Origin of the sequence: Flagellimonas oceanensis, assembly GCF_003992595.1 — a bacterium.
Classification (GTDB): domain Bacteria; phylum Bacteroidota; class Bacteroidia; order Flavobacteriales; family Flavobacteriaceae; genus Flagellimonas; species Flagellimonas oceanensis.
On record NZ_RZNA01000004.1, the window covers coordinates 115,343 to 173,013 of the forward strand.

Here is a 57,671-nt window from a genome sequence, read left to right on the forward strand (position 1 = left end):
AGGGCAGTTCCTTTCTGTTTTTGATCCAGAAACCCACAAAGAACGCATCAATGAACTATTGGAATTAATTGAAATGAAATCCTACGCCAAGACCAAAGTGAAATACCTCAGTGGTGGACAGCAGCAAAGAGTGGCATTGGCCAGAGTACTGGCGCAGGAACCCGAAATTCTTCTTTTGGACGAACCCTTTGGCCATATTGACAATTTTAAGCGTAATTCCCTTCGTAGAAACCTCTTTCTGTATCTCAAAAAACAGGGTATTACGGTGCTTACCGCAAGCCACGACCCCAGTGATGTACTCCCTTTTGCAGAACGTACCCTGATCTTGGAACAAGGACAGATCATTGCCAACGAGAACACTCAAGGCCTCTATAAAAACCCTCCGAATCACTATACAGCTTCGTTGTTTGGCCAAGTGAACAAGGTCCCCATGAAACTCTTGAAATCCTATTCCGAGATTGATAGGTCCGTTTTAGTATATCCGCATGAATTCAAATTTTCTGATGCTTCAGGGCTAAAAGTCGAGATAACCCGATCGCTCTTTAATGGAAGTCATCATCTAAACGAAGGAATGGCAGAAGACGGCACAACCATTTTTTTCAATTCAGACAAAAAACAGGAAAAAGGAACAACCATTTTTCTTAATGTATCTTTGGAAACCATCAACAGAAGGCTTCAAGTTGGACAAAAAACAAATACATAGGGAATTACAGTTTAAGGCCATGCGTAGTAGCGGTGCTGGGGGACAACACGTGAACAAGGTTTCCTCCAAGGTGGAGCTCACTTTTAATGTACCCGCTTCAGAAGGTTTATCAGACAGGGAAAAACAACGTGTCCTATTAAAATTACAGTCCCGATTGACCAATGATGGTGCCTTGATTCTTCAATGTGATGAGGCCCGAAGCCAACACCGAAACAAAGATTTAGTAGTGAAGCGCTTTTTCGAAACCCTGAAAAATGCTCTCATCTTACCTAAAAAGCGAAAACCGACCAAACCCACCAAACCTTCCAAAGAAAAACGGTTAAAATCCAAAAGAATCACGGCAGAGAAAAAAGCGTCTCGCAAAAAACCGTACTGAGAAAAGTTATTGTTCTATTCTCAAAACATTGTACAAGCACAATTGTGAGGCACTCGCAAAGAAGCGTCTAACAACCATTTCCCATTTTACTAAAATGGGATAATTATAATATCCTCATCATCTTGCAAACAACCTGACGGCATATCTGAATCAATCGACACAAGTGTAGGTGTACAATCTTCATCAAGCACTACCTTTCCATTGTAGGTAATACTCCCATTCGATGCACTGATATAGGTTATACTACTTACTATGGAATAACTCCCATCGTTATTCTCTACCACTTTTTTTAAGTGTTGCTCAACAGTATCCTCTCCGAGGTAAATTTTAGTTATATGGAATCCTGTTCTTGACCCTCCCCAAGAAGTAACTCCTTCACTGTAATATAAAGTTCCGTTGGGAGGAGCAATCATTTGCCACACACTACGTGTTCCATTTTGGATTGCTTGAGGCGACGCCCCACGAAACCAAACCGTTGTACCTCCAAAATTTCCAAACCATTCTTCATTACCATTATATTGAAGGGAGGTACCATCATAATAGGTTGCTTTTGTAGCTACTGGCTCTGCCTCTGTATTTAAAGGTAATGATTCATCTTTTTGACAGTTAAAAAATGTCATTGCAAGCAGAACAAAGAAAAATGTATTGATTTTCATAATTAATATATATTTGTAGTCTTTTTCTTTTTTAAATATAGATATAATTAAATTTTTTATTAGTCTTTTTCTTATAATTTACAATATCTTAACTATTTCTCTGGAATTACTTTGCTCTTACATGACACTTCCAACAACTCCATAGTTATTCGAAAACGGTTTTCTCTCAATCTCCAAAACAATATGGCTTTTCTAATGAAGTAGAAATACAGAAAGCCTATCTGACAGGGAAAAACAACGTGTCCTATTAAAATTACGGTCCCGATTGACCAATGATGGTTCCTTGATTCTTCAAAGTGATGAGGCCCAAAGGCAACACCGAAACAAAGATTTAGTAGTGAAGCGCTTTTTCGAAACCCTGAAAAATGCTCTCATCATACCTAAAAAGCGAAAACCGACCAAACCCACCAAACCTTCCAAATAAAAACGGTTGAAATCCAAAAAAATCACGGCAGAGAAAAAGGCGTCGCGCAAAAAACCAAATCTGGGCCAATGAGAATTCATTGGATTTCCATCTGTCAGATTACAAAACAGTCAAAAAAGCCTCTGTCGCTATAATTCCCAATAGCCAGATTTAATTACTTCACCACAAATGCTTAATTTTCAATCAAATTATAACTAACTCAAATAATGACTTCTAAAAAAGTAACTTTAAAAGCATTACTGCTCTCCGTAGTGATGTCTTTTTCTTGCATTACATTTTCCACAGCACAAACAGTTCCCTCGCCAGAGGATGTATATGGGTTCAAAGTGGGAGCCGATTACAAATTGGCCGATTACTCTCAGATTGAAGACTATTTGTCCAAATTGGACACTGCATCCGATAGAGTTAAAAAAATTGAAATTGGAGAAACCGTATTAGGTCGCAAAATGTACCTCATGTTCATCTCCACAGCTGAAAATTTGGCACAGCTCGATAAATGGAAAGACATCAGCACCAAACTTGCTCGCGTTCAAGTAGGGAATGAAGAAGCCGTAAAACTTTCCGAAGAAGGAAAAGCCATTGTATGGATCGATGGTGGTATGCATTCCACAGAGTTGGCCCATGGTCAAATGACTTCCGAGCTGGCATATACCCTTGCTACCTCCGAAACGGCGGAAATGAAAAAAATCAGGGAAAACGTGATTACCCTTCTCATGCCGGTAATGAACCCGGACGGACTGGACATTGTCGTGGACTGGTATCGTAAAAACCTCGGCACTCCTTATGAAACTTCGCGGCCTCCGATTCTCTATCACTATTACATGGGGCACGATAACAACAGGGATTGGTTTATGAACAATATGCCGGAAACCTACAACGTAACCAAAATGCTTTACAACGAATGGTATCCGCAAATTGTATACAATCATCACCAATCCTCGCCTTCCTGGACCAAGATTTCGCTCCCTCCTTATGCCGATCCAGTAAACCCAAAAATTCACCCCGCCATTACAGCGGCTGTAAGTGAGGTTGGTTCTGCCATGACCAAGCGTTTTTCCCTTGAAAACATGCCCGGGGCCATTGCAGACAACTATTATACCATGTTCTGGAACGGAGGTGGTCGTACCGTACCCTATTACCACAACATGATTGGTATATTGACCGAAACCGGACACACAACCCCTACACCAAGGTTCTACGACCCTGAAAAATTACCTAAAACCGTTGCCGGTGGCACCCCTACCGATGGCACGGACATTATGTACCCAGATCCATGGAAAGGTGGAGAGTCCCATTTTAGGGATGCCGTGGATTATATGTTGACCGCCACTTGGGCCACTTTGGACCTTGCAGCTGACCGTAAGAGCAATTACCTGCTCAATATTTACAAAATGGGTAAATCCGCCGTTGAAAAAGGTAAGACCGAAGGTTTGTTCGCCTACATCATCGACAAAGAGCAATGGGATTCTTTTGAGGCCGTTAATTTGGTAAATGTGTTGCTTCAAGGTGGTATCGAAGTTGAAAAAGCAACCAGAGACTTTACCGTCAATGGTAAGGAATATGAAAAAGGTTCCTATGTCATCTACACAGCACAAGCTTTTAGGCCCTACTTGATGGACCTCATGGAAAAACAGGATTACCCCACACGTTTCCAATATCCAGGCGGACCTCCGGACACCCCATACGATTTGGCGGGATGGACTTTGCCAATGCAAATGGGCATTGATGTGGATAAAATTACTGAGTCGTTCAAGGCCCCAACCGAAAAAGTTACCGGTCTTGTAAAATACTACCAAGGCGATGTAAACAGGAACGGTTCCTTTGGATATGCATTAAATGTAAATACCAACGCTTCCGTGATTGCCACAAACAAGGTTTTGAAAGCTGGAGGAACCGCATACAAGAGCATGACGGAATTCAAGGCCGGAAAAGAAACCTTCCCAGCAGGGTCTTACATTGTATCAGGCGACAAGGAAATGATGGAGTCCTTGGCAGATGAATACGGACTGGTATTCACAGGATTGGCTGCCAAGCCCGAAGTTCAATTAAAGAAAATCCATTTGCCCAAAGTTGGTTTGTATAAATCTTGGGTGGCCAATATGGATGAAGGATGGACCCGTTTTGTAATGGATGAGTACGAATTTGACTTGGACACCTTGCACGATGCCGACATTAAAACCAAGGATCTCTCCCAGTATGATGCCATCATCATTCCATCCCAAAGACCAAGTTCCATTTTACACGGACACAGCAATTTGAGCATGCCCGAAAAATTCACAGGTGGAATTGGCCTAAAAGGTTCTGTGGCCCTTAGTGATTATGTGGACGAAGGAGGAACATTGATTGCCTTTGACGAAGCCAGTGATTTTGTCATTGAACAATTTGGGTTGCCCATGAGCGATGCCGTTGCAGGAGTGAGCAGCAATCGCTTTTTCATTCCAGGTTCCTTGATCAAAACGGGAATAGACACAAGCCATCCTTTGGCCTTCGGAATGAAGGATACCGTTGCCGTTTCGTTTAACAAGAGTAGAGCTTTCAGGATAGACAAACAGAGAAAATCAGGCGAAGGGGGCAAGGAAGAAATCGAAGATGCACCTGAACCCCAAGTTGAAGTGATTGCCACCTATGCTGCCAATGACTTGTTGATGAGCGGTTGGGCCATGGGAGAAAACCGATACATTGCCAAAAAACCAGCGATGGTCAAAGCGAAATACGGAAAAGGGTCAGCCATCTTGTTTGCGTTCCGTCCACAATTTAGGGCGCAACCCCGTGGCACTTACAAATTGATTTTTAATGCGATTTACGAAGGAGCTTCGGAATAATATTTAAAATATTTGTGTAAAAAAGCCCCGCTAATTATGGCGGGGCTTTTTTTATTGAATCGTATGTGGTTCTATCTGAACAAAATCGCCACCGCACCAATCGCGGTTACAATCAAAATAAAACGCTTGTAATTTTTTTCGTTGATTTTCTTAACTAAGAAAACACCCAAAAACAATCCCACAAATATGGCAGGGAGCAATCGCAAATTGATCAACAGACTTTCCACGGTAATCGTTTTCCAAACAAACACATGGAACGGCATTTTGAACATATTGGTAATGAAAAACAACCAAGCTGCCGTTCCCACAAATTCATTTTTGGGCAAACGCATCGCCAAAAAGAAAATGTTGGTAAACGCCCCCGCCAAATTCCCGATCATGGTACAAATCCCTGAGAAGATACCCATGGAACCCGAAAACAGCCAATGGGTAGGCACTTTTTTGGATTTACGTCGGTCCCAAGAAACCAACATGCCCAAACTAATGAATATCACCACCACCATGGCCCACTTGAATTCTCGTTCGGGCAGGTCCTTTCCAATCAATACACCGATGAGGATTCCAAGAATCATCCAAGGAAGAAACCTAATGATATATTTCCATTGCGTATGCCGGTTATAATAGATCACGGCAAAAGTGTCGCCAACAATCAAAAGGGGAATAAAAAGTCCTGTTGATGCCTTGGAACCAAAAGCCAAAGCCATTAACGTTACATTAAAGATGGACATCCCCTTAAGTCCTGCTTTGGAGACCCCCATCAAGAAAACGGCAGTGGCAGCCATGGTCCATGCGGCAACGGAAATATCTGAGTACGTGGAAAGAAACATGAAGAATTTTTACTGGTTCACAAAAGTAACCCAAAAAAGCTATCTTTAACCCCAAGCCAAACTTAACAAATGAAACTAGAACTTTTAGATTACATCATCATTTTTGGATTCTTTGCCATAGTCCTTTTCATTGGGATTTATGTTTCCAAGAAATCGGGTAAAAACACGGCAGAATATTTTTTGTCCGGCCGTAGCATGCCATGGTGGCTTTTGGGCTTTTCCATGGTTGCCACTACCTTCTCCACGGATACGCCCAATTTGGTTACGGACTTTGTCCGTACCGATGGTGTCTCGGGAAACTGGGGTTGGTGGGCCTTTTTGCTCACAGGTTTGCTTACCGTTTTTGTCTATGCCAAGCTTTGGAGAAAATCCAACGTGGCCACGGATATGGAATTTTACGATTTAAGGTACGGCGGAAAACCTGCACATTTTCTCCGTGGATTTAGATCGTTGTATTTAGGTGTGGTCTTTAATGTAATGGCTATGTCGGCCGTGACTCTAGCTGCCATAAAAATCGGGCAGGTAATGCTCGGACTGGAACCCGTTGAAACCGTGCTGCTGGGAGGAACCATAACAGTGATTTTTAGTGCCGTAGGTGGGTTTAGAGGAGTGGTCTATACTGATTTTCTATTGTTTTTTGTTGCCATGGGTGGAGCCATTGGAGCTGCAATCTACTTGGTAAATATGCCTGAAGTTGGTGGTTTGGACAATATTTTGGCGAATGCGCAGGTACAGGAAAAAATGTCCATCCTTCCCGATTTTTCGGATACCGATGCTTTGATAGGGCTTCTTATCATACCCTTGGCAGTACAATGGTGGAGTGCTTGGTACCCAGGCGGTGAACCCGGGGGTGGTGGCTATATCGCACAGCGTATGTTGGCCGCCAAAAATGAAAACCACGCCATCGGGGCAACATTTTTCTTCAACATATTGCATTATGCGCTAAGACCATGGCCATGGATTTTGGTCGCCTTGGCCTCTATTGTGGTGTTCCCGGATTTGGAAAGCATTCAACAGGCGTTTCCCAATGTACCGGAGAACATCCTTAAAAACGATTTGGCCTACTCCGCCATGCTTACCATGTTGCCCACAGGCTTGTTGGGTCTGGTTATGGCTTCTTTGGGAGCAGCCTATATGTCAACCATTTCAACACACCTTAACTGGGGGTCCTCTTATATCGTAAATGATTTCTACAAGCAGCAAATCAATAAAAATGCATCAGAAAAGGAATTAGTGAACGTGGGTAGGATTTCCACAGTTGTTCTGATGGTTTTGAGTAGTTTATTCGCTTTGGAACTTAACAATGCCACTCAGCTCTTCGATATTATCATCATGTTCGGAGCAGGAACAGGACTCATCTTTTTGTTACGATGGTTCTGGTGGCGAATCAATGCATGGAGCGAAATCGTTGCCATGTTCTCATCGGGTATTATCTCGATTGTTTTCTGGCAGCTGGAAGAACCGTTGTTTTTGGCCGATGGTGCACCTTTTCCAACATGGAGCAAATTTCCGTTGGTGGTGTTGATCACTACCATACTTTGGTTGGCCACCACCTTTTTAACCAAGCCGGAAGACAACAAGGTGCTCTATCGTTTTTATAAAATCACAAAACCAGGAGGGCCTGGATGGAAAAAGATTCATGAAGAAGCCAAGGCCGAAGGCGTTTCCCTTGAAGATGAAAATGCCAAATGGAGCGTTCCATCAGGAGTTTTGGCCATGATCGTGGGCTGTATTCTGGTCTACGGATGTCTTTTTGCCACAGGAAATTGGATTTATGGCAATTATCCCTTGGCGATTGGGCTTACCGTATTGGTATTGATAGCCACAGTTGTTCTTTTAAGAATTTGGCGCGGGATGCGGAATGTATTTTGATGGGTTTTAACCCCTCAGTTCCAATAATCTGGAAACATATTTGCCGACCACATCAAACTCCAAGTTCACTGTAGCTCCCACTTTGTAGGTGTGAAAACGGGTATGCTCGTGGGTATAGGGAATTATGGCCACACTGAAGCTGTTCTTTTCGGAGTCAACAACAGTTAGACTGACACCGTCCACGGTAATGGAACCCTTCTCAATGGTTACATTATTGAGTTTTGGGTCGTATTCAAACGTATATATCCAGCTACCATCTTTTACGATAATGGATTTACAGCCTGCGGTTTGGTCCACATGTCCTTGAACAATGTGCCCATCTAAACGTGCACCCAACAACATAGCGCGCTCCAGATTGACCACATCACCTACTTTCAGGTCGCCTAAATTGGTCTTGTTCAAGGTCTCTTCTATTGCCGTTACGGTATAGCTGCTTCCATCAATGGCAATTACGGTAAGGCAAACCCCATTGTGTGAAACACTCTGGTCTATCTTCAATTCCGAAGTAATATCCGAAGCAACGGTAATGTGAAGATTTCCACCGTCCTTTTCCAGCTTTTCAACCTTCCCCAAAGTCTCTATAATCCCTGTGAACATGTCTCTTATTAATTGACTAGATTTGTAATGCAAAAGTAGCCATAACGGCATTCATTTTATGAAGGAAAATCAAAAAATAAGGTTGGGCATTTCCATTGGGGATATTAACGGCATTGGGTGCGAGGTGGCACTCAAAACATTTGAAGACCCAAGAATGCTGGAGTTTTGCACCCCAGTGATATTCGCATCCAACAAAACCATTTCCCAACAAATCAAAGATTTGGGAATCGATCTCAAATTCAATGGTGTTCGGGATGCCGGTCAGGCCTTGGAAGGCAAAGTCAATATTGTCAATGTTTGGAAAGAAGTTCCTAAGATTGAATACGGACAAGCTACTAAAGAAGGCGGTGAGTTTGCCATTCGGTCATTGCGAGCGGCCGTTTCTGCGCTAAAAGAGGATAAAATCGATGTGTTGGTCACGGCACCCATCAACAAAAACAATATCCAATCCGAGGATTTTAATTTTCCTGGCCATACGGACTTTCTGGCTCAAGAGCTCGAGGGAGAGAGCCTAATGTTCATGGTCACAAATTCCCTACGTGTTGGTCTACTTACCGATCATATTGCGGTAAAGGATGTGGCCGAAGCTATTACCCCAAAGCTCATCCGAAACAAAGTGGCCACCATGGAAAAATCCTTGAAAATGGACTTTGGTATCCGTCGTCCCAAAATAGCCATGTTGGGCATCAATCCCCACAGTGGCGACAACGGAACCATTGGCCAAGAGGACGATAAAATTCTAAAGCCCACCATAAAGGAATTGTTCGATAAGGGCACTTTGGTCTACGGTCCTTATTCGGCAGACAGTTTTTTTGGCTCTGACAACCACAGTAATTTTGATGCCATACTAGCGGCCTACCATGATCAGGGGCTAATTCCGTTCAAGACCCTTTCCTTTGGAAAAGGAGTCAACTATACGGCCGGACTGGATAAAGTACGAACATCTCCAGACCATGGAACCGCCTATGAAATCGCTGGAAAAGGCAAGGCTGATGAAAGTTCTTTTAAAGAAGCCGTATTCACTGCCATTCAAGTATTTAAAAACAGAACAGAGTATCTGGAACTTACCGAAAACCCTCTTAAAAAGCAGAAAATCAAGCGAGGAGGGTAAAAAGTTAATCTCATTTTGGATATTTGTTGTAGCAAGAATTGCAGTTTTGTAAATTAGTAGTATCTTTGCACCCGCCTTTAAAGGCTGGTACACAAACCTTAAGTGTAGAAATGATGAAGCTGAAAGAGTTTAATATCCCTTTTTCAGGTCTGAAGTTGGGAAAACATAACTTTGTGTACGAGATTGATGATGCGTTCTTTGAATCTTTTGACTACCAAGAATTTAACGGAGCTTCCGTTCATGTAAATGCCGTTTTGGAAAAAATGAGCACCATGATGGAACTTCAGATTGAAGCGGAGGGAACCATAAATGTGGATTGTGATCTAACGGGCGAACCTTATGACCAGCCTGTTGACTCCCATTTAAAACTAGTCGTCAAGTTTGGCGAAGAGTACAATGATGAAGATGATGAAATCTTGATCATCCCACACGGAGAACACCAATTCAATATTGCACAGTACGTATACGAAATGTTGGTGCTGGCCGTTCCACAAAAAAGGGTTCATCCCGGTGTGGAAGACGGAACATTGCAATCGGAAATCTTGGATAAGCTCGAAGAGCTTCAGCCAAAAGAGAATACAAAACCATCAGAAGATACGGACCCCAGGTGGGACGATTTAAAAAAGTTACTAACGGATAAATAGGTTTATAATGGCACATCCTAAAAGAAAAATATCAAAAACCAGAAGGGACAAAAGAAGAACCCACTACAAAGCAGTTGCGCCAACAATTGCCAAAGACTCAACAACAGGTGAAATGCACTTGTTCCACAGAGCTCACTGGCACGAAGGCAAATTGTACTACAGAGGTCAGGTTTTGATTGACAAAACAGAAGAGGAAACTGCGGCCTAACCGCAAACCCCCTATAATACAGCAACTCCCGTTCAATATATCAACGGGAGTTTTTTTATGGGCCCACGTTAACACCCAAAATCGGCTCGATTATCTCGATAAAGTCATATAAAATGACTAATTTTCACACCTTTTGGGTCAAATTTGAATCTTTTTGACAATAAAGAGAGGCTAAAAATGAAGAAAACAACAGCAGCAATAACAGCTGTAGGAGGATACGTTCCTGAGTTTGTTCTTTCCAATAAAGTGTTGGAAACCATGGTGGACACCAACGATGAATGGATTACCACCCGAACAGGAATCAAGGAGCGAAGAATCTTAAAAGAAGAGAACGCGGGAACATCTTACATGGCCATCAAAGCTGCGGAAGATTTGCTTCAAAAAAGAGGCATTGAAGCTTCCGAAATAGACTTTGTGCTCGTGGCTACTGCCACCCCCGACATGCCCGTCGCTTCCACTGCGGCTTATGTGGCTTCGGAAATTGGTGCAGTGAATGCTTTCGCCTATGATTTACAAGCAGCGTGTTCCAGCTTTTTGTATGGGATGTCCACTGCGGCCAGCTATATAGAATCAGGCAGATACAAAAAAGTATTGGTCATTGGAGCCGATAAAATGTCGTCCATCATAGACTATACCGATAGGACCACATGTATTATTTTTGGAGATGGTGCAGGAGCCGTTCTTTTTGAACCCAATGAAGAAGGTTTGGGTTTACAGGATGAATATCTGCGTTCCGACGGAATCGGTCGTCAATTTTTGAAGATTGATGCAGGTGGGTCTATTTTGCCGGCATCTGAAGAAACGGTAAAGAACAAGCAGCATTTTGTTTATCAAGATGGCAAATCCGTCTTTAAATTTGCTGTATCCAATATGGCCGATGTATCCGCATTGATCATGGAGCGAAACAACTTGACCAAAGATGATGTACAATGGTTGGCACCACACCAGGCCAACAAACGCATCATTGATGCCACCGCCAATAGGATGGGCCTCGAAGCTGAAAAAGTTTTGATGAACATTCATCGATACGGTAATACAACATCCGCCACATTACCTTTGTTGCTTTACGATTACGAAAAGCAGTTGAAAAAAGGAGATAACATAATTTTTGCCGCCTTTGGAGGAGGTTTTACTTGGGGTTCCATTTATTTGAAATGGGCCTATAATTCTTAATCAACAACTAACAAAATTATATTCCATGGACGTTAAGGAAATTCAAAGTTTAATCAAGTTTGTAGCCAAATCCGGTGCCAGCGAGGTAAAGCTGGAAATGGAGGATATTAAAATCACCATTCGAACGGGAAGCACAGGTTCAAGCACACCGGAAACCACAATTGTTCAACAAATCCCAGTGGCTCAACCATCTGCCGCAACCCCTACTGCTCCAGCGCCAGCTCCCACACAGGAAACTTCAGCACCAGCACCCGCTGATGCGAAAAAAGCAGAGGATGATTCAAAATATATCACTGTAAAATCCCCTATCATAGGTACATTCTATAGAAAGCCATCCCCGGACAAACCGCCTTTTGTGGAAGTGGGTAGCACTATCAATAAAGGAGATGTTCTTTGTGTGATTGAGGCCATGAAACTTTTCAACGACATTGAATCCGAGGTTTCCGGTAAAATTGTCAAGATATTGGTTGATGATTCATCTCCAGTGGAGTTTGACCAACCCTTGTTCTTGGTAGACCCATCGTAGTGAATTTTAAATGATAGATTTTGGATGACATTTTGTTGCCCAAAAGCATTTAAAATTTAGAATTCCTAACTTAAGATTGTGTTCTATGTTTAAAAAAGTATTGATTGCAAATAGGGGTGAAATCGCCTTGCGGATCATAAGGACCTGCAAGGAAATGGGCATTAAAACCGTTGCCGTGTACTCCAAGGCCGATGAGGAAAGCCTTCATGTCCGCTTTGCGGATGAAGCTGTTTGTATCGGCCCTGCACCCAGTAGTGAATCGTATTTGAAGATTCCAAATATTATAGCCGCAGCGGAAATTACCAACGCCGATGCCATTCACCCAGGATATGGGTTCCTTTCCGAAAACTCTAAGTTCTCTAAAATCTGTGCCGAGCACGATATCAAGTTCATTGGAGCTTCTGGCGAACAGATTGACAAAATGGGAGATAAGGCAACCGCCAAGGAGACCATGAGAAAAGCCGGTGTTCCTACCGTTCCAGGTTCCGAAGGTTTGCTCAAGGATGTTGACCATGCACGAAAGGAAGCCAAAAAAATGGGCTATCCCGTAATGATTAAAGCTACCGCCGGTGGTGGTGGTAAAGGGATGCGCGCCATTTGGTCGGAAGATCAAATGGAGAAAAACTTCAACAGTGCCGTAACGGAAGCGACTGCAGCTTTCGGCAATGGAGGAATGTACATGGAAAAACTGATTGAAGAGCCTCGCCATATCGAAATCCAAATTGTGGGCGACCAATATGGGAAAGCCTGTCACCTATCTGAAAGAGATTGTTCCGTTCAGCGTAGGCACCAGAAGCTTACTGAAGAAACACCTTCCCCATTTATGACGGACAAACTCCGTGAAGACATGGGGAAAGCTGCTGTAAAAGCTGCCGAATATATTAAATATGAAGGCGCGGGAACCATTGAGTTTTTGGTGGACAAACACCGGAATTTCTACTTTATGGAAATGAACACCCGTATTCAGGTAGAGCATCCGATTACGGAACAGGTTGTGGATTACGATTTGATTCGTGAGCAAATTTTGGTTGCGGGCGGTGTTCCAATTTCTGGAAAAAACTACTTCCCAAAATTACACTCTATCGAATGCCGTATCAATGCGGAAGACCCTTACAACGACTTTAGACCTTCCCCAGGAAAAATAACCACCCTGCACACGCCGGGCGGACATGGGGTTCGTTTGGACACCCATGTGTACAGTGGTTACATGATTCCACCGAATTATGATTCCATGATCGCTAAGTTGATCACAACCGCACAAACAAGGGAAGAGGCCATTAATAAGATGAGAAGGGCCTTGGACGAGTTCGTTATCGAGGGAATCAAGACCACCATTCCGTTTCACCGTCAGTTGATGGACCACCCAGATTATTTGGCCGGTAATTACACCACCAAATTCATGGAGGATTTTGAAATGGATCCAAAATATAAAGAAGAACATTAAACAAAGCCCCGATACATTCGGGGTTTTTCTTTTATGGAGTTAAGTTATTGGGAACATAAAAGTTGGTTTTCCCATGTCGATTTTACGATTATCGGCAGTGGCATTGTTGGTTTGAATTGTGCCATCAGTCTAAAGGAAAAGTATTCCAAATGTAATATCCTGATTCTTGAAAAAGGTAGTTTGCCGCAAGGCGCCAGCACCAAAAATGCAGGTTTTGCCTGTTTTGGCAGCGCATCTGAGATTTTAGCGGACTTAGAGCACCACAGTGAGGAACAGGTGGTGCAGCTTGTTCAAAAGCGTTGGAAGGGTATTCAACGATTAAGAAATCTACTGGGAGATAACGCCCTTGGTTTTGAATTGCATGGCAGCCATGAACTTTTCCCGTTAGAAAAGCCTGACTTCTATGACAAGTGCCTGGAATCTGTTCCATACCTCAACGATTTGATGGAGTCTGTTTTTGGGCAAAAGCCCTTTGTTACCAACTCCAACATATTCGAATTCTCCAATATTCAGGAAAAATACATCACGCATCGACTGGAAGGGCAGTTGGATACTGGCAAAATGATGCGTTCCTTGATTCAAAAATGCTTGGGCATGGAAATACCCATTTTGAATGGTGTTCTAGTCGAAGAAGTAATTGAATCCAATGAAGGGGCAACCATTAAAACCAAAGACTTTGAATTTGCATCCAGAAAAGTATTCGTGGCCACCAACGGTTTTGCATCAAAATTGATACAGTCAGAAACGGTAAAACCGGCTAGGGCACAGGTTTTAGTAACAGAACCCATCAAAAACATTCGTATTAAAGGCACTTTTCATTTTGATGAAGGCTATTATTATTTTCGGAACATTGATGACAGAATCTTATTTGGCGGTGGAAGAAACCTTGATTTTGATACCGAAGAGACCACCAAATTCGGGGAAACGAAGATTATCCAAAATCAATTGGAAGACCTGATCCGAAATATGATTCTACCCAATCGACCCGTGAAAATTGAGCGCAGGTGGAGCGGAATTATGGGTGTTGGCAGCCAAAAAACTCCTATTGTTAAACAAATTTCCAATTCCATTTACTGCGGGGTCCGTTTGGGCGGAATGGGTGTGGCTCTCGGCAGTCTTGTCGGGAAAGAACTGGCTGACATGGCTGATTAACTTCAAGTGCAAAAGCCCGAAAATCAAGACCTATTACCACTAGCACCTATAGCATACCGCAAGCTGAGTCAAGTCTAATTTCTAAATTCTAAAAGCGAAGCGGTATTGGTTTAATGGTTATAGATACAAAGTGTAAGGGGAAACTTAACGGTCAAACCATTCTCCCATCCAATAAATTGATGATTCTAGAACCGTATTCCGCATTTTTCTCGGAATGGGTCACTTGAATGATAGTCACCCCTTCATCATTCAATTGTTTGAAGAGTTCCATAATCTCTTCTCCCTGTGTAGAGTTTAGGTTGCCCGTGGGCTCATCTGCCAAAATCAATTTTGGATTGGCAATCAATGCCCTAGCTACACCTACTAGCTGTTGCTGTCCACCGCTGAGTTGAGCTGGAAAAAGGTCTTTCTTGCCCACAATATTGAAACGATCCAGCATATCGGCCACCATGGCCTTACGCTCCGAGCCTTTGATTTTTTTATAGATCAAGGGCATTTCCAAATTCTCTTTTACCGTAAGCTCGTCCAATAAATGGTAAGATTGAAACACAAATCCGATGTATTGTTTATATAGGTTGGACCGATGCTTTTCCTTTAAGGAATGTACGGATTCATCCAAAAAATTATATTCCCCTTCATCAAAAGTATCCAACATTCCGATTACGTTGAGCAAGGTTGATTTCCCTGAGCCCGAAGGTCCCATAACTGAGATAAATTCCCCTTCTTCCACCTCCAGATTAATATCCTTCAATAAAAAAATACGTTGGCCTCCCGAGTTGACCCATTTGAATATATCGTTGAGTTGTAGTAGCATATTGTTTAATTTATGGTGTTCTTTATTCTGATTCCTTTAGACTTTCCAATCGTTTTGAGGCGTTTTCGCACCAATAACAATTGGTTCCAGGCTTTAATTCAAGGGCTATTTCAAAACTTTTTATCGCATTGCCCCTGTCATTTATTAAATAGTACCCTTCTCCAAGGGAGTCCCACAAGTTTCCATCATCTGTGAACATCTCCGTGTTCAACTTTAGGAGCGCTATGCCCCATTCGATATTCTTGTTTTCCGACACTTGTTTAAAACCAATCCTGTTCAACAGTGCCTTATCGGTCAAAGGGCTTCCTTTTGCGTCTTCTAGAAATTGAGGCAACTCATTTACCTTCTCCGGGTTATTGGACCTGATAAAGTCAAAAACCAGTTCATACTTGTTTTTTGGAATAGCCTCGGGTCGGTATGATGGGTCCATAGACATCTTGGCAAGCTCCCAAGCTACACTTTCCGATTGTTGGTTTAAAATAATATTTGATAATGCAATTACTACCATATCATCTTGTACAAACCTCAGAAAGTCTGCAAAGAATATCCCGTTACTTCCATTATGCCCCACAATTTTTTTATTACTTTTTGAATTGAATATGGCCCAACCATAACCATAGAAAGATGTTTCATCTTCATTTTCTGGGGTAAATGCAGTTTCCATCAACTGTTTTGATTCGGGGAGCAATACTGAATTTTCCTCTAGGGCAATGTGCCATTTGTACAAATCTTCCACTGTGGAATAGACATCTCCCTTCCCGATACTGTACCAGTGATTTTTATTGTACGGGAGATGTTCCTGTGTTGTTCCCCAATCCCTCCATTCACCTGAGGTATAATGGAAGTAGTATCCGTGGGCAAACTGCTCACTATTAACGTTGATGCCTTTATAACCCGTATGCTCCATTTGTAAAGGCTCCCAAAAGTTCTCTTTTAAAAAGGACTCATAATCTTTTTCAGAAACCATTTCTATGATGGCGGTCAATAAAATATAGTTTGCATTCGCATAGGTGTGTTTTGTGCCGGGTCCATACATCAATTCAGACTGGAAAAAATCATTCAAAAAAGTTTTCCTACTGGCCTCGTCGTATCTAAAGCCTCCCGTTTGCGGTGATATTCCGGATGTATGTGTGAGCAGTTGATGTATGGTAATTTCACTTTTATCGGATGGGACTTCAGGAAAATATTTTGAAATCTTATCCTGTACTTGGAGCTTTCCCTCTTCCTGAAGTTTTAAAATCGCTATTGCAGTGAATTGTTTGGTGACCGAACCAATATTGAATATTGTTGATGGTCCGTTGGGAATCTTTTTGGCCCTATCCGCCCAACCATAGCCTTTAGATAAAATGACATCTCCTTGCTTGGCAACAAGTATGCTCCCAGAATATCCATTGTCCACACTTTGACCTATAAAGTCATCTATCCTGATTTTGAGATTTTCTTCCGATGTCTCTTGTCCGATAATCACGGCATTGAACATCAAAGACAACATTGACAGAATGAACAGATTATTTCTAAACTTCATTAAATAGTTCATTTTAAGTATTTATTCGTCTCTTAAACTTTGTACAGGGTTGGCCGATGCTGCTTTTACCGTCCGCGATCCCACTGTGATAAAGGCAATCAATGTGGCTGCAAGTCCTGCTGCCACAAAAAACAATGGACTCAGTGTTACGTGGGAAGGATAATTCTGGAGCCATTCATTTAAGAAATACCAGGCGATGGGCGTGGCGATGATAAAGGCCAGCCCCACTAACTTTAAAAAATCCTTGGTAAGCAAAAGTGCCACTGAGGATACGCTGGCGCCTACCACCTTTCGCACCCCAATCTCTTTGGTACGCTGTGCCACTACGAGCATGGAAATGGCAAAGAGTCCCAAACAGCTCAAAATAATCCCCAAAACGCTTCCGCTGGTTATAATGGTGGCCATTGTTTTTTCCCTTCTGAATGTACGGTCGACATTCTCATCCAAGAAGGAGCCTAAAAACTCGGCTTGTGGCTCGATTTTTTCCCAGGCGTTCTTTATGGCATCAAACGATTGTGCAGCGTTATCCGGAGCAATTTTCACATAAGCGTAATACAAGTCCCAATTGCGATTTAAAAATAAAGTAAGTGGTTTTACCTCTTTTTTTACATCCTGAAAATAATAGTCCTTGATTACCCCTACCACCGAATAGGTAATAGAGTCATCCATGGGTATTCGAACAGACAGTGGATCATCTTCCCCAAACTGTTTGGCCATACTTTCGTTGATCACCAAACTTAAGCTGTCCGTACTGTACTCCCGACTGAACATCCGCCCTGAATTAAGTTCTAGGTCCAAAGTTTTGGCGTAATCGTAATCCACCGTCAATGCATTGGTAACCACTCCTTTGCCCTTGTATGCAAAGCCCATGGCACTACTGCTGATACTTCCATCTTTTCCAAGTCCCAAATTACTGTCGGAACCTGAAACGCTTAAAACACCGGGGTTCTGGGAGAGTTCATCACGCAATAAATCCAAAACAGCATAGCTGTTCTTTCTTCCATTCAAGGGAATGGATACTACTTGCTCCTTATTGTATCCCAAGTCCTTGTTGCGCAAAAATTCAATTTGACCATGTAGCACCATGGTTCCGCTGATCAAAATAATGGCTATCACAAACTGAATTACGATCAACCCATTACGCAATCGGTTTTTGCCCAAATCAAGCTTGCCTTTCAATGCGCGAAGCGTACTTAACTTGCTCAAAAGCAATGCCGGATAGCCCCCAGCAATCAGGGTAATGACAAAGACGGTTGTAACAAACAATGCCATTATTCCCGGTTGGGTTACATCGGCAAAGGTGGCCTTGGTATTGAATAGGTTCTTGAACGGGTCTATGAGTAAATTACTGACCACAAGTCCCAAACCTATCGCAATTAGGAAAACGATCACACTTTCCATCCAGAACTGAAAGAACAATTGCTTTTTGACTGCGCCAAGGGTCTTTCGCATCCCAATTTCCTTTAGTCTTTTTTCGCTCAGTGCAATGTTCATGTTGATGAAGTTGGCACAAACGATAAATAGGATGACCAATGCCACACCAAGAATGATGTAGGGGAATGTACGTGCTGTATCCGCCCTGCCCGCTTTATAAGATGCAAAATGCATATCCTTAATGGACATGAGGTGGAACTGCTTGTATTGACCGTTTTCATCGGGCAATGCTCCATCCCTTTTGTCACTTTCTATGCTTCCCTCGTAATGAAGGTTGGCAAAATCCCTTGTATTCTCTTCGAACTGTTTAGTGGTAACCCCTTCTTCCAGTTGAAGGTAAATGGGGAAAAATTGAGAATTCCACACATCTTTATTGGATTCATACTCGGGATGGTTCTCAAACGGAATCACGATATCAAAATCAATACTGCTATTGGCGGGGGTGTTCTCCAATATGGCCGCAATGGTAAAAGGACGCTCTTCGTTTCCTATCCTTATCTGAAGAACCTCTCCGACCACATCGTTGTTTCCAAATATTTTTGTCGCGGTTTCTTCCGTAATGGAAACCGAATTTTTTGAAGGCAATGGGTTATTGGTATTCCCATTAATCCCGGGAAAGGTAAATATGTTGAAGAATTCCGCGTCAACATATTCTGCATCCAGGTCCAAATCCTTTTCCTTATATGAAACCAGGGCGTCCTCACTCAAACTACGTGTGATTCGCTTTATTCCCGAAACCTCATCCTCTAGTGCACCTGCCAATGGAACAGGGTTGGAAGTGCTTGTTTCAGCACCTCTAGGGGTTTGGCTGGTAAGGTAAAGTTGATACGCAGTGTCTTTATTTTCATGGAACTGGTCAAAAGACAGTTCGAACAAGGCTGTCATTGACAATAATATAGCCACCGCAAAGGCGCAGGTTAGCCCCACAATATTGGCTATACTGAAAACCTTGTTCTTAATCAGGTTTCTCCCAGCGATTTTCAAATAGTTTTTGAACATTATTGATGTCTTTTGATTGATAAAATTCTTTTTATTCTTGCCGAAGCGCATCCACAGGATTTCGATTTGCTGTTCGGGTATAGTTTATGGTTGCAATAACGGCTATCATCAACAGTATAAATAGACTGCATACGGCAAAAATGGCCCAGTGCAAATCCATTTTAAAGGCAAAGTTCTGCATCCATTTGTCCAATGTAAGCCATGCACCCAACAACCCTAATACTACTGCTGGAACTGCAACGTATTCCAAATCAGAGATAAATGATTTTAATATGTCCGATAGCGTGGCCCCGCTTATCCTTCTTATGGCCAATTCTTTTCTACGACGTGTTGATTCGTTGAACGTATACCCTAACAAGCCTATAATGGTAACCAGCAAAATAATGGCGTTACCAATGATCATAGCATTCCGGAAGCCCTTTTGTCCTTGGTAGGCATTCAACTGTTCCGTCTCAAGACTCTTGACCACCGTATCCTCATGAGGGAAACCCAAATTGACTACGGTCCGTATCCTGTCCATGATACCCTCTTGAACTCCATTGCTCGCCTTTATCATAATATTGAATCGTTCGGAAGGATCTTCAATTTTAAGCTCTTCAAACTTTTCCTCAGGCTGATAAAAAAACACGGATGGTCTCATATCAGGATTAGAGATCGATTGAATCACAAAATCTGGAAAAACTCCACGGATGGTTGTACTCTCATGTTGGGTCAAGGCAATCTGCTTTCCTACAACCCCATCGGTCCATCCATTGTTCAGTTTGAGTAATTCAGCCCCTCTTTTGCTTATGACCACATCATTGGGAACCGCTTGATTGCTGGAAAAACCTTCTCCTTCATCCACATGAATGCCCAAAATGGATAAATAGTTACTGTCCACTTCATAAAAATCAGCTACATTGAACAACTCCCTTTTACCATCTTGTGAGAGCACATTGTTTCCTGACGCGCCACTTACGGGGTCGTCATCCCCAAGACCTACCATTTCAATGTCTGGCATGGCCCGAAGCTCGTTCAGCACCATTCCAATCTTGTTACCATCCATTCCCTCAGTGGACACATAATATACACCCTCCGCAGTATAACCGTGATCGGCATTCTTCATATTGTTGTACTGCAGCGTAACAAAAACCAAAACAGTGAGTATAAATGTGGCTCCTACAAACTGAAAAGATAAAAGAACCAATTTCCATTTGCTTTTTTTCTGTTGATAGCTCCTAAAAGCTGTTGCAACGGGGATGCGTGAAAAGAATCGACCTGGGAAATAACTCGTGACGAACACAAGGAAAAGTATCAACACGACCAGAGGCGCAATGACGTATGGGTTCAAAACCGAGGTCAAGTCGTGCCCCCATTGAGCTTCCGCCAATGGTTTTAAGCCCCATATCAATAGCAGTGCCCCGACAATTGAGATGGCAAAAACAACAACGGTCTCGGAAAGAATCATTCGTTGCAGGTTTTTAGTGTCAGCACCACAGGTTTTATGTATGGCGGAACTTTTGGCCCGGGCAATCAATGTTCCCATGGTCAACAAAATGTAGTTCATCAATGAAACAAACAAAACCGAAAGGGCTATAGTGGCCAGAATCAGAATCATATCCTTTACATTGTCCACCTTTATTTGTTTGATGGGTTTGAACGAATACTCAAGTACAACCCCTTGGTTTTCTTCTTCCAGCTTTTCAATATCCTGATGCTTTACCTGCATGGCCCGTACCGCTGGGGCCAAATCTGACGGTGTTGCCCCAGGGCTTAATTTTACGCAAGCGTAGTACCTGTCGTTTCCCATCCAATTTTCGGTGCCATCCCATGTAAATTGATCGGTGGATACCATGGATATCAGCACATCGTACTCATAGTTGGTGTTCTCGGGAAGGGTTTCGAATACACCTGCAATGGTCAGTTTTTTATCTGGATACGCTTTGATGCCTATGACCTTTCCCATAACATTGCCCCCCATGTTGTCCGCGATTTCTTGAGATACCATACAGGTCATGGGGCTTTTTAAAATTTCTTCGGGGTTTCCACTTATCATGGGAACTGGGAGCACATCAAATAAATGCTCATCGGCCAATGATACCTTGGCATCGTAACTGTTGAAGTCATCGGTATAGATCATATGGTCTCCCAAGGGGTTGAGACGGGTAGCTGCCTCAATACCCGGCACTTCAGCTTTAAGTCCTGGGGCAACGGCCCCACTGACCCTTGGATAGCTCTCCATTTCGTTGGAGGATTTGTCCATATTGAAGTTTTCATGAACTAAGTAGATCCTGTCCGCATCTGGATAAAAACTATCATAACTAAAATAGTACAGTACTTCAGACAGAAGCAATATCCCAAAAGCCAAACCTGCCGTTAAGGATACAATTCTGGTAAGGGAATGTTCCCCTTTTCGGAACAATCTTCGAAATGCCAATTTTAAAAAGTTCATCATGACTTAAAAATTTATTCGTTCCTTAGGCTTTCCACTGGATTTATATTGGCCGTTCTATAGGTTCTTGCCCCTATTACCGCCAATGCAACCACTACCATCCCTACTCCGCTTACCATGAACACCCACCAACTCAGTGATGTTTTATAGGCAAATTCCTGCATCCATTCTTGAATGAGGTACCATGAAATGGGTACGGCAATGGCAAAGGCTATCCCCACCAAAATCAAAAACTCTTTACAGAGCAATAGATTGAGTTGGGCCAGGTTGGCGCCCAAAACTTTGCGAACACCAATTTCTTTAACTCTTCGTTCTGTAGTATAGACCACCAAGCCCATGAGGCCCATACAACTGATCAGGATGGCCAGACCTGTGGCCCACTTTAAAAGCTGTACGGTACTTTTTTCACTTCGGTAAAAACCTTCCACCATTTCATCCATAAACTGGACCTCCAATTCCTCATCCGGATATACCGAGGCCAAAGCTTGTTCCACTGCATCAATGGACTTTGTCCATTGTTCGGGATTCTTGCCCAAGTCAAAATGGATATTGGTAAAGCTCATACCATTATAATGTCCTTTTATGGCCAATGGTTTTATATCCGAACGTAAGGATCTTTGGTTGAAATCCCGCATCAATCCCACAATGGGAATTTGAAGCGTGTCCAGTTTAACAACGGTCCCTACCACCTCTTTTGGGTCTTGGAAACCAATGGCTCTTGCAAAGGTTTCATTGACAACGTACTCATCAATACTATCATTCATTCGTTCCCTGCCCGCAAGCAACGGAATCCCGTATGTTTTGAGATAGGTGGTGTCCCCCATCAATATTTCGGTTGGTTGATGTGTTTCGTTGCCATCCTTAAAATAACTTAGCATTGTTGAGGACATGCTGTTGGATGCAGGTGGGGCACCTCCCTTGCTCACGTTGGAAAGACCTTCGATGTCCTTTATTTGGAAGAACAACCTTTCTTTCTTTACTTTCGATGCATCTCTCCAAGGAGTCCTAACATAAGCTACGGTCTCGGTATTGATACCCATATCGGAATTCATCACAAAATGCAGTTGTTTGGCCACCAACAAAGTTGCAATCACGAAGACTTGGGCCACAACAAACTGAAACACCGTTAAGGTCTTACGCAGTCGTACACCTTTGTCGCCTTTGGTAAATTGCCCTTTTAAAACAGTGGCTGGCCTGAATTTTGACAAAACAAAAGCTGGATAGAATCCGGACAGCAGACTTACCAATACCACTAAAATCACGATTCCTATGATTCCCTTGACACTGTAAAGCACGGACAAGTCTATTCCCTGTGGCAGGAAATCCGCAAACTGGCGGAGTAAAAATGGTGCCATTAGAAGGGACAGCATAGTGGCCATTGTGGTCAAAATAACGGTTTCTCCCAAAAATTGCCGCACCACTTGCTTTTTCGAGCTTCCCAAGGTTTTGCGAATCCCTATCTCTTTGGCTCGTGTCAATGCTTGTGCAGAATTCAGATTGATAAAATTGGCACAACCGAGCAATAAGAGGAACAATGCCACAAAAGCAAGGCTCTTCAACACCTTCATGCTGGCCACATGATCCGAGTTGTTAAAAGGGTAATCCTCGTGCTCTCCCCCAAAATGTATGTCCGATAGTGCTTGTAGTTGGAACAATCTTTCATCATTGGCGGCCCAAGTTGCCGGATTTTTATGCTCCTTGGCCAAGGCATCCAACCGAGATTGGATTCCTGCTACGCTTGACTCATCCTTGACCCTTAAAAACAATTGGTCCCCAGAACTTGTGCCATTCCATCTATCATTGGTGGCTATATCCTTCCCATTAAACATTTTGGCCGATGAAAGGGACATGAACTCATTGAACTTGAGGTCAGTGTTCTTTTCAAAATCAGCTACAACACCGGTTACCTTTACATTTATGGAATCGTTGTAGAGCAATGTGCTCCCAACGATATCCGTCATGTTTTTGTGTGGGAAATACTTTTCGGCCTTTTTCTGGGACAACACAACCTGTGCCGGTTCGGATAATGCAGTTTGCTTGTCCCCGGCCAGCCACTCGTAATCAAACAATTGAAAGTAGGCGTCATCCGCTAAAATGGCATCGTTTCCATCTTTAAAAAGTAAGTCCTGTTTTTTGTTCTCTATCTTGGAAAAGCTGGTGTTCATAAAAGGTGCCGTGAGTTCCACCCCTGGAATGCCTTCCCTGAAAGTGCGCATCAATGGAACGGCCACTCCCCTGTTGGGAAATTCATCCCCCTCTGACTTAAAAAGTGAGGTTACCCTATAGATTCTATCCTTATCCTTGTGAAAGGTGTCAAAGGAAAAATCAAAATAGATTATGGCCCCAATGACCAAGGCCGAACAGAGACCGATGGAAAGCCCTATGACATTGATCAAGGAAAAAAGTTTGTTCTTTAAGATGCTTCTCCAAGCTATTTTAAGGTTGTTCAACAACATGGTTCGTTTTTTTTTGTTGATTTATTCTGTTCGTAGGCTTTTGACCGGGTTTACAATGGCCGCTTTTATACTCTGATAACTTACCGTCAAGAGGGCCACACCCACTGCCAACAGAGCCGATAATGCAAAAATCCACCAAGGAATATCGATTCGATAGGAGAAGTCCTGTAACCATCTATCCATGGCATACCAGCCCAATGGCAAAGCAATGATCACTGCTAGTCCCACAAGCTTTAAAAAATCCACGGATAATCGGTAGACGATCTGCCCCACACCAGCACCCAGTACTTTTCGAACGCCGATTTCCTTGACACGTTTTTGTGCATTGAATGTGGCAAGGCCCAACAGTCCCAAACAAGCGATTATGATGGACAACAGGGTGAAAATCATAAAGATCTGCCCCAATCGTTGCTCGGCTTCATAGCTTGTATTGAAGGAATCATCCATAAAATAATGGTCAAAAGGCTGTGTGGGGGCCATATTCCTCCAAATGTTCTCTATTTCCGCCACGGTTTGCGCAACATCACCCCCATTGAGTTTAATGGCCAAATTACTTGCATATTCCCCTCCATGGAAAAGGGCCAATGCCCCAACCTCATCCCTGAGGGTTTCGTAATGGAAGTTTTTTACCACCCCGATTACGGTGGATAGGTTTCCTCCTTCATCCAAATCGCCCACGAATTGGGTCCCGATGACACTTTCAGGGGTTTTTCCCAGAATGGCCACGGCCTTTTCGTTTAGGATTACGGCTGATGAATCCGTAGCAAACCTGTCCATGTCAAAAGCCCTTCCCGAAATCAAGCTCAGGTCGATAGTGGAGAGGTAATCTTCGTCCACGGCCCATTGCTGCATGTTGATGGATTTTTCCTGGCTACGATCTTCTGCCAGCAAATAGGTTCCGCTACTTCGTGCTGATGGCGTAGGTAAATAGCTGCTCAAAGTTGCACTGTTCACTTGGCTTATTCGTAGAACAGCATCCTTGAACGCCTGTTTTTTCCCTTCGAGTGAATTTACCCCGCCAATGATCAATACCTGGTTTTTACCATATCCAAGGTCCTTGCCCTGAATAAAGCGAAGTTGTTGAAAGACGGTCAACGTGCCCATGATCAAAAACACCGATATACTGAATTGAAATATGACCAAGGCATTCCTGACCCTACCGCCACCGATGGAGTTGTCTCCTTGTCCCTTCAGTACTTTTGCCGCCACAAAACGCGACATAAAAAATGCTGGGTAGCTTCCTGAAAACAAACCAAGAACCAAGGCAGCAACAAGTAAAATCAACCAAAACAAGGGGTTTGAATAGGGTATGGAGAGCTCTTTGCCCGCCAAATCGTTGTAAAAAGGCATCGCGACCGATGCTATGATCAATGCAAAAACCAAAGACCCCATTGCAATCAAGCCGGATTCCGTCAAAAACTGACCGATCAACCCACTACGCTGTGAGCCCAAGGTTTTTCGAATCCCGACTTCCTTTGATCGCTTCAAGGAATGGGCCGTGGACAGGTTCATAAAGTTCACACTGGCCAATACCAATAGAATAATGGCAATCGCCCCAAGAATGTATACGTTTTTAATGTCGCTCACTGCACTGAACTCCGGGCTTCTTTTTGAATGTAAATGAATATCGGTCAGCGGAATGGTGGAATAGTTCACATAATTCCCCGAATCCAAAAATTGTTGTTCGGTAATGCCAGGAAAGAATCTTTGTGCGTAGGGAATTAGGTATTTCCCGACCATGGCCTGCATTTCGTCCTGAATATCCGAGCCCGTTGCGCCTGGAACCAACTTCACAAAGGTGAAGTAATTATGGTTTCCCCATTCGGCAAGCTGTGCATCTTCATACCCTGACATGGAAAGGAAAAGGGGCTTGTCCTTGAAAATAGAGTTCTTGGGAAGGTCTTCCATTACTCCTGTGACGGTATACACATCCTGGTCGTTGATCACAAGGGTTTGCCCGACGGCTTCATCCACGGGAAAGTGTTTTTCCGCAGCCGTTCTTGTCATAACCAAGGTATTGGGTTCCACTAATGCCGTGCGCTCGTCCCCATACAACAACTTAAGGCCGAACATCTTGAAAAGAGTGGAGTCTACATAGGATATATGGGGCTCCCTTACATTGTCCATCACATCTTGTGGGCGAATGAACACACTCCCAATGTTCCTGAACCTTGCGGCCATTTCCACTTCCGGTATATCTGTAACCATGGCTTGAGCCATGGGTGCCGATACCTCTGCCGACCTCTGTGCCGCTCCGCCAAATTTCATATCTGAATTGATTCGGTAAATGCGATCGGCATCAGCAAACATTTTGTCGTGGCTCAAATCGTCATAAATATAAAGACCCAGCAAAAGCCCTCCAGCCATTCCTATGGCTAATCCAAAAATATTGAGAAATGTGAAGAATGGCTGTTTTTTAAGGCTTCTCCAGGCTATTTTGATGTTGTTCTTAAACATGGTCCTTTGTTTTTTTTAATTGATCTATTCCGTTCTCAAACTACGGGCAGGGTTAGATTTTGCCGCTCTAATTGCCTGAAAACTCACTGTCAAAATGGTCACGGCCAAGGCTCCCATCATGGCCAGGGCAAAAATCCACCATTTCAAAATCACACGGTACGGGTACTCCTGTAACCAACCGTTCATCACATAATAGGCGATGGGCACCGCAATAAAACAAGAGATAACCACCAGTTTTAAAAAATCCTTGGAGAGCATGTTCCAGACATTGAACACCGAAGCACCCAACACTTTTCGCACTCCTATTTCCTTGGTTCTTTGCTCGGCCACAAAAGAGGTAAGTCCAAAAAGCCCCAGACAACTGATCAAAATGGCGAGAACCGTGAAAATTCCAGATAGTCTGCCAATACGAACCTCGGAGGCGAACTTTTTGCCGTACTCTTCATCCACAAAATCGTATTGAAATGGTATATTGGGGAAGTGTTCTTTAAAAACCCTTTCGATTATTGCTATGTTTTGACTAGCGCTCTGATTTGGGTTCAACCGCATATTATAGTAGGAACCGTTTCCGTATCTATCAAAAACGTACATCCCTTGTTTAACCGGTTCATAGGGGGATTGGGCAATCATATCCTGTACCACGCCTATGATTTTCTTCGGTTCAAAGGGATTTTCCTCATCGGTATCCGTTATGAATTTGCCCACAGGATCTTTGAGGCCCATGTATTTAACCGCTGACTCGTTCAAGAGTACTGCGGAGGAATCGGAGGCGAGCTCTCGTGAAAAATCCCTTCCGGCAACAATCTTCAAATTGAGGCTTTGGACATATTCTGGAGACACTTCGGTCCAAGCAAAATCTTCTTGAAATCCTTCAGGCTTCCCCTCCCAGTCAAATCCACTTCGGTTAGACCAAATTCGGGTAGTGGGCGCACTGGAAGTGGACATTTCGGTAACAGCTCCGGAATTGATGAATTCTTCCCTCATCAATTCAAACTTTCCTGTAAAATCCTTGCTCATCGTCGGCACCTGTACCAACCCTTCCTTGTCATACCCTATCGGCCTGCTTTTTGCATGGTTGATTTGCTGCATCACGATGACGGTGCCTATGATAAAGGCCACCGAAACAGTAAACTGAACCACTACCAAAATCTTACGGGGCAATCCAGAGTGCTTCCCTGCTTTAAAAGTGCCTTTCAATACATCAACGGGCTTAAATGAGGATAGATAAAGTGCAGGGTAACTACCTGAAAGTAGGGCCGTAATCAATATAAAAGCCAATGACGCCCCCCAAAAACCAAGGGACATCCACGGAAACTCCATCTCTTTTCGGGCCAATTCATTGAATCCGTTCAGGGATAAGACCACGATAAATACCGCAATCACAAAGGCCAACAATACCACTACAAAAGACTCTCCCAAAAATTGATTGATCAATTGGCTTCGCTGAGATCCGATGGACTTCCGGATACCGACTTCCTTCGCTCTTTTTTCTGAGCGCGCAGTGCTCAAGTTCATAAAATTGATGCACGCTAGGAGCAGTACAAATACGCCAATTATCCCAAATAGCCATACATATTTTATTCTCCCCCCTGTTTGTTTTCCGTTCTCAAAGCGGGAACGCAAATGCCAGTCTTCCATGGGCAACAGGAAAAGCTGAGGGTTAAATTCCACTGTTTCCTCGTTGAGCTCTTTCTTTACTTCCCTAATCTTGTTTGTAACACCTTCCATGGTTGTATTGTCCGCAATCTGGACAAACATTTGAAAGGAATTGTTTCCCCATTGGTCTTCCGCATTATCAATCCATTCATTCACGGATACGTACTTGTCCCAAGGCATCAGAAAATCGGTATCGCTGAAAGAAGTATTGAAAGGGAAATCTTCAAAGACCGCGGTAACCATCATATTGTACTGACTGTTGACCTCTATGGTTTTGCCAATAGGGTCTTCGTTCCCAAATAATGCATTGGCAATGGATTCAGAAAGCATAATGGAATTGATTTCGCGAATGCCATCCTTTTCTCCTTTCAAAATATTGAGATCAAGCATATCCGGGGCCGCTCGCTGCACAAAGTTTCCTTCCCGTGAAATACTGGTTTCTTTGTATTTAAGATACTGGGGCGTAGTCCAAGACGACATGACCAAATGCTTAAAATTATCCATGTAACCATCCCTGAAAGCTTTTTCCAAAGGTCTTGGAATGGCCGGCCCAGTACCGGTTTCGCCATTAAACGTCTGAGACTGATAGACCATTGCTATCTGGTCTTTGTGAGGAAAATAATCGTTATGGGAAAGTTCGTCTTCAATCCATAGGCCAATAATTAAGGTTACGGCCATTCCCAAAGCAAGGCCACCTACATTAATAAAGGTATAGGCCTTGTTCTTGGTAAGGTTCCGCCAGGCAATTTTTAGATAATTCTTGAACATGATTGATGGTTTTTTGATTGATTTATTCTGAACGTAAACTTTTTACCGGATTTACACGAGCTGCATTAATTGCTTGAAAACTAATGGTCAACATGGCTATGATTATGGCAATGCCCCCTGCTATCACAAAGGCCCAGGCATTTATGGAAATTCGATAGGCATAGCCCTCCAGCCAATTCTGCATAAAGAACCAAGCAATTGGAATGGCAATGACAATGGCCATGAGGACCAATCGCATAAAATCTTTGGACAGCAGGCCAACAATTCCGGTAACACTAGATCCCAATACCTTACGGACACCTATTTCCTTTCTTCGTTGGTCTGCGGTAAAGGCCGACAGCCCAAACAATCCCAAGCAGGAAATGAGTATGGCGAGCACTGCAAAAATCTGGGAAAGGCTTCCTATCAGTTTCTCGCTCTTAAACTTGGAATCATACGCATCGTCCACAAATTCATATTCAAAAGGAAAGGCAGGATTGAACTTTTTCAGCGATGCCTCCATAGCGGCCAATGCCGTTGCCGTTGCGATACCCGATTTGGCCTTCACATACATAAAACGGGCTTCGCTTGGGTCGTTAAAAAAAATGACAGGGTCACTGGATCCATACATATCGTCATATAAATAATCTTTTACCACCCCGATTACGGGATAGTCCTCTTCCACCGTTTTGCCAATGGCACTGCCGCTTCCCATCAATTTTGCAAAAGTTTCGGTTACGATGATGTTGGTACTATCTTGGGCGGGATTCTTACTAAAACCCCTTCCTTCAATAATTTCCATTCCTGCGGTATTGAAAAAATCGGATGTAATATTTCTGACCGAGACCAAAACATTTTCGGTATCTACTCCCCCTTGCCATTCTAACCCAGATGTATTGTTTCCTCCAGAAAGGATGTCGGAATTATTAAGTCCGATGCTTTCTATCTTTCCCGATGTCTTCATATCCTCTTCAATGGGAATGAAATTTTTGATCATATCCCCAGTCACTGGTATTTTGACCAGATTTTCCTTGTCATAGCCTAAATCACGTGCTTTTACGTGCTGTATCTGTTGGTAAACGATAATGGTACTGATGATAAATACAATGGAAACCACAAATTGAGCTGCTACCAATCCTCTTCTAATAAACGCAGCACTTCCATTTGTTTTTCGTGTTCCTTTTAATACCTCCACTGGCCTAAAAGAGGACAAATAGAAGGAAGGATACCACCCGGCGACGATACCACAGACCAACGTAATGCCCACTAGGGCAAGTAAATGAACGGGGTCTAAAACACGTAGCTCCAATTTCTTGTCAATCAACATATTGAATTTCGGCAACAGTAATTTTAAAAGCAGTACGCTAATTAGAGTGGAGATGGTAGCGGTTATTACGGCTTCTGCCATAAATTGGGAAATCAATCCCTTTCTGCCAGACCCCAATACTTTTCGCACTCCAACCTCATTGGCCCGTTTTTCGCTGCTGGCAGTTGCCAAGTTCATGAAGTTGATACAGGCAATCAACAAGATGATGATCGCAATAAGGCTGAACAGCCGAACGTAGGTAATTTGGCCTCCTACATTTTTTCCTCCCTCAAAAGTAGACCTTAAATGCCACTCTTTCATTGAGAACAAAAAAGCAACGGTTTCATCATCTTCGGTCTTTTCGGGAAGTATTTGCTTCACTTTCTGATTGACAACATCAAAATTCGCTTCTGGAGAAAGTTCCACAAAAGTGTCAGAAAAATTAGCTCCATATTCCTTCATCCAATCCTTCCCTTTTGCAAATCGTTCAAAAGGAGCTAACCAATCAAAACTATAGGTTACGTTATTCGGTAGATCCTCGTATACGCCCGAAATCGTATAATTGGTTTCATTATTTATTTTAACCACTTTTCCAATGGCAGAAGAATTTTCCCCAAATAATTGCTTTGCAGTTTCTTGTGAAATGATGATCGCATCCACCTCATTGAAAGCGGTTTCCAGCTCACCTTCAACAAAGTTTAAGCTGAACATGCTCAAAAAATCAGGATCTGCGTACCTTCCGCTCTTATTGATCGATATTTCATTTGCCCTAAATAAAAGATCTTCGCCTTTTGTTCTAGCTGCACCTACAATACCGGGAACTTCTGCTTTCAAAACCTCTGCCAACGGACCGGGAGTGGCCTCAAAAAAAGTTCTCCACTCGCCATCGTACTGCTGATTGGTAGGCACATAATACACCACATCCTGTTTGGCAAAATTTTTATCGTACCCTACCTCATCCTCTACCCAAAGTAAGATCATGGCGGCACATGTAACCCCAATAGTCAGTCCAAAAATATTTAGCAAGCTGTAGCCCTTATTTTTCCAGAGGTTCCGCCATGCGATTTTTAGGTTGTTATTGAACATGATTGATGGTTTTGATTGATTTATTCTGTTCTCAGGCTTTTGGTCGGATTGGCCAATGCCGCTCTTATTGATTGAAAACTGACCGTTATCAGCGCTATACCCAAAGCAATGCATCCGGCCAGGGCAAACATCCACCATTGAATATCGATTCTATAGGCAAAACCTTCCAGCCAATTTTCCATGGAAAAATAGGCCAACGGAAATCCTATAATCAAGCCAACAAGCACCAACTTCGTAAAATCCGTAGATAGCATTTGGCTTATTTTGGCCACCGAAGCCCCCAGTACTTTTCGTATGCCAATTTCCTTTCTTCGCTGTTCCGCTGTATAGGCTGCCAATCCAAAAAGGCCCAAAGCGGCCACAAAAATGGCCAGCATACAGAACACAACACCGATTTGTCCCGCTCGCTTTTCCCTAGCGTACAATCTTGCAATGTTCTGATCTAAAAAGGAGTAGTTGAAATTCAGATTGGTAACCACTTTGGAAAAGGTTCCTTTAAATTCGGACACAGTGTTCGCCAGATTTCCCGAATTGAAACGCACAAGCATATAAGATTTGCCTTCTCCAGAATTATTGTGGAATGCATAGGCTCCAATGGGCTGGTGCAAGGATTCATAATTAAAATCATCCACCACCCCGACTATTGTCTGGGGCACCCCAATAAAGACCTCCTTGCCAATGGCCTCATCTGGGGAATACCCCAAAAAATCGACTGCCTTTTTGTTCAGTACCACTTCTACCAGGGTGTCTGTTTCATTTTTGGATTTCGGTAAACTCTTGCCCGCCAACAGTTGTAGTTTGAGTGCGTCCACAATCCCGGCATCGGTCACATTGGTCTGGATATTGAGTCCATTATTGTCCGTTCCCTTTTTTCGTAATGTTCGTCCGCTCACATCCATTCCGGGATATCCCTGTACCATGGATACCGCGGTTACTTCCGATAGTTTTTTGAACTCTTGCTCCAGGGCACCAAGGTTTTCCTCCCCACTCAATCCTCCAATGGAAATGGCCATTACATTGTCGGCAGCAAAACCCAGATTCTTGTTCTGGATATATTTTGTTTGTTGATAGATGACCATTACCCCAACGATCAATGCTGCCGAAGCGGCAAATTGCATTACCACAAGACCTTTTCTGATCACTAAATTTCCCTTTCCGTGCTTTAGCGAAGGTGATAGGATTTCCTTGGGCAAAAACCTGGATAGATACATGGAAGGGTATAATCCTGAAAACAATGTCGTTACAGCCCAAATCCCCAATGCCGCCAGTAAAAAAGTAGGGGTAAGCAATAAGTCAATCGTCAAGCTTTGATTTGTGAGCGCATTGAAACCAGGCAGCAATGATATGGTCAAGACAATACCGAACACAATGGAAATTGCCGTGATGAGTCCTGCTTCCAGATAAAATCTCCATACCAAGGATTTCGAAGAGGCTCCCAGGGTTTTGCTTATTCCCACTTCCTTGGAACGTTTTTGGGAACGGGCCGTGGTAAGGTTCATATAGTTGATACAGGCAATCAAAAGAATCAAAATGGCCAAATAGGTAAGGTTGCGTACCTCATTGATATCCCCAATGCGAGACGCGTAGCCACTCGCAAAAGAGGCTGAATACAAGTGGACATTTTCCAAGGATTGGAGTCCAAAGGTGTACCATTGTTCCTCTTTATCGACATTAGCCTCCAGCATTTGGTCAATTTGCTGCTGTGTGGCCTCTACGGAAACATTCTCCTTTAATAAACAATAGGTCTCAAAGCTGGCATTGCTCCAAGATTTTCTATCGTAGAACCAAAATCCGTTGCTTGAGGCCATAATGTCCGCATCAAGCGTACTGTTTTTCGGAAAATCCTTGTATATCCCGGTTACCTCTAGCTCACGATTGTTATCGACCACAATGGTTTGTCCAATCGGGTTTTCGTTGCCAAAATAGGTTTGGGCGGCTCTTTCGGAAAGAATTACTGTTCCAGGTCTGTCCAAGGCTCCGGTAGAGCTTCCTTGGACCATATCGATATCAAAAATGGTCAATAGTTCCTTATCAACCCAATAGAACAGGTTTTCGGTAAAATTTTGGTCATTTATGCGTAGGGAGGCTGGATCGCCAAAATTATGTTTCAACAACCTAGCAGCACTTTCCACATTCGTAACCTCTTCTTTAATGGCCCAGGCAGTTACCGGGGGGACTGTGGCCCAGGTCTCAAAACCAAAATCCCCATCGGTTTTCAGCAAAACCCTTTGAATCCTGTCCTTTTTTGGGAACATGGAGTCAAAGCTTCTTTCGTAGGAAATAAAAAGAAACAGGAACATCACAATAGTGAGGCCTATAGAAAGTCCAACGATATTGATGATTGAAAAAAGTCTATTGGACTTGAGATTTCTCCACGCTACTTTTAGATTGTTCCTGAACATAAGATTGATTTGATTGATGAATTAAACTCCTATACCATGCTTTTCATTGGCTTGTTTTGGCTCTCGGTCACAATTTGACCGTCAAATAAGTTAATGACCCGGTGCGCGTAGTGTGAATCACGATCGGAGTGCGTTACCATTACAATCGTGGTCCCTTCTTGGTTGAGTTCCGTCAACAGGTTCATTACCTCGATACCGTTTTTGGAATCCAGATTACCCGTCGGCTCATCCGCCAAGATCAATTTTGGATTGGTCACTACGGCCCTGGCAATAGCGACCCGCTGCTGCTGACCACCGGATAATTGCTGTGGAAAGTGTTTTTCACGGTGCGCGATCTTCATGCGCTCCAGTACTTTTTGCACCTTTTCCCTGCGCTCGGCCTTGTTCATTTTAAGGTAGATCAAAGGAAGTTCCACGTTTTCAAAAACCGTGAGTTCATCGATCAGGTTAAAGCTTTGGAACACAAACCCAAGGTTTCCTTTTCGTAGTTGGGTTCTCTGGCTTTCCTTAAGTCCGCCCACTTCGTGTCCTGCAAAATTGTAGCTACCCTCGGTGGGATTATCCAGCATTCCGATAATGTTCAACAAGGTGGATTTTCCACATCCTGATGGGCCCATAATCGCCACAAATTCGCCTTCTTCAACTTTTAGGTTTACCCCGTTCAAGGCCAAGGTCTCCACCTCTTCTGTTCGGAAACTCTTTTTAAGGTCTGTTATCTGTATCATTTTTTGATGGTTGTTTTTTATGTAAAGACTATTTTTTTTTTGATTGATGTTACATTTCGACGGACTATTTCAATACGATCCGTTCCGCATCACCAAAACTATCGTAGTTGCTGGTAATGACCTGTTCTCCCGGTTGAAGCCCCTCAAGGACCTCGTAATATCTTGAATTTTGTTTTCCCAAGCGCACATTGCGTTTGATGGCTTCGTTCCCATCCGGACTTACCACGAAGACCCATTGTCCACCCGTACTCTGAAAGAAGCCCCCTTTGGGCAACAGGAGCGCATCGTTGGATTCTCCTAATTGTAATCGTATGTTGTAGCTCTGTCCCGCACGGATGGTCTCCGGTTTTTCATCCACAAAAACCAGGTCCACACGGAACCTTCCGTTTCTTACTTCGGGATATACCTTACGCAAGCGTAATTTGAACTCGTTGCCATTACGCTCCAAAGTGGCGGAAAGATCTCGTTTTACCCTATCGATATAATGCTCATCGATATCGGCTTCGATTTTAAAATCGGTGAGCACATTGATCTGTCCTATACGTTGTCCCTGTGAAATATTCTGGCCGATTTCAGCATCCAAAAACCCTAATTGGCCATCCGCGGGAGCTCTAACATTTAAGTGGTCCAATCGTTCATAGACCATGGACAATGTTTTTTGCATCCGCTCCAAATCAGTGTCCAGACCCTTCAAAGAGGTTTCGCGAAGTTGGTCATCCTGCTCTGTTTGTAATTTTACGATTTCGTATTGCTTTTGTGCCAATTCGTAATCTTCCTTTGCTTTTAAATACACTTCTTTTGAGACCAGCTCTTCTTCATAAAGCTCTTGGTTCTGCTCGTAAGCGCGTTTCAAACGTTGCACATCGTACTGTGCGGTGGCCAAGGATTTTCTGCCTTCCACCTGTCTGGAATCAAAAGTAAGTTTGGTGGAACGCAAATCGTTCTGCTTTAAAGCCAGATTACTTTCACTGGCCAAAATCTGCTCGTAAAGAGCCATGTTTTCCAACTTCAGGATAATGTCCCCCTTTTTAACCATGGAACCTTCCTCAATCAGCTTTTCGGAAACACGTCCGCCTTCATAGGCATCCATATAAATGGTAGCAATTGGAGCTACGTTTCCATTTATGGTAATGTAATCATCAAACTTGCCGTCGGTTACCGAGGAAATGGACAATCGTTCCTTTTCCGTTCTAAAGGTTGACATGGAACTGGCAAAAATCAATTTATAGCCCACAAATAATAGCAATACGCCCAGAGCTATATAACCGTAGTGTTTGAGTTTAAGTCCTTTCTTTTTTTCTAATTGTATATCCATGGTATGTTTTAGTTGATGTTAAAAATGGGCAGTCCGCTGTAAAAATCTATGGTGCTTTGGTTGACCTTCAACCTAAGGCCCACTTGTAAGTTTTGATTTTGTGCCACCCCATACAGGTTCTTGGCCTGAAAGAGTTCCAACGCATTGATCAACCCTTTTTCGTACCTCTTTTGGGCGATGGTAAAAGCGAGCTGTTGCGATTCCACCTGTTTTATACTCTGTTCATATTCTGCTATAAGGGCCTGGTTGTCCTGAACCAATTGCTGCAACAACTGAAACAGCTCCTGCTCTTGAATCTCCAAGTTGTTCTTGGCCTGCATATATGCGATTTTCTGTTGCTTTACCCTTGAATGATTGGCCCATCCGTTGCTGATGGGAATGTTCAACTGCGCTCCCACGAATTTGGCTTGATTGTCGTTGAATTGTGTCTTAAATGGTATCACGTTTCCGTTTTCGTCTACATTGGTCTCAAAATAACTGGTCCCATAACCTGCAAACAGGGACAATGAAGGGAACAAGTCTCCACGAGTAGCCTGCAATTGTTTTTTTGCTGCGGTTACCCGGTACTCCTGCGACTTGACCAAAGGCACAAATCCCCTTGCTTTTTGGTATAAGGAATCCAAAGTAACATCTTCATTTACAGAAGTTTTCTCCAAGCCTTCCTGAATATTGATGTCCGATGTTTCGGTCAGATTCATTTCTTGCAGCAACACCAGTTTAGCATTTGCCAATTGGTTTCGGTTTTGGGTCAATAAAAATTTATCCCCCAAAAGATTGGATTCTGCTTCATACAGGTCTGCCCCGGCCATTAGCCCCAGCTCCACCTGCTTTTCGACCAAATCATAGTTGGCTTGAGAAATTTCCAATTGTTCCAAAGTATTGGCCACCAATCCTTCGTAAAATTTGATATCGTAAAAAGCACTCATTACCCGAAAGGCCAGTAAAAATTTTTCCTGTAAAATATCTTCTTGGGTGGCTTTGTAAATAAACTTGGAAGCTCGTATCGAATTCAGTTTTTGAAAACCGCGGAACACATCCAGACTGGCATTGAGTGAATAATTATTACTAAAGAACTCGGTGTTCACATAATCGTTGGTCTGTGGGTCGGCAGACCTACCGTACCTGATCGTATAGTCGGTAGACCCGCTTACAGATGGCAATAAATCGCGAATGGATTGCCTGTAAGATTCCCTGCTGGATTCATTATTGTAAGCGGTGTTCCTTACCTGAAGGTTGTGCTCGATAGCATAATCCACACATTCTTCCAGGGTCCAAACTTCTTGGGAAAACCCGATGAAGGAACACAATATCAATAAGGTTGTTATGTATATTTTTAGATTCATAGTTTAATGCTGTGCCAAACTACGTTCTATTCTTGTGCCAAAATATATTTTTATTGATTATCAGATAGTTACGATGATAAAATTACAAGAAACCTGCTTTAGGTGTAAAAATTTTGTACAAAAATTGTCCAAATATTTTACAGTTAAACAAAACATATCGGAGCAATTACTAGTTTTAGCCATCAATTCGAATACAAAGCTTTATGGTCGATGTCAAAATTTTAGTGGTTGACGATAACAAGAGCGTGTTGAGCGCTTTGGAAATTCTTTTGCAGTTTGAGTACAAAAGTGTCCAAACCATATTCAATCCCAACCAGATTTCTTCTTTTCCCAATTTGGAGGATATCGATATCGTGCTGTTGGACATGAACTTTTCCGCTGGCGTGAATACGGGAAACGAAGGATTGTATTGGCTCAACGAAATCAAAAAAAGGTCGCCCAACACATCTGTTATTATGATGACAGCCTACGGGGCGGTGGACTTGGCTGTTAGGGCACTTAAGCAAGGTGCTTCCGATTTTGTACTGAAACCCTGGAACAACGAACGTTTGATGACCACGGTAAAATCAGCCTACGAACTCAGAAAATCCAAACAAGAAATACACAACCTTAAGAAAAAGGAGAACAATTTAAAACAGGTCATCAATGAGGGTCGGAATTATATCATTGGTCAATCCAAGGCACTGACCTCTGTCTTGAACCTCGTGGCCAAAGTGGCCAAAACGGATGTTAATGTGCTCATCACAGGAGAAAATGGTACGGGAAAAGAATTAATAGCGCGTGAACTACACCGACTTTCCAACAGAAAAAATGAAGTCTTTATAGGTGTGGATATGGGCTCCATCGCCGAAAACCTGTTCGAAAGTGAACTTTTTGGGCACACCAAAGGTTCATTTACCGATGCCAAAGAAGATCGGGCGGGTAAATTTGAAGCGGCGCATCAAGGTAGCTTGTTTTTGGATGAAATTGGAAACCTATCGCTACAAATGCAGGCCAAATTGCTGTCCTCGATTCAAAATAAATCCGTGGTTCGGGTAGGTTCCAACAAACCTATTGATGTGGACATTCGGTTAATCTGCGCCACCAATTGCAATCTGGAGCAAATGGTAGCAGACGGTCTGTTCCGTGAAGATTTGCTGTATCGCATCAACACCATTCATATTGAGGTACCGCCGCTACGAGAGCGTAATGAGGACATTTTGGTGCTTGCCGATTTTTTCTTGAAAAAATTTGCCCATAAATACGATAAATCGGGGCTGCGCATCAATCAAACGGCACAAGAAAAATTGATGGAATATCCATGGCCGGGCAATGTTCGCGAGTTACAGCATACCATGGAACGGGCCGTTATTCTTTCCGACGGTAATGTGTTGAAGCCCTCGGATTTTCTTTTACACGCCAAGCCTATGCAATCCATGGATAGCGAACCCATGACTCTCAATGAAATGGAGCAACAAATGATCGATAGGGCTTTGGAGCAGAATGAAGGAAACTATAGCGCAGCCGCCGAACAACTGGGCATTTCCCGTCAAACGCTTTACAACAAGTTGAAAAAAAAGTAATCGATGGCCAGTAGAAACTTTTATATTCAGCTTATCATCAGGGTTATTTTTATAACCCTTACAGCTTTGGCATTGGCTTTTTCCGTGTCATACAAATGGTATTTTACCTTAGGGCTTTGTGCTATTATTTTGATGGCACAGGTAGTTTCACTCGTTACTTTTATCAACCGTACCAATCGAAAAATCGCTTATTTTTTTGATGCCATCAAGAACGAGGACTTTACACTTCGTTTTCCCGAAGGGGTTACCATTGAGTCCTTCAAGGAATTGAACCGAAGCCTCAATCGGGTCAATGGGCTTATCCAAGAGGTACATCTGCAGCTTCAAATTCGAGAGCAGTACTATCAGGAAATTTTGAAACAGGCCAGCATTGGTATTATGACCTACAATGAAAAAGGGCATATCCTTTTCGCCAATCCAACCTTGGAACAATTACTGGATTACACGCCACTGAACCACATCAAACAATTAAAACAGGTTGATGAAAACCTGTATCAAATCTTTAAAAATTTCAAACCCTTTCAACGGAAACTTTTTCAATTATCCAATGAGCGCGAGCAAACGCAATTGGCTATCAAATCAACACCTTTAACATTGGACGGACAGTCATTGCAATTGGTCGTAGTACAGGATATTCACAAAGAATTGGACGAAAAAGAAACCGAGTCCTGGGTGCGGCTTATCCGTGTACTGACCCACGAGATCATGAACACCATTACCCCGATTGCCTCCATTTCCGATTCCATTATCAAATATTACCGCAAAGGGGACAAAATAACCCCTATGGCCGAATTGGAGGAAGGTCAAATCAAAAACACACTCAAGGGATTGGAGGTCATTAAAGAGCAGGGTGGGGACCTTATGGATTTTGTACAATCGTACCGAAGTTTGTTGCATGTGCCAGAGCCCAACAAATCCTTGGTAAAAGGTAAAGATCTGTTGGAAAAAATCGATGTGCTCATGTCCGCCAGATTGATAGATGGGGAAAGTGATTTTACCACTAGTTGCCAACCTGAGGATTTGGAGTTCTATATTGATGAAAAACAAATCTCCCAAGTATTGATCAACTTGGGCAAAAATGCCCTGCAGTCTGTTGAAGCTACAGAAAATGGAAAAGTACAAATGGTTGCGGGCATCGATGAAAACGGTTCCAAGTTCATAGAAATCCGAGACAATGGGCCCGGTATTCCACCTGAAGTGATGGACGAGATATTTGTGCCTTTTTTCACTACCAAAAGTGAAGGAACGGGTATTGGTCTGAGTCTTTCCAAGCGTGTGATGCAACTTCATGGGGGCAATATTCAAGTACGTTCGGTTCCACATACCGAAACGGTTTTTCGACTTACCTTTGCTTAGTTGAACTATGAAAAAAGAGCTTTTAGATTTTTGTTGGAAACAGGTGGATGAACGCACTGCCCGCCTGAAAAAACAGAGTCGTGAACTTCAAGAATCCTTGGGGTCTGAAACCAAAAGTTCCGCTGGTGATAAGCACGAAACGGGTAGGGCGATGGTTCAGTTGGAACAGGAAAAATTGGGTCAACAATTACAGGAACTCGATGCCACCCGAAGCATTCTCAACAAAATCACTATTGAAAAACCGTCGGAAAAAATACGTTTGGGCTCTTTGGTAAGAACCAGTATGGCGGATTATTTCATAGCCATTTCAGCAGGCGCTTTTAAAAAAGATAACAGTGTAGTTTATTGCATTTCGGCCAATGCGCCGATTGCAAGATTGCTATTGGAAAAGGAAAAAGGGGAACGCTTTGTTTTCAATGGGAAAGAGCAATCCATCTTGGAGGTGCTTTAGGAATCTTCCTCCACTGTTTTCATACTTGGTTTTTCACGATGAAAAACAATCAGAAGGAAAAGTATTCCAATGATGACCAAGAACACGATTTCCAAAGTGGACAATAATTGGTTCATGCCAAGAGATCGTTGTGATCGTTGGGTCAATTGGCGCCCCTCATAAAGTTGAACTTCTGAAAGTTCGTCAAGATTATTGTTTATCCTGGTCAACCTTGAGGAAATTTTATCCTTCAGCTCGGCATTCCCTGCCCCTTTGTTGGTGGACAGATTTTCCTCCATCCGTTGAAGTTCGGTATAGCTGTTCTTCAAATCGACCAAATATTTCGATTCCTTGATAGTTAATTCCGTTTTTTCGAAATCTGAAAGAATGGTCTCAATATCCGAAGATTGCGTTGGCGACCCTGCATTTTTCCCATTCTTGGCCAAGGCCAATTCCTTTTTATGAAACAGATTGTTGAGCCTATAAATATATTCCTGGACCACAAGGCGATCTTCAAAAACCGAATTGACACTTTGTTCTACGGTGGAAAAATTTCGCTGGTTCAATCGATTGGAGGCCAGTACCAATAAAAATGCCGCAGCAAGTATGAAGCTTGCATTTATTCGTTGCTTTATGGACATATTCTTTGGCATATGCTGCTTTTTATATGATGATAGTAGGGGCTTGTGATGATGAATTATCCGCCCAGCCATAGCTAACCATTCTATTAGAGCAAACCTAATCCTGTGGGCTAGGCGGAAATCATCAATCAACTACAGTGCACTCAACTCGCCAGACTCAAGTGCATTTTTTAAATCGGCCTTGACCACTGGGTGGCTGTTAAAAAATCTTTTACCGTCGGTTTTTTTGATTTTGACCTCAACGGTACCGTCTTTTTTCTCTTTGATGGCTGTTACAACAACCTTTCTGCCAACGACTCTTTTATAGTCGGCAATTCCACCTTTTTTAATGATGAAGTTGGCTCTTGGGAAATCAATGTGCTTGAACTTGGGTGCATCTGGATTACCAATTTCCAGCACGTCCCCAACTTTTACATCCTGTGGGTTTGTATTTTGAGCGTTGATATTCGTGGTAGCTACCACGAAAAGAATTGCTAAAATCATTATTCTCATAACTAGTATATATTTAGGGTTTACAATAATTTTTCATGTCTTTTCTATAAGTCAAAACTGGATGATAATTGATGGGACTGTTGCACATCAACAATTTTGAAGGATTGAACATCCGATGGAAATCCAAGTTGAATGTGATCGTCCACCGCTAGTCCAACCAAACTGGCCCCTAGCATACTCGCCACGGAGATGGTATTGTTCTCAACATCTCGGCGGGTCGATGGAACCAACTGAAACGTTTGCCGTACTCCATGCACAAATTCCACGGTTACTTTGGAGTTTAGGCGAACCACATCATCAGGCATATCCGACTCATCTTCTATCAAGGCTCGATCGATTCTTTCGCTCAACTGTTCCAAAGCATCTTTATGGGCATAATCCTCATAAAACCTATGAAAGGTCAGTATGCGTTTCAGTGTCAGGTAATCCTTTTTTTCCATGATCAGGCTTCCGTATTTCATTTCCAGTTCTTAACGGACGGGACACTAAAATTTAGCATCCCAATATTCTGCACATAGAAAGGCAAAGCCTATGCCATTTGAAAAGACATTTATCAAAAAAAAGTTTTATAATTCTGATAATCAGTTATTTAAAAACATTCTAGAGTAAAATGAAGAAAAGTGTAATCGGGTAGTTTTTACCCGGTTGAGGCAAAATGCCCCAGTAACTATTTAAGTTTTTCGCGAAGTGTTTTTCGATTGATACCCAAGATTTCGGCAGCTTTGGTCTTATTGCCCTGGGTGGATAGGAGTACTTCCTGGATGTATTCTTTTTCTTTTTCCTGAAGTGTTTTAAATCCTTTTTTGGGAAAGTCGATTTTGTATTTCAATTCATCCGGAAGGTGTTCCAAAGTGATTTTTCCATCACACATGATTACGGCACGCTGGACCACGTTTTCCAGTTCACGGATATTCCCGGGCCAAGTGTATCGTTCCAGCACTGCAAGGGCATCGTCATCAATGCGGACAAATCGGTCCTTGTATTCAATGCCATATTTCTGCATGAATTTATCGACCAATAAAGGAACGTCCGAAGTACGCTCCCGAAGCGGTGGCACCTCAACAGTAACGACGGAAAGGCGATAGAACAGGTCTTCCCGAAAGGTTTTCTTTTGGATCAGTTCGTTCAAATCACTGTTGGTGGCGGCAATGACCCTAACATCCAATTTTTCTGGTTTTTGGGAACCGATTTTGGTCACTTCCTTTTCTTGGAGCACCCGCAACAGTCTATTTTGGACCGGTAGGGTCGCATTTCCTATTTCATCCAAAAAAATGGTGCCCTTGTGTGCTGCTTGGAAAAAACCATCACGGTTTTCGTTGGCACCTGTAAAGGCACCTTTGGTGTATCCAAAAAGTTCGGCCTCCAACAAATTCTCTGGAATGGCCCCACAGTTCACAGCGATAAAAGGTGCCCGTGCAAACTTGCCCGAATAGTGAATGGCACGCGCCACCAGTTCCTTTCCCGTACCGCTTTCACCTCTCACTAGAACCGTGGCACGGTTGTCCTTGACCCGATCAATAATCTCCGTGACTTTTTGGAATGCTTCGGAATTTCCGATCATATCGGCGTAGCCATTGGTGGCGATGGGTTTTACCGGTGGCGTTTTATAGGAGTCCTTTGCCTCCTTACTGGTAAGGGCTTTTTTTACCGCCAATTCCAGTTCGCTTTTGGTAAAAGGCTTGGTCAAATAGTCCGTAGCCCCATGTTTTATTACGTTGGAGGCATCTTCCACGGACGGAAAACCGGTCACTACCAATTTGGGCATGTTCGGGTAATGTTCGGCCACATATTTTACCAGCTGCAATCCATCAATCTCCGGCATATTAATGTCGGTGACCAACAAATCTATCTCTGTATCCTTTAGGATATAAAGCGCTTCCTTTACCGAAACGGCCTTATAGGTGTGATAATCCATCGATTTTAAGTGTCGCTGCAACAGCTCCAGAATATCGATGTCGTCATCAACGAGCAATATGTTTTCCTTCTTCAACAAAGCGATTATTTTTTAGGGAATTGCAATGTAAAGATAGTGCCTGCTGGAGTATTTGGGGTTACCTCAATACTTCCTTGATGGCTTTGCACAATGCCATGCACTACGCTAAGCCCCAATCCCGACCCTTCACCAACGGGTTTGGTGGTAAAAAATGGGTCAAAAATATGGGGTATGGATTCCTCAGGTATTCCTGGACCTTGGTCGGCAATTTTTAATATGACATTATCTTTTTCCGTTGCCAAAGAAACCGAGATAGCGCTTTTGGGCGGTGCAAAATAAATGGCGTTTACAATGAGGTTGAAAACCACTTGGGTCAGCTGGATTTTATCTATGCGCAGCTCGATGGTGTCCTCGGAATGCTCAAATTGGCAAGAAACATCATTTTGACGCAAAGTTGTTCTCAACATATTGATCGCTTCTTCCATTACCTCAACCACATTGATGACTTCACGTGTTTCGGGCATCTCGCAAGCGAAGAACATCAGTTTTTTGACCACTTCCCTTGAAAATATGGTGTTGGTAATAATTTTGTCCAGATCCTTGAGGGCTTGTGGGTCATTACTGATGTGTTCCTTTAACAGTTCCGTAAAGCCCAGAATATTGGCAAGTGGGGTGTTCAATTCGTGGGCGATGCCCGCGGTAATTTCCCCTAAGATGCGCAGCCTATCGGATTGCTCCACTTGCCTGCGTATGTGCTCTTCTTTTTCTTTGATTTCTTTCCGCTCCAGCAAATTGCCCACTTTTAGGCAAACATTGTCCAAAAGTTGCTGTTCTTCTTCCAAAAAATCCTTGAGCTGGTATTTTGGCGAAGGATAACCGATCTTTATTTCGCCCTTAGGTTTATTGAACACGGTAATGGCCGACTCCAAAAACACATAGGCGTCGCCTTTCTCCTCGGTTTTGATAAAATAATCAGGTGTCGAGAGCTCCACATAGGTTTCCTCATCGAATTGCCAAGCACGTTCCAAACATTGTACTATGCCGAGCAATGCGGTTTCCATATCATCGTAATCACAGTTGACAATGAGCGAGGTTACCTCATACAAACAGGTAAGCTCCTTGATGCGTTCCTTGAGTTTTTGTTCGGCTGTGAGCATGGTATTCTCCTTTTTAGCAAAATAGTGAATTATTGAAAGAGTGGGGCCTAAAAACAATCAGTCTCTTTTTGCAACACTGTCGGTTCTTAATTAATTCCCAAAACCACATATAATCAAATCCTAATTAGTAACTTATGGATTATTCCCTTACAAGTTTCCCCACCATTTGATGATCATAAACTATCTGTCCTCCCAAAGGAGTGGAAAATTTGTCCCTCATGAAATTAAAAATTGTATTGCTCTACATAATATTCCACCACTTCGCTTTTTCTCAAAGTCCTGAACAAGCTTTCAAAATTTTGGAAAAAAGCTTTGAGCGAATGATGGAGCTGCAGAGCGTTGCTTATGATTCGTACAAAGAAGCGGAGGAGAGCAATGTAACTTATCTTAACCAAAAGGATTTTATTTATTTTGATTTGGAGCAGCTTTTTTTAGCTGTCATAAATTTTCATTTGGTTTCTTATGTATTGATTATCAATATTTTATGAATTTTTTCTTTTCATTTAGATGCATCAATACTACCTTTAAATGACCATTTGTTGTACCTATGTTGTACCCAAAATACCGCTGAAAATGATCAATGTACGAACGGTTTTAAGAAAAAAACAGCTTTCCGATGGAACTTATCCGGTATGCCTTCGTGTGACCAAAGATAGGCGATCTAAATACTTCAAGACCATCTACAATGTATCTCCCAAAGAATGGGATGAACGTACCGGTTCTTTCAATAAGAACCACAGCAATTTTATTCAGGACAATCGGTTATTGTTGAAGTTTCGGGACAGAGCATTAAAAGTGATCGCAGAGTTGGAAATGGAGAAAGATGATTTCTCTTTGAGGGAATTTGAACATAATTTTAGATTGGCTTTCAATCCTGTTAGAAGAAACGTTTTTGATTTTTGGGATGAAATAGTGGAGGAGTTGAAGCTAGCCGGCAGAATGGGCAATGCCCGTTTCCACAACGATACCAGTAAATCCGTCCTTAGATATTTAAAGTTTGACAAAGACCTTTCTTTTACGGACATTACCCCGGCCTTTCTTGAAAAATATGAGGCCTATCTGCGTTCACGTGGTGGCACAGATGGCGGTATTGGTGTTAGGATGCGCTCCATAAGGGCATTGTACAACCATGCCATCAGAAGGAACATCGTAAAGGAATCCCTTTATCCCTTTCGTGCATATAAAGTATCGAGATTGAAAGGAAGGGGGGCCAAAAGGGCTCTTACCTTTGAAGAAGTAAAACTGATAATCAATATTGACCTTTCTGAAAATCCGGAGCTTTTGAACAGCAAAAACTATTTTGTTTTTAGCTTCTATACCAGAGGGATGAACTTTGCCGATATGATGAAATTAAAATGGAAGGATATCAAAGGTGGAAACATTTACTATACCCGCTCCAAGACCAAGGGAAACTTTACCATTAAAATCCTACCTCCGGTTCAGGAAATGCTGGATCATTATCATAAAAATTCATTGGGCACAAAATATGTCTTTCCCATTTTACTCCATGACGAGCTTACCCCGAACCAGATTGAAAACCGCAAGACCAAAGTGCTCAAAAACTATAACAAGGATTTAAAGGCTATTGCAGAATTGGCCGAAATTGAAAAATCTGTGACCAGTTATGTGGCCCGTCACAGTTTTGCCAATTGTCTCAAGCAAAAAGGTGTTGCAACGGATGTGATTAGCGAATCATTGGGCCATCAAAACATGGCCATAACCCAAGCATATTTGAAGGAATTAGATACCTCTGTGGTTGACAAGGCCATAGAAGTATTACTCTAAATCTGATTTTCCTAGAATTGGGTCTTTAAATTCAGCTAAAGGGTCCAACCAATCCGCTTTTTGTTCTGCCCAATTTAGATAAACTTTGATTTCTTCATTTAACAAAGATTTATTCTGTTCTACTTTATCCTTGTAGGCACTTAGGTAGTCTCTTATTTGTTTAGCCTTATACCAGTTCTCTGAATCTGAGATAAGTTGTCTCAATTTTGATTTTTCCTCTGCTATTTTCTTCAGAAGTTCTTTCTCTTTTAACAGTTCTTGTTCTCTCCTCCTTTTTTGCTCTGCTTGTTGCGCTCGTAAATCATGCCAATACTTGCAATCTTTTTCTATCCAAGCTACGATTTGTGGAAGGTATTCTTCTAAACGGATAGTTTTTCTATCTATCCAACTTTTTTGTCTGAATGATGGGCCGGCCTGAAATTCTAGCTTATCGCTTTTTTTCCAAGATTCCCTACTCCAGCCCGACTTATCTTTCTCCCGTATTCTATGATACTTCTGGCGAAGATTTATTTCTGTTTTTTGACCGAACATCTGTATATGACAACGGCTATACTCAAAGATGATTTTTCCATTCATGGCCTCTATTGCCAAAATCAGCGTATTCATAAATCTAAGTGCCCTAGGCCTCATTTTGAGGTCAGTATGGATGGGTAATATTTCATGTTCTTGGGATAACTCCCAAAATCGGACATCTTTGCTCTCATCTAATTGCTCCAATAGTTTTTTACTCTTCCTTATTGTTGGATGATATTGCACAATCCTCTTTGGTACTTTAAAGTGTAAATTACTTTGCTGCTCCAGTTCATATGCTCTTTTATGGTTATCCGTTTTAAATTTTTTGGAATCTGAGGCCAAGTTTATTTTGATATTTCTGTTTTCCATTTTAGGCAGAGGTGTTTTGGTTATTTCTTTATTGAACCTAACCTTTGTCCAATGACCTCGGTTGGGTAATGGGATATTGTATTCTTGACAAACATCTTTCAATTGCTGTTGCGTTACCTTAAGTTGCTCAGACAAATCATTCAAAGATTGCTCCCATACCAAACCATATAATTCTACTCTTGTAAAAGTTTTTTCTTTCATTTGATAAAGATTTCTTAGTTAAAATTCGAGTTTATCCCCAAAAAATGGTAATTTTCTCGAAAAAATACTAAAGCTGGATTTATCTGAATACATAAAAATCTGTCAATCAAGAGAAGTATACTCATTTACTTGGGACGAGTTGATCATCAATATCGATAAACCAGCTTCTGCCATAAAGAAAGAGTTGACATACTTAACATCCAAAAAGGAGGTTCTAGCCTTAAGGCAAAACTTCTATTTGATTATCCCTCCAAGATATTCGACCCTTGGAAAACTACCCATCGAACTATACATTGAAAAATTATTCAAATATCTTGACAGAAATTATTATCTGGGAGGCTTTTCGGCGGCAAAATTGCATGGAGCATCACATCAACAAATACAAAAAGAATATGTAGCAACCACCAAGCCCGCTTTATTATCCATATCAAAAGGAAGCATCCATATCAAATTTTTCACGCTTTCCAACTGGCCTAAAGGGAACATAATACAGAAAAAATCCGATGCTGGATATTTTAACGTTTCAGACCCCATATTAACCATTGCGGACCTTATCCACCATCAAACAAAGCTGGGAGGAATAAATCGGATACTATCCAATATTGAAGAGCTTCTGGAAGAAGTTAATCTATCCGACTTGACATTGCTCTTACAATGGTACCCACATACAAGTGTATTACAGCGTTTGGGCTTTTTGATAGAGCACATAGAACCTGAAAATGAATTAATGAATCTTCTTTACGAGCATTTAACAGAGAGGCGTTTTTATCCCGTTCTTTTGAATATTGGAGACAGGAACAAGCCTGGTTCGGTGGATAACCGTTGGAAGGTGGATGTAAATCTAAAATTAGAAAGTGATTTATGATACCAAGGCCCTACATAGCAGAATGGCAAGAACATGCTCCGTGGAAATCGTTTGCCCAGATAGAGCAAGATTTGATTATAAGTCGTATGCTGGTTGCCATATTCTCCGATGATTTCTTATATGAAAACCTGGCTTTTAGAGGAGGTACGGCATTACACAAGTTATACCTTAATCCAGCACCTCGGTATTCAGAAGACATTGATTTGGTTCAAATTAAGGAAGGACCCATTAAACCTATTATGGAAAGACTGGGTCAGGTCATAGACTTTTTTGAAGAGCCAAGAAATACTCAGGTTAGAGGTCATGGAGCAAAAGCTCTATATCGATTTAACTCAGAGTACGAGAATATCCGTATGCGGGTTAAAATTGAAATCAATTGTCGAGAGCATTTTAATGTTCTTGACTGGGTAGAATTCCCATTCGAAATTGAGAATGCTTGGTTTACAGGTAGCACCAAAATACGAACATATAATATCAATGAACTTTTGGGAACAAAGTTACGGGCGTTATATCAGCGTAGTAAAGGCCGTGATCTTTTTGATTTGGATTATTCGCGGACGCACATAAATTTAGAAACGGCTTCTATCATCGAATGTTTCAATGAATATATGGCCTTTTCGGTTGGAAAGCCACCAAGTCAAAAAGAGTTTTTACAAAATATTGAAGCTAAGGAAAATGATTCTGGTTTTACTGGGGACATGGAAGCTTTGTTGCGTCCTGAAATTGAATATGACCAAAAAGCAGCATTTAGATGGTTGAAAAATGAAATACTTAAAACCGAAGAATGATGTTCAACGAAGACTCTAGAGTAAAGATACCAGCGATTTTACATCTCACGCAACTTGGGTATACCTATTTGTCCCTTAAGGAATCTAGCTGGGATGTGGAGACCAATATTTTTACGGACATTTTCAAGACTTCGATTGAACGAATAAACCCGCATCTTGAAAGTCAAGATGTTGAAAGGTTATATCAGGAAGTAAGCCTGTCGCTTGACAACAATGATTTGGGCAAAGCCTTTTATAATATGTTGGTGCAACGTTCAGGAACTAAACTTTTGGATTTAGAAAATTTTGGAAACAATTCTTTCCATGTAGTAACGGAGCTTACCTATAAAAATGGTGAGGATGAATTCCGGCCGGACGTTATTTTATTAATTAACGGTATGCCATTGGTTTTTATCGAAGTGAAAAAGCCAAATAATCGTGATGGGGTTTTGGATGAGAGGAGGCGAATCAAAAGAAGGTTTCAGAATAAAAAGTTCAAAAAATTTGTGAACCTTACCCAGTTCATGATTTTCTCCAATAACATGGAGTATGACGACAATGAAATTGAGCCCTGGCAGGGCGCGTTTTACGCCTCCCCCTCATACACCAATCCCATCTTTAATTATTTCAGGGAAGAAATTGGTTTTAATCTTTCCCAAGTTTTAAAACCTTTGGACCCCGAAACTGAGGACTTCGTTTTAAGGGACACTAACTATCAAGCCATAAAAAACAGTCCAGAATTCTTAACCAACAAGAATCTGGATTCTCCAACAAATAGAATTCTCACTTCTTTGTTGAGTAGGGAAAGACTGCAATTCATGTTGCGCTATGCCTTAGCCTATGTAAACGAGTACTCCGGTATTCAGAAACATATCATGCGTTACCCGCAGTTTTTTGCAACAAAGGCCATTCAAGAAAAACTGGATAAAGGGATAAAAAAGGGAATCATTTGGCATACCCAAGGTAGTGGTAAAACGGCTCTTGCGTATTACAACACCCATTTTTTGACCGATTACTTTCAAGCCAAGAACATTATTCCCAAGTTCTATTTTATAGTCGATAGATTGGATTTGCTCACACAGGCCCGGGATGAGTTTACGGCGAGAGGTTTGAAGGTACACACGGTAAACTCTAAACAGGAATTTCTAAATGATTTAAAAACCACCACCGCTGTTTATAACGCCAAAGGAGTTCGTGAAATTTCTGTGGTAAATATCCAAAAGTTTCAAGACGACAAGGATTTACGGATGAACCTTGACTATGATATTTCCATTCAACGGATTTATTTTTTGGATGAAGTGCACCGTAGTTATGATCCAAAAGGTAGTTTCTTGGCCAATTTAGAGCAGAGCGATAACAATGCCATCAAAATTGGATTGACAGGTACACCTTTGATCGGGAAAGATTTAAAATCCAAAGACTTGTTCGGTGATTATATTCATAAGTACTACTACAATAAATCCATAGCTGACGGCTACACTCTAAAGCTGATACGCGAAGACATAGAGACCGAATACCAAATAAAATTAAAGGCTGCGCTTGATTCCATTGATATAAAAAAGGGAGATACTGATAGAAAATTGGTGTATGCCCATCCCTCATTTGTAGAACCCATGTTGGAGTACATCGTCAACGACTTTGAAAAATTCCGGGTTCGTAACAATGATGCCAGTTTAGGGGGCATGGTTATATGTGACAGCAGCGAACAGGCAAGGGAATTATACAGGATTTTTAATGAGAAATATGGTTCCATGGTTAATGGTCTGCCAAAAGCCGCTGAAGAAAAAACTTCCTATGGCAATGAACGGTCTGTAAACTATAAACCTAATAAAGCAGGGCTGGTTTTGTATGATTCTGGCTCAAAGGATGAATTGGCCGAACGTAGGGACCAATTTAAATCTGGAAAAATTGACTTGCTTTTTGTATATAACATGTTATTGACGGGTTTTGACGCCAAACGGCTAAAGAAACTATATCTGGCAAGGGTAATAAAAAGTCATAATCTATTACAGGCATTGACCCGTGTAAATAGAACCTATAAAGATTACCGATATGGTTACGTGGTGGATTTTGCTGATATCTCCTCCGAATTTGACAAGACCAACCGCGCCTATTTTGATGAGCTTCAAGAGGTACTGGGCGATGAGATGGAAAGCTATTCCAATCTCTTTATGTCTAAAGAAGAGATTGAGGCCAGCATATCGGAAATAAAGGAAACCCTTGCTGATTATGAACTAAAAAATGCCGAAGTTTTCTCTACTCAAATTTCGGAAATTAGCGATAGGGGCGCCATGTTAAAGATCAAGAAGGCCTTGGAAGATGCCCGTTCCCTTTACAATGTCATTAGATTGACAGGGGAATATGATCTATTGGAAAAATTGGATTTCCGTCAATTGGGACGATTGCGTATCATGGCAATAGACCATTTAGCATTGATTAATGCCAAGCAAGCCTTGGAGCACAACGAAGAAATGGGCAATCTATTAAATATGGCCCTAGAGGATGTGGTTTTTCTATTTAAAAAAGTAGGGGAAGAAGAACTGATTCTGGCCGATAGACTAAAAGACATTCTAAGAAAAACGCGTGAGGGCCTGGCCAGTAATTTTGATACTAAAGACCCTAAATGGATCAGCCTATATGATGAATTAAAAAGGCTTTTTGAAAATAAAAACCTTAGTGAAGTCACTCAGGAGGAAATGCAGCGGAATATGCATTCACTGAAGACCATTCATGAAAAAGTGAAGGAACTGAACCGAAAAAATGAGTTGCTGCGTGCTAAATACGAAGGTGATTCCAAGTATGCCCGGGTTCAGAAACGATTATTGGAAGCAGGAAAACCTTCAAAAATTAGGACGGCTATAATCCAGGCCTTACAAAAAATTAAGGAACAAGCTGATATGAGCATACTACAACGCAACAACACCTTGGACAATGAAGCATATTTTAAACGGGAAGTGGCACGCTATGTAATGAAATCATTCAACCAAAGTTTGACCACCACTTTGGATTATGACACCGTAATTTTTATTAGTGACATCATTGTAAATGAATATATGAACGAGTATTATAACAGACCGGCATAATGACTGTAGAGAATACAACACAGACTAAAAAACTAATAGACAACCTAAAGGCTGTTTGTGCCAGTTATGGTTTAGGGAATGATGGTAACGAGTTTAAGATCATCACCCAAGTGTTTTTGTACAAATACCTGAACGATAAATTTTCATATGAGTTAAAAAAAGTACGTCCAAATTTAACTAAAAGTGAGAAATGGCAATTGGCATTGAGCGAGATTGATGAAGGAGAATACAAACTATTACAGTTTGACTTGGAAAGTAATACGGCCTTTCTCTATCCACACCATGTAATTGAATACTTGTTTGATAGGCAGAACGAACCAGAATTTGGCAAGCTGTTCGATGACACACTTTTGGACATTGCTACCAAAAACAATGATTTATTTGCGGTAAATACCGATGGGGGTGCCAAGATTCGATTGTTTGATAGGGTCACTGAATTTATTTCGGATCCTACCAAACGGGATGCCTTTGCAAAGGCATTGTTGAATAAGTTAGTGGATTTTAGTTTTGAGAATATCATGACCGAAGGGTTTGATTTCTTCTCCACCATTTTTGAGTATCTGGTAAAAGATTATAACAATGACGCTGGGGGTAAGTACGCTGAATACTATACTCCGCATGCCGTGGCCAAGATAATGGCTGCTATTTTAGTTTCGGAACCTGTTAAGAATGTGACCGTATATGATCCAAGTGCGGGATCGGGTACCTTGCTCATGAATTTGGCCCACGCCATAGGACCAGATAAATGCACAGTATATTCTCAGGACATTTCGCAAAAATCCTCTACACTGCTACGATTAAACCTCGTGTTGAACAATTTGGTGCACAGTATTGAGAATGTTATCCAAGGTAATACCATGACAACTCCGTATCATAAAGAGCACGGAGCTTTACGCAAGTTCGACTACATCGTAAGCAACCCTCCTTTTAAGCTGGACTTTAGTGACGATGTAGAGGAGTTGCAGAAGAAAATAAATAAAGATCGCTTTTTTGCGGGAATTCCCAACATACCTAAAAAAGCCAAAGATAAAATGGCGATTTACTCGCTGTTTTTACAGCACATCGCATATTCTTTGACCGAAAAGGGAAAAGCAGCGATAGTTGTACCTACAGGGTTCTTAACGGCGCAAAGTGGTATTGATAAAAAAATACGTCAATACTTAGTTGATCATAAAATGTTGGCCGGAGCGGTAAGCATGCCTAGTAACATTTTTGCCACTACAGGCACAAATGTTTCCATTGTTTTTATGGACAAAAATAATGATGGAAAAGTGGTGTTTATTGATGCCAGCAATTTGGGTAAAACGGTAAAAGAAGGCAAAAACCAAAAAACGGTTTTAAATACTGAAGAGGAAGACCGTATTATAAACACCTTTATCAATAAAACAGAGGTGGATGATTTTTCCGTAGTGGTTGAATATGATGAAATCACTACTAAAAACTATAGTTTTAGTGCAAGTCAGTATTTTGAAATTAGAATTAAATACGTTGACATAACTCCTGGTGAATTCGAAGAAAAAGTGAGAACCTCTTCAAAACAGCTCGCTAACCTGTTTTCCGAAAGTGAACTTCTGGAAATGCAAATACAACATAACCTAAAGAATTTGAAGTATGATAATGAATGAGTCAAAGTATAATGCTCATTGGGAAACTAAAATTCTTTCAGATTTGGGATCTTTCCAACGTGGTAAATCTCGTCATCGTCCCAGAAATGACAAATCACTTTTTGAAAACGGTCATTTTCCTCTAGTTCAAACAGGAGAAATAAAAGATGCCAACCTTTACATAACATCTCATAACGCCACTTATAACAGTTTTGGACTGAAACAAAGCAAGTTGTGGCCAAAAAATACTCTCTGTATAACGATAGCCGCAAATATTGCTGAGACTGCCTTATTAGGGTATCCCATGTGCTTCCCAGATAGTGTTGTTGGTTTTATTGCCAACCCAAAAGAAAGTTCAGAGTTGTTTATGCACTATGTTTTCACATACATTAGAAAGGCTATTCAAAGTTCAGCAAGTGGAAGTATCCAAGACAATATTAATATTGATTACTTAACTAGACTTAAATTTAAGATTCCAGCTAAGTCGTACCAAGATGGAATTGTTAAAACTTTATCACAAATTGATTCAAAAATAGAGATCAACAACCAAATCAATGCAGAGCTTGAGGCCATGGCCAAACTGCTTTTCGATTATTGGTTTGTACAGTTCGACTTTCCATTCGACTTCGATCAGGGCAAGCCCGATGCCAGCGGCAGGCCCTATAAGTCCTCCGGGGGCAAAATGGTCTATAACAAGCAGTTGAAACGGGAGATTCCTGAAGGGTGGGATGATGGTACGCTCTCAGATGTAGCAAATATTATAATGGGGCAATCTCCTCCTGGAAATACCTACAACGAAAATCAAAATGGAATAGTCTTTTTTCAAGGCTCTACAGATTTTGGTATTAGATTTCCATCCATACGCCAATACACAACTCACCCATCTCGGATAGCGCCGGAAGATTCAATACTACTATCAGTTAGAGCTCCCGTCGGTACACTTAATCAAGCATTGTGTGAATGTTGTATTGGTAGAGGATTAGCGGCTATCAATGAAAAAAGTGGATCCAATTCTTACTTATGGAGTCAAATGACTTATTTCAAACAAGTTTTTGACTACAGGAATTCTGTGGGAACAACTTTTGGTTCAATTACCAAAGATGATTTATTTAGTTTAAAAGTTGTTCTACCTAGTAAAGATGCGATTAATCATTTTAAATCAATAGTCGATTCTTTTCATCAAAAAATTAAAGTTAATTCAATAGAAAACCAAAAATTGTCAGAACTCCGTGATTGGTTATTGCCAATGTTGATGAATGGGCAGGTAAAGGTTGGCGAGTCGAAAGAATAATTATATTGGATCATGAAGAGAAAAATATTTATATAAATTTCATAAGGTTCAAATGATCGGTATTCCAATTAAATATTCAGACTTTTTTAGCGGGCCAATCCCCATAAACCCCGTAAACCTTATCAAATCAATCCCAAAAGATGAGTTAATTGCCTCAATTGCTGCAATTAATACCAGATTAAAGCCAATATTTAATACTAGTTTTGACAACTCACGAAAGACACAAATAGAATCTTTGCGTGCTATTCTTTTAGACTTGGGCAATCCTATAAATAGGGGTATTGCCACTCCATTCATTAAGCAATTATTAGAATTACCAGATAGTCAAATCCTATTTACAAGGGTAACCTGTTTATATGCTTATCAAGAAATATTGGCGAATACTGGTTTCACAACAACTGCACCCCCTAGCTATACACCAAAACAACGCATCGACTTATTTAAATATTTACTGATATGTAATGAAAGGGTACTATATTTTGATACTTCTTATTCTGAAAATGACCATAAAATTTTAGGTAATCGTTTCTTCGACTATTTCATGTTTAAAGAATTACCACACAACCAATACTATTTTGTTCCACATCCATTTAATCGTTTCTATATTGGATGGTTTTTGATGGATAAATTGAATAATGATAGATTCTTTTCTAAACATTTTAAAGATTATTTGGATACCACTTTTGGTATAGATGATATTTCTGAATTCTTCAAATACATCATTGGACAATTCTTCGGCAGTAATGACGATAATCTAAAAATTACTTATTTGAAAGTTAAAGTTGGGTATACTAAGGCAATCAAAGTGTTGGCCGAAATGTCCAAAAGAAACGGTATTCCATTACCAATTCATACGGATTTAAAAGTACTTGACTTTCTAGAGTTAAAGAAGAGCCCTGTTTATGACGGTGGAGTGAAAAATGGTATTCACTCGTTTATAGTGATGGATTCTATACTTTTTTTAGAAAAGGTTTATTCATTATTTATTAATGATTTCTGGTTTGATTATTTAAAACCAAAAGCAATTTGTAATAGAAAAGATTGGGGGGATTTTATAGGAAATAAATTTTTCGAACCATTCATTGACTTAATTTTTAAGAATATCTCTTCAGAAAACAAGAGGTCAACTTATTTAAATCAGGGCTTTCTGACATTTAATATCAATGGCAAGGGTCATGTTGAGTATGCAGACTTTTATTTTAGACATAAAAATAAAGTACTTCTTATAGAAGCGAAAAGTAATTACTGTAGATACCCTGTAGATACCCCGATCTTTAGGACAGTTTCTCTACAAAACTAATATAATTCAAGCCGCTCTCTTAAATAGATCGATAGGTCTTTCATAGTCGATGGACTGGTGTCTTCTTTCATGGTTGTAATAATCAAAGTACTCTGCCAATAACAGATAAAGGTCCATACCGTCCCTTGGAGGGTTCAGGTATATCTTCTCGTATTTTACATTCCTCCATAGCCTTTCGATAAAGGCATTGTCCGTGGCCCTTCCCTTACCGTCCATGCTCAGGCGTATTCCCTGGCCCAAAACATAATTGGCGAACTCCTCGGCGGTGAACTGGCTCCCCTGGTCCGTATTGAGGATCTCAGGTGTCCCGTGCTCACCTATGGCCTCTTCCAATGTTTCCCTGCACCATTGGGCATCCATGGAATTGGACACGCTCCAGTTCAGGACATAGCGGCTGTGCAGGTCGATGATGGCCACCAGGTAGAGATATCCCTGTTGCATGGGGATATAGGTGATGTCGGTTGCCCATACCTGATTGGGCCTGTCAACTGTCAGGTTGCGTAGCAGGTAGGGATACGTTTTGTGGTCCTTGCACCTTCGGGAGGTGTGCTTTCCCGGAAGTACCGCCCTAAGCCCCATTACCTTGTAATAGAGCCGTTCGATCCGGTTCCTGCTCACTTTATAGCCTTTGTCTTTGGTCAGCCAGATGTGCATCCGCTTGGCCCCTTTGAAAGGGTGGTGGAGATAATGTTCGTCCATCTCCCGCATGAGCTTCAGGTTCAGTTCGGTCTCGCCCCTGGGCTTATAGTACAGCCCGGAACGATGGACCGACAATGTTTCGCATTGTTTTACAATGCTCATCTTGGAATGACCCTTGCGTATCATTTTTCTGCGTTCGGAGAGTGGTCTCAGCGCAAGGCGTCCTTTAAAAAATCGTTCTCGACCTTCAACTGGCCTATGGCCTTTAGAAGTTTGTCCTTCTCCCTTTCGGTCTCGCTGCGGGCATCCTTCTTGCCCGATTCGAACACCTGCTCGGCCCCATCGAGGAAATCGCGCTTCCATGCGCTGATCTGGGTCGGGTGTATCTCGTACTTCTGGGCAAGTTCGGCAAGGCTATGCCGCTCTTTCAAGGCTTCCAATACCACCTTGGT

General features: G+C 41.9%; 45 protein-coding genes (2 of these 45 running past the window's edge). 22 read left to right on the plus strand and 23 right to left on the minus strand.

Annotation, left to right across the window (positions count from 1 at the left end):
- Positions 1-703 carry the 3' portion of an ABC transporter ATP-binding protein gene (locus EO132_RS02190; RefSeq protein WP_127136398.1) on the plus strand. Its footprint begins 293 nt before the window's first position, so the window shows 703 of its 996 coding nt (coding positions 294-996); its start codon lies beyond the left edge, outside the window; the stop codon is at positions 701-703.
- A complete protein-coding gene (gene arfB / locus EO132_RS02195) occupies positions 681-1,079 on the plus strand; it encodes an alternative ribosome rescue aminoacyl-tRNA hydrolase ArfB (RefSeq protein ID WP_127136399.1) in 399 nt (132 codons plus the stop codon). Before EO132_RS02190 ends, arfB begins: the two co-directional genes overlap by 23 nt.
- A gap of 89 nt (positions 1,080-1,168) precedes the next feature.
- On the opposite strand, the gene EO132_RS02200 is transcribed toward arfB, so the two are convergent.
- Positions 1,169-1,735: a hypothetical protein gene (locus EO132_RS02200; RefSeq protein ID WP_127136400.1), complete on the minus strand. Its 567-nt coding sequence runs from the start codon at positions 1,733-1,735 to the stop codon at positions 1,169-1,171.
- 630 nt (positions 1,736-2,365) lie between these two features.
- Here EO132_RS02200 and EO132_RS02205 point away from each other — a divergent pair.
- Complete coding sequence (locus EO132_RS02205) at positions 2,366-4,981, plus strand: M14 family metallopeptidase (protein ID WP_127136401.1); 2,616 nt, start codon at positions 2,366-2,368, stop codon at positions 4,979-4,981.
- Between the two features lie 71 nt (positions 4,982-5,052).
- Here EO132_RS02205 and EO132_RS02210 read toward each other — a convergent pair whose 3' ends face one another.
- Complete coding sequence (locus EO132_RS02210) at positions 5,053-5,808, minus strand: sulfite exporter TauE/SafE family protein (RefSeq protein WP_127136402.1); 756 nt, start codon at positions 5,806-5,808, stop codon at positions 5,053-5,055.
- Between the two features lie 69 nt (positions 5,809-5,877).
- On the opposite strand from EO132_RS02210, the gene EO132_RS02215 reads away from it, so the two are divergent.
- Positions 5,878-7,680, plus strand: coding sequence for a sodium:solute symporter family protein (locus EO132_RS02215; protein WP_127136403.1), 1,803 nt, complete (start codon positions 5,878-5,880; stop codon positions 7,678-7,680).
- Between the two features lie 6 nt (positions 7,681-7,686).
- Here the strand turns inward: EO132_RS02215 and EO132_RS02220 are convergent, their stop codons facing one another.
- Entirely contained in the window at positions 7,687-8,277 is a 591-nt protein-coding gene (locus EO132_RS02220) for a riboflavin synthase (protein ID WP_127136404.1), read from the minus strand.
- A 58-nt stretch (positions 8,278-8,335) separates the two neighbouring features.
- Between EO132_RS02220 and pdxA the strand changes: the two genes are divergently transcribed.
- The 7 genes from pdxA to EO132_RS02255 all read left to right on the plus strand — a co-directional run bounded on the left by pdxA (position 8,336) and on the right by EO132_RS02255 (position 14,535).
- Positions 8,336-9,388 carry a 4-hydroxythreonine-4-phosphate dehydrogenase PdxA gene (pdxA, locus tag EO132_RS02225; RefSeq protein ID WP_127136405.1) on the plus strand — a complete coding sequence of 351 codons (1,053 nt, stop codon included), beginning with the start codon at positions 8,336-8,338 and terminating at the stop codon, positions 9,386-9,388.
- A gap of 110 nt (positions 9,389-9,498) precedes the next feature.
- Entirely contained in the window at positions 9,499-10,032 is a 534-nt protein-coding gene (locus EO132_RS02230) for a YceD family protein (protein ID WP_127136406.1), read from the plus strand.
- 7 nt (positions 10,033-10,039) lie between these two features.
- On the plus strand, positions 10,040-10,240 hold the full coding sequence (gene rpmF, locus EO132_RS02235) for a 50S ribosomal protein L32 (RefSeq protein ID WP_100816683.1): 201 nt from the start codon (positions 10,040-10,042) through the stop codon (positions 10,238-10,240).
- A gap of 177 nt (positions 10,241-10,417) precedes the next feature.
- Entirely contained in the window at positions 10,418-11,413 is a 996-nt protein-coding gene (locus tag EO132_RS02240; RefSeq protein ID WP_127136407.1) for a beta-ketoacyl-ACP synthase III, read from the plus strand.
- Positions 11,414-11,438: 25 nt separating this feature from the next.
- Positions 11,439-11,939, plus strand: coding sequence for an acetyl-CoA carboxylase biotin carboxyl carrier protein (accB, locus tag EO132_RS02245; protein ID WP_127136408.1), 501 nt, complete (start codon positions 11,439-11,441; stop codon positions 11,937-11,939).
- An 85-nt stretch (positions 11,940-12,024) separates the two neighbouring features.
- A complete protein-coding gene (gene accC, locus EO132_RS02250) occupies positions 12,025-13,383 on the plus strand; it encodes an acetyl-CoA carboxylase biotin carboxylase subunit (RefSeq protein ID WP_127136409.1) in 1,359 nt (452 codons plus the stop codon).
- 33 nt (positions 13,384-13,416) lie between these two features.
- On the plus strand, positions 13,417-14,535 hold the full coding sequence (locus EO132_RS02255; protein ID WP_127136410.1) for an NAD(P)/FAD-dependent oxidoreductase: 1,119 nt from the start codon (positions 13,417-13,419) through the stop codon (positions 14,533-14,535).
- A 151-nt stretch (positions 14,536-14,686) separates the two neighbouring features.
- Here EO132_RS02255 and EO132_RS02260 read toward each other — a convergent pair whose 3' ends face one another.
- The 12 genes from EO132_RS02260 to EO132_RS02315 all read right to left on the minus strand — a co-directional run bounded on the left by EO132_RS02260 (position 14,687) and on the right by EO132_RS02315 (position 37,231).
- Positions 14,687-15,349, minus strand: a complete 663-nt coding sequence (locus tag EO132_RS02260; RefSeq protein ID WP_127136411.1) for an ABC transporter ATP-binding protein — start codon at positions 15,347-15,349, stop codon at positions 14,687-14,689.
- A 22-nt stretch (positions 15,350-15,371) separates the two neighbouring features.
- The gene (locus tag EO132_RS02265) at positions 15,372-16,874 is read right to left on the minus strand and encodes a serine hydrolase domain-containing protein (RefSeq protein ID WP_127136412.1); all 1,503 of its coding nucleotides are present in this window, start codon (positions 16,872-16,874) and stop codon (positions 15,372-15,374) included.
- A 21-nt stretch (positions 16,875-16,895) separates the two neighbouring features.
- On the minus strand, positions 16,896-19,307 hold the full coding sequence (locus EO132_RS02270; RefSeq protein WP_127136413.1) for an ABC transporter permease: 2,412 nt from the start codon (positions 19,305-19,307) through the stop codon (positions 16,896-16,898).
- A gap of 31 nt (positions 19,308-19,338) precedes the next feature.
- Positions 19,339-21,741: an ABC transporter permease gene (locus EO132_RS02275; protein ID WP_127136414.1), complete on the minus strand. Its 2,403-nt coding sequence runs from the start codon at positions 21,739-21,741 to the stop codon at positions 19,339-19,341.
- 11 nt (positions 21,742-21,752) lie between these two features.
- Positions 21,753-24,194 carry an FtsX-like permease family protein gene (locus tag EO132_RS02280; protein ID WP_127136415.1) on the minus strand — a complete coding sequence of 814 codons (2,442 nt, stop codon included), beginning with the start codon at positions 24,192-24,194 and terminating at the stop codon, positions 21,753-21,755.
- A gap of 21 nt (positions 24,195-24,215) precedes the next feature.
- Entirely contained in the window at positions 24,216-26,651 is a 2,436-nt protein-coding gene (locus tag EO132_RS02285) for an ABC transporter permease (RefSeq protein ID WP_127136416.1), read from the minus strand.
- Positions 26,652-26,675: 24 nt separating this feature from the next.
- Entirely contained in the window at positions 26,676-29,075 is a 2,400-nt protein-coding gene (locus EO132_RS02290) for an ABC transporter permease (RefSeq protein WP_127136417.1), read from the minus strand.
- A gap of 22 nt (positions 29,076-29,097) precedes the next feature.
- The gene (locus EO132_RS02295) at positions 29,098-31,446 is read right to left on the minus strand and encodes an ABC transporter permease (RefSeq protein WP_127136418.1); all 2,349 of its coding nucleotides are present in this window, start codon (positions 31,444-31,446) and stop codon (positions 29,098-29,100) included.
- A 20-nt stretch (positions 31,447-31,466) separates the two neighbouring features.
- Complete coding sequence (locus tag EO132_RS02300; RefSeq protein WP_127136419.1) at positions 31,467-33,848, minus strand: ABC transporter permease; 2,382 nt, start codon at positions 33,846-33,848, stop codon at positions 31,467-31,469.
- Positions 33,849-33,877: 29 nt separating this feature from the next.
- A complete protein-coding gene (locus tag EO132_RS02305) occupies positions 33,878-34,573 on the minus strand; it encodes an ABC transporter ATP-binding protein (RefSeq protein ID WP_127136420.1) in 696 nt (231 codons plus the stop codon).
- A gap of 64 nt (positions 34,574-34,637) precedes the next feature.
- The gene (locus tag EO132_RS02310; protein ID WP_127136421.1) at positions 34,638-35,888 is read right to left on the minus strand and encodes an efflux RND transporter periplasmic adaptor subunit; all 1,251 of its coding nucleotides are present in this window, start codon (positions 35,886-35,888) and stop codon (positions 34,638-34,640) included.
- A gap of 8 nt (positions 35,889-35,896) precedes the next feature.
- Positions 35,897-37,231: a TolC family protein gene (locus EO132_RS02315; RefSeq protein WP_127136422.1), complete on the minus strand. Its 1,335-nt coding sequence runs from the start codon at positions 37,229-37,231 to the stop codon at positions 35,897-35,899.
- Between the two features lie 203 nt (positions 37,232-37,434).
- Between EO132_RS02315 and EO132_RS02320 the strand changes: the two genes are divergently transcribed.
- From EO132_RS02320 to EO132_RS02330, 3 genes are read left to right on the plus strand one after another with little or no spacing between them, the layout of a single operon-like run.
- Positions 37,435-38,793, plus strand: coding sequence for a sigma-54-dependent transcriptional regulator (locus tag EO132_RS02320; RefSeq protein ID WP_127136423.1), 1,359 nt, complete (start codon positions 37,435-37,437; stop codon positions 38,791-38,793).
- A gap of 3 nt (positions 38,794-38,796) precedes the next feature.
- Positions 38,797-40,149: a sensor histidine kinase gene (locus EO132_RS02325; RefSeq protein ID WP_127136424.1), complete on the plus strand. Its 1,353-nt coding sequence runs from the start codon at positions 38,797-38,799 to the stop codon at positions 40,147-40,149.
- 7 nt (positions 40,150-40,156) lie between these two features.
- Complete coding sequence (locus EO132_RS02330) at positions 40,157-40,600, plus strand: 3-oxoacyl-ACP synthase (protein ID WP_127136425.1); 444 nt, start codon at positions 40,157-40,159, stop codon at positions 40,598-40,600.
- Here EO132_RS02330 and EO132_RS02335 read toward each other — a convergent pair.
- From EO132_RS02335 to EO132_RS02355, 5 genes are all read right to left on the minus strand, one after another.
- Positions 40,597-41,232 carry an MCP four helix bundle domain-containing protein gene (locus EO132_RS02335; protein ID WP_127136426.1) on the minus strand — a complete coding sequence of 212 codons (636 nt, stop codon included), beginning with the start codon at positions 41,230-41,232 and terminating at the stop codon, positions 40,597-40,599. The two genes, EO132_RS02330 and EO132_RS02335, sit on opposite strands and share 4 nt — an antisense overlap.
- A 120-nt stretch (positions 41,233-41,352) precedes the next feature.
- Positions 41,353-41,712, minus strand: a complete 360-nt coding sequence (locus EO132_RS02340) for a hypothetical protein (protein ID WP_127136427.1) — start codon at positions 41,710-41,712, stop codon at positions 41,353-41,355.
- A 44-nt stretch (positions 41,713-41,756) separates the two neighbouring features.
- The gene (locus EO132_RS02345) at positions 41,757-42,173 is read right to left on the minus strand and encodes a GreA/GreB family elongation factor (RefSeq protein ID WP_127136428.1); all 417 of its coding nucleotides are present in this window, start codon (positions 42,171-42,173) and stop codon (positions 41,757-41,759) included.
- Positions 42,174-42,379: 206 nt separating this feature from the next.
- Positions 42,380-43,705: a sigma-54-dependent transcriptional regulator gene (locus EO132_RS02350; RefSeq protein ID WP_127136429.1), complete on the minus strand. Its 1,326-nt coding sequence runs from the start codon at positions 43,703-43,705 to the stop codon at positions 42,380-42,382.
- A gap of 5 nt (positions 43,706-43,710) precedes the next feature.
- A complete protein-coding gene (locus EO132_RS02355) occupies positions 43,711-44,802 on the minus strand; it encodes an ATP-binding protein (protein ID WP_127136430.1) in 1,092 nt (363 codons plus the stop codon).
- 218 nt (positions 44,803-45,020) lie between these two features.
- Between EO132_RS02355 and EO132_RS02360 the strand changes: the two genes are divergently transcribed.
- Entirely contained in the window at positions 45,021-45,290 is a 270-nt protein-coding gene (locus EO132_RS02360) for a hypothetical protein (RefSeq protein ID WP_127136431.1), read from the plus strand.
- A gap of 85 nt (positions 45,291-45,375) precedes the next feature.
- Positions 45,376-46,587: a site-specific integrase gene (locus tag EO132_RS02365; RefSeq protein ID WP_164732262.1), complete on the plus strand. Its 1,212-nt coding sequence runs from the start codon at positions 45,376-45,378 to the stop codon at positions 46,585-46,587.
- On the opposite strand, the gene EO132_RS02370 is transcribed toward EO132_RS02365, so the two are convergent.
- Positions 46,579-47,670, minus strand: coding sequence for a hypothetical protein (locus tag EO132_RS02370; RefSeq protein WP_127136433.1), 1,092 nt, complete (start codon positions 47,668-47,670; stop codon positions 46,579-46,581). The genes EO132_RS02365 and EO132_RS02370 overlap by 9 nt on opposite strands.
- 139 nt (positions 47,671-47,809) lie before the next feature.
- Between EO132_RS02370 and EO132_RS02375 the strand changes: the two genes are divergently transcribed.
- From EO132_RS02375 to EO132_RS02400, 6 genes are read left to right on the plus strand one after another with little or no spacing between them, the layout of a single operon-like run.
- Positions 47,810-48,535: a type IV toxin-antitoxin system AbiEi family antitoxin domain-containing protein gene (locus EO132_RS02375; protein WP_313781218.1), complete on the plus strand. Its 726-nt coding sequence runs from the start codon at positions 47,810-47,812 to the stop codon at positions 48,533-48,535.
- Entirely contained in the window at positions 48,532-49,323 is a 792-nt protein-coding gene (locus tag EO132_RS02380; RefSeq protein WP_127136435.1) for a nucleotidyl transferase AbiEii/AbiGii toxin family protein, read from the plus strand. Before EO132_RS02375 ends, EO132_RS02380 begins: the two co-directional genes overlap by 4 nt.
- Positions 49,320-52,385, plus strand: a complete 3,066-nt coding sequence (locus EO132_RS02385; protein WP_127136436.1) for a type I restriction endonuclease subunit R — start codon at positions 49,320-49,322, stop codon at positions 52,383-52,385. The genes EO132_RS02380 and EO132_RS02385 overlap by 4 nt, the downstream gene beginning before the upstream one ends.
- The gene (locus tag EO132_RS02390) at positions 52,385-54,010 is read left to right on the plus strand and encodes an HsdM family class I SAM-dependent methyltransferase (protein WP_205780300.1); all 1,626 of its coding nucleotides are present in this window, start codon (positions 52,385-52,387) and stop codon (positions 54,008-54,010) included. The genes EO132_RS02385 and EO132_RS02390 overlap by 1 nt, the downstream gene beginning before the upstream one ends.
- Positions 54,003-55,280: a restriction endonuclease subunit S gene (locus tag EO132_RS02395; protein ID WP_205780301.1), complete on the plus strand. Its 1,278-nt coding sequence runs from the start codon at positions 54,003-54,005 to the stop codon at positions 55,278-55,280. The genes EO132_RS02390 and EO132_RS02395 overlap by 8 nt, the downstream gene beginning before the upstream one ends.
- 52 nt (positions 55,281-55,332) lie before the next feature.
- Positions 55,333-56,580 carry a hypothetical protein gene (locus tag EO132_RS02400; protein ID WP_127136439.1) on the plus strand — a complete coding sequence of 416 codons (1,248 nt, stop codon included), beginning with the start codon at positions 55,333-55,335 and terminating at the stop codon, positions 56,578-56,580.
- Between the two features lie 6 nt (positions 56,581-56,586).
- Here EO132_RS02400 and EO132_RS02405 read toward each other — a convergent pair whose 3' ends face one another.
- Both EO132_RS02405 and EO132_RS02410 read right to left on the minus strand, forming a co-directional pair.
- Entirely contained in the window at positions 56,587-57,405 is an 819-nt protein-coding gene (locus tag EO132_RS02405) for an IS3 family transposase (protein ID WP_127136440.1), read from the minus strand.
- 23 nt (positions 57,406-57,428) lie between these two features.
- Positions 57,429-57,671 carry the 3' portion of a transposase gene (locus EO132_RS02410; RefSeq protein WP_072882405.1) on the minus strand. It continues 33 nt past the right edge of the window, so the window shows 243 of its 276 coding nt (coding positions 34-276); its start codon lies off the right edge, out of view — the gene reads right to left on this strand; it ends in the stop codon at positions 57,429-57,431.

Excerpts from the sequence above, each read along its gene's own strand:
- EO132_RS02200 (WP_127136400.1), bottom strand. The coding sequence starts at position 1,735 with ATGAAAATCAATACATTTTTCTTTGTTCTGCTTGCAATGACATTTTTT.
- EO132_RS02205 (WP_127136401.1), top strand. The coding sequence starts at position 2,366 with ATGACTTCTAAAAAAGTAACTTTAAAAGCATTACTGCTCTCCGTAGTG.
- EO132_RS02210 (WP_127136402.1), bottom strand. The coding sequence starts at position 5,808 with ATGTTTCTTTCCACGTACTCAGATATTTCCGTTGCCGCATGGACCATG.
- EO132_RS02215 (WP_127136403.1), top strand. The coding sequence starts at position 5,878 with ATGAAACTAGAACTTTTAGATTACATCATCATTTTTGGATTCTTTGCC.
- EO132_RS02220 (WP_127136404.1), bottom strand. The coding sequence starts at position 8,277 with ATGTTCACAGGGATTATAGAGACTTTGGGGAAGGTTGAAAAGCTGGAA.
- pdxA (WP_127136405.1), top strand. The coding sequence starts at position 8,336 with ATGAAGGAAAATCAAAAAATAAGGTTGGGCATTTCCATTGGGGATATT.
- EO132_RS02230 (WP_127136406.1), top strand. The coding sequence starts at position 9,499 with ATGATGAAGCTGAAAGAGTTTAATATCCCTTTTTCAGGTCTGAAGTTG.
- rpmF (WP_100816683.1), top strand. The coding sequence starts at position 10,040 with ATGGCACATCCTAAAAGAAAAATATCAAAAACCAGAAGGGACAAAAGA.
- EO132_RS02240 (WP_127136407.1), top strand. The coding sequence starts at position 10,418 with ATGAAGAAAACAACAGCAGCAATAACAGCTGTAGGAGGATACGTTCCT.
- accB (WP_127136408.1), top strand. The coding sequence starts at position 11,439 with ATGGACGTTAAGGAAATTCAAAGTTTAATCAAGTTTGTAGCCAAATCC.
- accC (WP_127136409.1), top strand. The coding sequence starts at position 12,025 with ATGTTTAAAAAAGTATTGATTGCAAATAGGGGTGAAATCGCCTTGCGG.
- EO132_RS02255 (WP_127136410.1), top strand. The coding sequence starts at position 13,417 with ATGGAGTTAAGTTATTGGGAACATAAAAGTTGGTTTTCCCATGTCGAT.
- EO132_RS02260 (WP_127136411.1), bottom strand. The coding sequence starts at position 15,349 with ATGCTACTACAACTCAACGATATATTCAAATGGGTCAACTCGGGAGGC.
- EO132_RS02265 (WP_127136412.1), bottom strand. The coding sequence starts at position 16,874 with ATGAAGTTTAGAAATAATCTGTTCATTCTGTCAATGTTGTCTTTGATG.
- EO132_RS02270 (WP_127136413.1), bottom strand. The coding sequence starts at position 19,307 with ATGTTCAAAAACTATTTGAAAATCGCTGGGAGAAACCTGATTAAGAAC.
- EO132_RS02275 (WP_127136414.1), bottom strand. The coding sequence starts at position 21,741 with ATGATGAACTTTTTAAAATTGGCATTTCGAAGATTGTTCCGAAAAGGG.
- EO132_RS02280 (WP_127136415.1), bottom strand. The coding sequence starts at position 24,194 with ATGTTGTTGAACAACCTTAAAATAGCTTGGAGAAGCATCTTAAAGAAC.
- EO132_RS02285 (WP_127136416.1), bottom strand. The coding sequence starts at position 26,651 with ATGTTTAAGAACAACATCAAAATAGCCTGGAGAAGCCTTAAAAAACAG.
- EO132_RS02290 (WP_127136417.1), bottom strand. The coding sequence starts at position 29,075 with ATGTTCAAGAATTATCTAAAAATTGCCTGGCGGAACCTTACCAAGAAC.
- EO132_RS02295 (WP_127136418.1), bottom strand. The coding sequence starts at position 31,446 with ATGTTCAATAACAACCTAAAAATCGCATGGCGGAACCTCTGGAAAAAT.
- EO132_RS02300 (WP_127136419.1), bottom strand. The coding sequence starts at position 33,848 with ATGTTCAGGAACAATCTAAAAGTAGCGTGGAGAAATCTCAAGTCCAAT.
- EO132_RS02305 (WP_127136420.1), bottom strand. The coding sequence starts at position 34,573 with ATGATACAGATAACAGACCTTAAAAAGAGTTTCCGAACAGAAGAGGTG.
- EO132_RS02310 (WP_127136421.1), bottom strand. The coding sequence starts at position 35,888 with ATGGATATACAATTAGAAAAAAAGAAAGGACTTAAACTCAAACACTAC.
- EO132_RS02315 (WP_127136422.1), bottom strand. The coding sequence starts at position 37,231 with ATGAATCTAAAAATATACATAACAACCTTATTGATATTGTGTTCCTTC.
- EO132_RS02320 (WP_127136423.1), top strand. The coding sequence starts at position 37,435 with ATGGTCGATGTCAAAATTTTAGTGGTTGACGATAACAAGAGCGTGTTG.
- EO132_RS02325 (WP_127136424.1), top strand. The coding sequence starts at position 38,797 with ATGGCCAGTAGAAACTTTTATATTCAGCTTATCATCAGGGTTATTTTT.
- EO132_RS02330 (WP_127136425.1), top strand. The coding sequence starts at position 40,157 with ATGAAAAAAGAGCTTTTAGATTTTTGTTGGAAACAGGTGGATGAACGC.
- EO132_RS02335 (WP_127136426.1), bottom strand. The coding sequence starts at position 41,232 with ATGCCAAAGAATATGTCCATAAAGCAACGAATAAATGCAAGCTTCATA.
- EO132_RS02340 (WP_127136427.1), bottom strand. The coding sequence starts at position 41,712 with ATGAGAATAATGATTTTAGCAATTCTTTTCGTGGTAGCTACCACGAAT.
- EO132_RS02345 (WP_127136428.1), bottom strand. The coding sequence starts at position 42,173 with ATGAAATACGGAAGCCTGATCATGGAAAAAAAGGATTACCTGACACTG.
- EO132_RS02355 (WP_127136430.1), bottom strand. The coding sequence starts at position 44,802 with ATGCTCACAGCCGAACAAAAACTCAAGGAACGCATCAAGGAGCTTACC.
- EO132_RS02360 (WP_127136431.1), top strand. The coding sequence starts at position 45,021 with ATGAAATTAAAAATTGTATTGCTCTACATAATATTCCACCACTTCGCT.
- EO132_RS02365 (WP_164732262.1), top strand. The coding sequence starts at position 45,376 with ATGATCAATGTACGAACGGTTTTAAGAAAAAAACAGCTTTCCGATGGA.
- EO132_RS02370 (WP_127136433.1), bottom strand. The coding sequence starts at position 47,670 with ATGAAAGAAAAAACTTTTACAAGAGTAGAATTATATGGTTTGGTATGG.
- EO132_RS02380 (WP_127136435.1), top strand. The coding sequence starts at position 48,532 with ATGATACCAAGGCCCTACATAGCAGAATGGCAAGAACATGCTCCGTGG.
- EO132_RS02385 (WP_127136436.1), top strand. The coding sequence starts at position 49,320 with ATGATGTTCAACGAAGACTCTAGAGTAAAGATACCAGCGATTTTACAT.
- EO132_RS02390 (WP_205780300.1), top strand. The coding sequence starts at position 52,385 with ATGACTGTAGAGAATACAACACAGACTAAAAAACTAATAGACAACCTA.
- EO132_RS02395 (WP_205780301.1), top strand. The coding sequence starts at position 54,003 with ATGAATGAGTCAAAGTATAATGCTCATTGGGAAACTAAAATTCTTTCA.
- EO132_RS02400 (WP_127136439.1), top strand. The coding sequence starts at position 55,333 with ATGATCGGTATTCCAATTAAATATTCAGACTTTTTTAGCGGGCCAATC.
- EO132_RS02405 (WP_127136440.1), bottom strand. The coding sequence starts at position 57,405 with ATGATACGCAAGGGTCATTCCAAGATGAGCATTGTAAAACAATGCGAA.